General features: G+C 67.1%; 55 protein-coding genes and 1 tRNA gene (2 of these 56 cut by a window edge). 19 read left to right on the top strand and 37 right to left on the bottom strand.

The genetic code is table 11. From position 1 onward, the window contains the following. The 4 genes from NM961_RS10670 to NM961_RS10655 form a co-directional block, all read left to right on the top strand. On the top strand, positions 1-115 hold the end of the coding sequence (locus tag NM961_RS10670; RefSeq protein ID WP_439334205.1) for a cytochrome c1. Its footprint begins 638 nt before the window's first position; only the last 115 of its 753 coding nucleotides appear in the window; its start codon lies off the left edge, out of view; it ends in the stop codon at positions 113-115. Between the two features lie 131 nt (positions 116-246). After that, complete coding sequence (locus tag NM961_RS10665; protein ID WP_255914248.1) at positions 247-870, top strand: glutathione S-transferase N-terminal domain-containing protein; 624 nt, start codon at positions 247-249, stop codon at positions 868-870. A 22-nt stretch (positions 871-892) separates the two neighbouring features. After that, positions 893-1,291: a ClpXP protease specificity-enhancing factor gene (locus NM961_RS10660; protein ID WP_255914398.1), complete on the top strand. Its 399-nt coding sequence runs from the start codon at positions 893-895 to the stop codon at positions 1,289-1,291. Positions 1,292-1,448: 157 nt separating this feature from the next. Beyond that, a complete protein-coding gene (locus NM961_RS10655) occupies positions 1,449-1,925 on the top strand; it encodes a hypothetical protein (RefSeq protein ID WP_255914247.1) in 477 nt (158 codons plus the stop codon). A gap of 5 nt (positions 1,926-1,930) precedes the next feature. Here the strand turns inward: NM961_RS10655 and NM961_RS10650 are convergent, their stop codons facing one another. Beyond that, complete coding sequence (locus NM961_RS10650; RefSeq protein WP_255914246.1) at positions 1,931-2,287, bottom strand: DUF3301 domain-containing protein; 357 nt, start codon at positions 2,285-2,287, stop codon at positions 1,931-1,933. 315 nt (positions 2,288-2,602) lie between these two features. Here NM961_RS10650 and NM961_RS24150 point away from each other — a divergent pair, with 315 nt between their 5' ends. Further along, the gene (locus NM961_RS24150) at positions 2,603-5,185 is read left to right on the top strand and encodes a bifunctional serine/threonine-protein kinase/formylglycine-generating enzyme family protein (RefSeq protein WP_255914245.1); all 2,583 of its coding nucleotides are present in this window, start codon (positions 2,603-2,605) and stop codon (positions 5,183-5,185) included. A 427-nt stretch (positions 5,186-5,612) separates the two neighbouring features. Further along, on the top strand, positions 5,613-6,410 hold the full coding sequence (locus tag NM961_RS10640; RefSeq protein ID WP_255914244.1) for an FHA domain-containing protein: 798 nt from the start codon (positions 5,613-5,615) through the stop codon (positions 6,408-6,410). 95 nt (positions 6,411-6,505) lie between these two features. On the opposite strand, the gene nadC is transcribed toward NM961_RS10640, so the two are convergent. The 3 genes from nadC to NM961_RS10625 form a co-directional block, all read right to left on the bottom strand. Continuing rightward, positions 6,506-7,360, bottom strand: a complete 855-nt coding sequence (gene nadC, locus NM961_RS10635) for a carboxylating nicotinate-nucleotide diphosphorylase (protein WP_255914243.1) — start codon at positions 7,358-7,360, stop codon at positions 6,506-6,508. A 16-nt stretch (positions 7,361-7,376) separates the two neighbouring features. After that, on the bottom strand, positions 7,377-9,695 hold the full coding sequence (locus tag NM961_RS10630) for a DUF1631 domain-containing protein (RefSeq protein ID WP_255914242.1): 2,319 nt from the start codon (positions 9,693-9,695) through the stop codon (positions 7,377-7,379). 95 nt (positions 9,696-9,790) lie between these two features. Further along, complete coding sequence (locus tag NM961_RS10625; RefSeq protein WP_255914240.1) at positions 9,791-10,057, bottom strand: Trm112 family protein; 267 nt, start codon at positions 10,055-10,057, stop codon at positions 9,791-9,793. A 63-nt stretch (positions 10,058-10,120) separates the two neighbouring features. Here NM961_RS10625 and purE point away from each other — a divergent pair, with 63 nt between their 5' ends. Both purE and NM961_RS10615 read left to right on the top strand, forming a co-directional pair. Then, positions 10,121-10,624, top strand: coding sequence for a 5-(carboxyamino)imidazole ribonucleotide mutase (purE, locus tag NM961_RS10620; RefSeq protein ID WP_255914397.1), 504 nt, complete (start codon positions 10,121-10,123; stop codon positions 10,622-10,624). Next, positions 10,621-11,748: a 5-(carboxyamino)imidazole ribonucleotide synthase gene (locus NM961_RS10615; protein WP_255914238.1), complete on the top strand. Its 1,128-nt coding sequence runs from the start codon at positions 10,621-10,623 to the stop codon at positions 11,746-11,748. Before purE ends, NM961_RS10615 begins: the two co-directional genes overlap by 4 nt. 248 nt (positions 11,749-11,996) lie before the next feature. On the opposite strand, the gene NM961_RS10610 is transcribed toward NM961_RS10615, so the two are convergent. Continuing rightward, on the bottom strand, positions 11,997-12,893 hold the full coding sequence (locus tag NM961_RS10610) for a LysR family transcriptional regulator (protein ID WP_255914236.1): 897 nt from the start codon (positions 12,891-12,893) through the stop codon (positions 11,997-11,999). 132 nt (positions 12,894-13,025) lie between these two features. On the opposite strand from NM961_RS10610, the gene NM961_RS10605 reads away from it, so the two are divergent. Beyond that, complete coding sequence (locus NM961_RS10605; RefSeq protein WP_255914234.1) at positions 13,026-13,994, top strand: NAD-dependent epimerase/dehydratase family protein; 969 nt, start codon at positions 13,026-13,028, stop codon at positions 13,992-13,994. Positions 13,995-14,107: 113 nt separating this feature from the next. Here the strand turns inward: NM961_RS10605 and sodB are convergent, their stop codons facing one another. Then, positions 14,108-14,686, bottom strand: a complete 579-nt coding sequence (gene sodB, locus NM961_RS10600; protein ID WP_255914233.1) for a superoxide dismutase [Fe] — start codon at positions 14,684-14,686, stop codon at positions 14,108-14,110. Between the two features lie 179 nt (positions 14,687-14,865). Here sodB and grxD point away from each other — a divergent pair, with 179 nt between their 5' ends. The 5 genes from grxD to NM961_RS10575 all read left to right on the top strand — a co-directional run bounded on the left by grxD (position 14,866) and on the right by NM961_RS10575 (position 21,928). Continuing rightward, complete coding sequence (gene grxD, locus NM961_RS10595) at positions 14,866-15,183, top strand: Grx4 family monothiol glutaredoxin (protein ID WP_255914232.1); 318 nt, start codon at positions 14,866-14,868, stop codon at positions 15,181-15,183. Further along, a complete protein-coding gene (locus NM961_RS10590) occupies positions 15,183-15,941 on the top strand; it encodes an SDR family NAD(P)-dependent oxidoreductase (RefSeq protein WP_255914231.1) in 759 nt (252 codons plus the stop codon). Before grxD ends, NM961_RS10590 begins: the two co-directional genes overlap by 1 nt. A 137-nt stretch (positions 15,942-16,078) precedes the next feature. Next, a complete protein-coding gene (locus NM961_RS10585; protein ID WP_255914230.1) occupies positions 16,079-16,690 on the top strand; it encodes a YhgN family NAAT transporter in 612 nt (203 codons plus the stop codon). A gap of 89 nt (positions 16,691-16,779) precedes the next feature. After that, positions 16,780-18,519 (top strand): bifunctional ornithine lipid synthase OlsF, encoded by a 1,740-nt coding sequence (gene olsF / locus NM961_RS10580; protein ID WP_255914228.1) that lies wholly within the window; start codon positions 16,780-16,782, stop codon positions 18,517-18,519. Between the two features lie 208 nt (positions 18,520-18,727). Then, positions 18,728-21,928, top strand: a complete 3,201-nt coding sequence (locus NM961_RS10575; protein WP_255914227.1) for a TonB-dependent receptor — start codon at positions 18,728-18,730, stop codon at positions 21,926-21,928. A gap of 67 nt (positions 21,929-21,995) precedes the next feature. On the opposite strand, the gene NM961_RS10570 is transcribed toward NM961_RS10575, so the two are convergent. Next, positions 21,996-22,508, bottom strand: coding sequence for a hypothetical protein (locus tag NM961_RS10570; protein WP_255914225.1), 513 nt, complete (start codon positions 22,506-22,508; stop codon positions 21,996-21,998). 370 nt (positions 22,509-22,878) lie between these two features. On the opposite strand from NM961_RS10570, the gene ppnN reads away from it, so the two are divergent. Both ppnN and NM961_RS10560 read left to right on the top strand, forming a co-directional pair. After that, a complete protein-coding gene (gene ppnN / locus NM961_RS10565) occupies positions 22,879-24,276 on the top strand; it encodes a nucleotide 5'-monophosphate nucleosidase PpnN (RefSeq protein ID WP_255914223.1) in 1,398 nt (465 codons plus the stop codon). Positions 24,277-24,358: 82 nt separating this feature from the next. Continuing rightward, positions 24,359-24,434, top strand: a tRNA-Asn gene (locus tag NM961_RS10560). A gap of 126 nt (positions 24,435-24,560) precedes the next feature. On the opposite strand, the gene NM961_RS10555 is transcribed toward NM961_RS10560, so the two are convergent. Together NM961_RS10555 and NM961_RS10550 are read right to left on the bottom strand one after the other, a co-directional pair. Continuing rightward, the gene (locus tag NM961_RS10555) at positions 24,561-24,719 is read right to left on the bottom strand and encodes a hypothetical protein (RefSeq protein ID WP_255914222.1); all 159 of its coding nucleotides are present in this window, start codon (positions 24,717-24,719) and stop codon (positions 24,561-24,563) included. A gap of 73 nt (positions 24,720-24,792) precedes the next feature. After that, the gene (locus NM961_RS10550) at positions 24,793-25,464 is read right to left on the bottom strand and encodes an SOS response-associated peptidase family protein (RefSeq protein ID WP_255914221.1); all 672 of its coding nucleotides are present in this window, start codon (positions 25,462-25,464) and stop codon (positions 24,793-24,795) included. Positions 25,465-25,570: 106 nt separating this feature from the next. Here NM961_RS10550 and NM961_RS10545 point away from each other — a divergent pair, with 106 nt between their 5' ends. Both NM961_RS10545 and NM961_RS10540 read left to right on the top strand, forming a co-directional pair. Continuing rightward, the gene (locus NM961_RS10545; protein ID WP_255914220.1) at positions 25,571-26,509 is read left to right on the top strand and encodes an SOS response-associated peptidase family protein; all 939 of its coding nucleotides are present in this window, start codon (positions 25,571-25,573) and stop codon (positions 26,507-26,509) included. Beyond that, entirely contained in the window at positions 26,506-26,850 is a 345-nt protein-coding gene (locus NM961_RS10540) for a hypothetical protein (protein WP_255914219.1), read from the top strand. Before NM961_RS10545 ends, NM961_RS10540 begins: the two co-directional genes overlap by 4 nt. Before the next feature lie 8 nt (positions 26,851-26,858). Here the strand turns inward: NM961_RS10540 and NM961_RS10535 are convergent, their stop codons facing one another. The 22 genes from NM961_RS10535 to NM961_RS10430 all read right to left on the bottom strand — a co-directional run bounded on the left by NM961_RS10535 (position 26,859) and on the right by NM961_RS10430 (position 50,293). After that, positions 26,859-27,098: a hypothetical protein gene (locus tag NM961_RS10535; protein WP_255914217.1), complete on the bottom strand. Its 240-nt coding sequence runs from the start codon at positions 27,096-27,098 to the stop codon at positions 26,859-26,861. Next, positions 27,088-28,899 (bottom strand): hypothetical protein, encoded by a 1,812-nt coding sequence (locus tag NM961_RS10530; RefSeq protein ID WP_255914216.1) that lies wholly within the window; start codon positions 28,897-28,899, stop codon positions 27,088-27,090. Before NM961_RS10530 ends, NM961_RS10535 begins: the two co-directional genes overlap by 11 nt. Positions 28,900-28,912: 13 nt before the next feature. Further along, on the bottom strand, positions 28,913-29,464 hold the full coding sequence (locus NM961_RS10525) for a hypothetical protein (RefSeq protein ID WP_255914214.1): 552 nt from the start codon (positions 29,462-29,464) through the stop codon (positions 28,913-28,915). 3 nt (positions 29,465-29,467) lie between these two features. Beyond that, complete coding sequence (locus tag NM961_RS10520; RefSeq protein ID WP_255914213.1) at positions 29,468-30,493, bottom strand: hypothetical protein; 1,026 nt, start codon at positions 30,491-30,493, stop codon at positions 29,468-29,470. Beyond that, positions 30,493-34,059: a hypothetical protein gene (locus NM961_RS10515; RefSeq protein ID WP_255914211.1), complete on the bottom strand. Its 3,567-nt coding sequence runs from the start codon at positions 34,057-34,059 to the stop codon at positions 30,493-30,495. The genes NM961_RS10520 and NM961_RS10515 overlap by 1 nt, the downstream gene beginning before the upstream one ends. 3 nt (positions 34,060-34,062) lie before the next feature. After that, a complete protein-coding gene (locus NM961_RS10510; RefSeq protein WP_255914210.1) occupies positions 34,063-34,473 on the bottom strand; it encodes a hypothetical protein in 411 nt (136 codons plus the stop codon). A 3-nt stretch (positions 34,474-34,476) separates the two neighbouring features. Continuing rightward, complete coding sequence (locus tag NM961_RS10505; RefSeq protein ID WP_255914209.1) at positions 34,477-37,977, bottom strand: tape measure protein; 3,501 nt, start codon at positions 37,975-37,977, stop codon at positions 34,477-34,479. Between the two features lie 3 nt (positions 37,978-37,980). After that, positions 37,981-38,547, bottom strand: coding sequence for a hypothetical protein (locus NM961_RS10500; protein WP_255914207.1), 567 nt, complete (start codon positions 38,545-38,547; stop codon positions 37,981-37,983). A 77-nt stretch (positions 38,548-38,624) separates the two neighbouring features. Continuing rightward, a complete protein-coding gene (locus tag NM961_RS10495) occupies positions 38,625-39,065 on the bottom strand; it encodes an outer membrane protein assembly factor BamD (protein WP_255914206.1) in 441 nt (146 codons plus the stop codon). Positions 39,066-39,142: 77 nt separating this feature from the next. Beyond that, a complete protein-coding gene (locus NM961_RS10490; RefSeq protein WP_255914205.1) occupies positions 39,143-39,946 on the bottom strand; it encodes a phage tail tube protein in 804 nt (267 codons plus the stop codon). A gap of 9 nt (positions 39,947-39,955) precedes the next feature. Next, positions 39,956-40,435, bottom strand: a complete 480-nt coding sequence (locus NM961_RS10485) for a hypothetical protein (RefSeq protein ID WP_255914204.1) — start codon at positions 40,433-40,435, stop codon at positions 39,956-39,958. Beyond that, the gene (locus tag NM961_RS10480; RefSeq protein WP_255914203.1) at positions 40,428-40,754 is read right to left on the bottom strand and encodes a hypothetical protein; all 327 of its coding nucleotides are present in this window, start codon (positions 40,752-40,754) and stop codon (positions 40,428-40,430) included. The genes NM961_RS10485 and NM961_RS10480 overlap by 8 nt, the downstream gene beginning before the upstream one ends. 46 nt (positions 40,755-40,800) lie before the next feature. Beyond that, positions 40,801-41,187, bottom strand: coding sequence for a DUF2190 family protein (locus NM961_RS10475; RefSeq protein WP_255914201.1), 387 nt, complete (start codon positions 41,185-41,187; stop codon positions 40,801-40,803). A 75-nt stretch (positions 41,188-41,262) separates the two neighbouring features. After that, a complete protein-coding gene (locus NM961_RS10470) occupies positions 41,263-43,206 on the bottom strand; it encodes a prohead protease/major capsid protein fusion protein (protein WP_255914200.1) in 1,944 nt (647 codons plus the stop codon). A gap of 11 nt (positions 43,207-43,217) precedes the next feature. Beyond that, positions 43,218-44,702, bottom strand: coding sequence for a phage portal protein (locus NM961_RS10465; protein ID WP_255914199.1), 1,485 nt, complete (start codon positions 44,700-44,702; stop codon positions 43,218-43,220). After that, positions 44,699-44,908 carry a phage head-tail joining protein gene (locus NM961_RS10460; RefSeq protein ID WP_255914198.1) on the bottom strand — a complete coding sequence of 70 codons (210 nt, stop codon included), beginning with the start codon at positions 44,906-44,908 and terminating at the stop codon, positions 44,699-44,701. The genes NM961_RS10465 and NM961_RS10460 overlap by 4 nt, the downstream gene beginning before the upstream one ends. Then, positions 44,905-46,977, bottom strand: a complete 2,073-nt coding sequence (locus NM961_RS10455; protein WP_255914197.1) for a terminase gpA endonuclease subunit — start codon at positions 46,975-46,977, stop codon at positions 44,905-44,907. Before NM961_RS10455 ends, NM961_RS10460 begins: the two co-directional genes overlap by 4 nt. Before the next feature lie 22 nt (positions 46,978-46,999). Next, the gene (locus NM961_RS10450) at positions 47,000-47,518 is read right to left on the bottom strand and encodes a DUF1441 family protein (RefSeq protein WP_255914196.1); all 519 of its coding nucleotides are present in this window, start codon (positions 47,516-47,518) and stop codon (positions 47,000-47,002) included. A 207-nt stretch (positions 47,519-47,725) separates the two neighbouring features. Continuing rightward, positions 47,726-48,415, bottom strand: a complete 690-nt coding sequence (locus NM961_RS10445; RefSeq protein WP_255914195.1) for a hypothetical protein — start codon at positions 48,413-48,415, stop codon at positions 47,726-47,728. A gap of 2 nt (positions 48,416-48,417) precedes the next feature. Then, a complete protein-coding gene (locus NM961_RS10440) occupies positions 48,418-48,699 on the bottom strand; it encodes a phage holin family protein (protein ID WP_255914194.1) in 282 nt (93 codons plus the stop codon). Positions 48,700-48,748: 49 nt separating this feature from the next. Further along, a complete protein-coding gene (locus NM961_RS10435; protein WP_255914193.1) occupies positions 48,749-49,348 on the bottom strand; it encodes a glycoside hydrolase family 19 protein in 600 nt (199 codons plus the stop codon). Positions 49,349-49,435: 87 nt separating this feature from the next. After that, a complete protein-coding gene (locus NM961_RS10430; RefSeq protein WP_255914192.1) occupies positions 49,436-50,293 on the bottom strand; it encodes a Gp49 family protein in 858 nt (285 codons plus the stop codon). Positions 50,294-50,558: 265 nt separating this feature from the next. Between NM961_RS10430 and NM961_RS10425 the strand changes: the two genes are divergently transcribed. Beyond that, entirely contained in the window at positions 50,559-51,362 is an 804-nt protein-coding gene (locus NM961_RS10425) for a TIR domain-containing protein (RefSeq protein WP_255914191.1), read from the top strand. Between the two features lies 1 nt (position 51,363). Here the strand turns inward: NM961_RS10425 and NM961_RS10420 are convergent, their stop codons facing one another. The 6 genes from NM961_RS10420 to NM961_RS10395 all read right to left on the bottom strand — a co-directional run. Further along, positions 51,364-51,783 (bottom strand): hypothetical protein, encoded by a 420-nt coding sequence (locus NM961_RS10420; RefSeq protein ID WP_255914190.1) that lies wholly within the window; start codon positions 51,781-51,783, stop codon positions 51,364-51,366. Then, a complete protein-coding gene (locus tag NM961_RS10415; protein WP_255914189.1) occupies positions 51,780-52,070 on the bottom strand; it encodes a hypothetical protein in 291 nt (96 codons plus the stop codon). The genes NM961_RS10420 and NM961_RS10415 overlap by 4 nt, the downstream gene beginning before the upstream one ends. After that, positions 52,070-52,438, bottom strand: coding sequence for a hypothetical protein (locus NM961_RS10410; protein ID WP_255914188.1), 369 nt, complete (start codon positions 52,436-52,438; stop codon positions 52,070-52,072). The genes NM961_RS10415 and NM961_RS10410 overlap by 1 nt, the downstream gene beginning before the upstream one ends. Next, entirely contained in the window at positions 52,435-52,575 is a 141-nt protein-coding gene (locus NM961_RS10405; RefSeq protein ID WP_255914187.1) for a hypothetical protein, read from the bottom strand. The genes NM961_RS10410 and NM961_RS10405 overlap by 4 nt, the downstream gene beginning before the upstream one ends. A gap of 2 nt (positions 52,576-52,577) precedes the next feature. Further along, the gene (locus NM961_RS10400) at positions 52,578-53,945 is read right to left on the bottom strand and encodes an ATP-dependent DNA helicase (RefSeq protein ID WP_255914186.1); all 1,368 of its coding nucleotides are present in this window, start codon (positions 53,943-53,945) and stop codon (positions 52,578-52,580) included. Positions 53,946-54,205: 260 nt separating this feature from the next. Beyond that, positions 54,206-56,350, bottom strand: the 3' portion of a protein-coding gene (locus tag NM961_RS10395) for a bifunctional DNA primase/polymerase (protein ID WP_255914184.1). It continues 114 nt past the right edge of the window; the window shows 2,145 of its 2,259 coding nt (coding positions 115-2,259); its start codon lies off the right edge, out of view; the stop codon is at positions 54,206-54,208.

The raw sequence follows: 56,350 nt of genomic DNA, 5'->3' as shown, positions 1-56,350 counted from the left end.
CGAGCCCGCCGCGCTGCAGCGCACCAAGCTCGGCGCCTGGGTGGTGCTGTACCTGGCCTTCTTCACCTTCCTGGCCTGGCTGCTCAAGAAGGAATACTGGAAGGACGTGCACTGAATGCCGGGCGGCGGCGGGCCTGCAGGCTCCGCCGCCCGCTCCCCGGGCGGCTAGGCGAACGTCTGGTCGCGTAGTAGATTCGGCGCAGGCGGACGCGGGGAGCGTCCGCCGCACCGTGTCAGGGGAGAGGCATGGCCTTGAGCACCCGTTCGCGCACGATTCTGACGCTGTATTCCGCCCGCGATTGCGTCCACTGCCATCGCGTCCGCCTGATCCTGGCGGCCAAGGGCGTGAGCTACGAGCTGATCCTGGTCGACCCGGCGCGGCCGCCGGAAGACCTGATCGACCTCAACCCCACCCACAGCCTGCCGACCCTGGTCGATCGCGACCTGGTGCTGTACGAGACCACGGTGGTGGCGGAATACCTGGACGAGCGCTATCCCCATCCACCGCTGATGCCCATAGATCCCCTGTCGCGCGCGCGACTGCGCCTGGCCATAGTGCGCATGGAGCGCGACTGGCTGCCGCTGGTGGAGCAGTGCGCCGGCAGCGGCAAGAATTCCGAGGCCGCGCGCAAGCGCCTGCGCGACGCCCTGCTGAGCGCGCTGCCCCTGTTCAAGGCAGCGAAGTTCTTTCTGAATCCCGAGCTGAGCCTGGCAGACTGTGCCCTGGTGCCGCTGATCTGGCGCCTGCCCAGTCTGGGCGTGAGCCTGCCGCGGGAGGCGCACGCGATCACCGACTACGGCGAACGCATCTTCCGCAATCCGGGCTTTACCCGCAGCCTGACTTCCGACGAGAAACTGTTGCGTGACTGACAAAGAAGCCGGTGCCGCCGGCATGACCTCCAAGCGCCCCTATCTGGTGCGCGCCATCCACGAATGGATCAGCGACAACGGCCTGACGCCGTACCTGCTGGTCGATGCGGCGTGGCCGGGCGTGCTGGTGCCGCCGCAGGCGGCCAAGGACGGCCGTGTCGTGCTCAACATCGCCATGCGCGCGGTGGCCGGGCTGGAGCTGGGCAAGGACTGGATCCATTTCAACGCCCGCTTCGGCGGCGTCAGCCAGCGCGTCGAAGTGCCGCTGGGTGCGGTGCTGGCGATCTACGCCCAGGAAAACGGCCAGGGCATGATGTTCCCGGCCGACGACGCACCGCCGGCTCCGCCGGCACCGCCCGGCGGCGGCAGCGATGCGGAGACGCCGGCGCGCAAGGGGGGGCATTTGCGGGTCATCAAGTGAGTTTGAGGCTGGTCTGGCTGCTGGGTTGCCCTCCTTGCCACCCGCGGCCGAGCCGGCTGTCGAGAATATTCCGACCAGCCGCCTGGTCGCTTTCGTCGGCCGCCTGGAAAGTATTGCCGAGGACAAGACCGCCCCCTGTGCCGGCGATTCCTCCTGCGTGATGATGGACGCGGTCTACGACGCCAGCTACACCGTGCTGGTCCCGTTGCAGGGGCGCATCGAGCAGGAGGCGATCCGTTTCCGGATTTTCGATCACTCCGGTTTTCCGAGGTTCGCGCAGCATCGTCACGCGCTGCTGTTCGTCCTCATGACGGACAAGGCGGCTGTGCTGGTCAAATACCAGGGATTTGAAATGCAGCCGCTGGCCCAGGGCGGCTGGGGCAGCTGCGGAAATCCCGACGGCCGTGCCGCGCTGGAACCACAGCCGCTCCAGTTTGCGCCGGATGTGTATTTCGGCTCGGTTTCCGGCCTTGCTGATGCTGCTGTAGCCGAGGAATTCGAGCCTGAGTATTTCGACATCCGCGACCGACGGGCCTACTGCCGCAAAGGTGTCACGGCGCAGGCTTTGGCCGAGGCGCTGTATCCCAGGCTGCTGCAGGCGTTGCGCGCGACGCAGGTCGACGGCGCGGAATGAGCGTTTCAGTGCAGGCGTGAAACCGGCGGCACGGCTACCGGCGGCACCACGCCGGCCAGGGCCGGATCGTCGGCGCGCAGCGGCAGGCTGAAGTTCTCCAGCCGGCCGCCTTCGAAATACAGGCTGCCGCGGTGGCGGTCCGCGCCGTTGGTGCTGACTTCAAAACTGTACTGGCGCCGCAGCGCCAGGCCGCCGCCGCGCTTGCGCACCAGGGCCAGGCGGCGCAGGCCGACGGATTGATCCAGCAACTGCACGCCGGCGCGGGCACAGAGCTGGCGGCTGGCGCGCACGGCGAGGTCCCGGGCGCGCAGGGAGTATTGCCAGAACAGGGCGCAGGCACTGACGACGATGAACAGCAGCATGGATTCGATCATCGCCGCAGTGTGGTGACGCCGCGGCGGAAACTCAACCGCCGGCCGCGGCGGTGGAATCCGATTCCCGGGGTTCGCCGCGCACTGCGGCCAGGTCCGGCGGCGAGTTGCGCGGCGGATGGCGCGCCTCCGGTGCGTGCCGCATCGAAACGCGCCGCGCGGTTCAGCTTCGGCCGCGCCGCCTGCGCTGCGGCGGACGCGAACCGCTGCGCACCAATGATGCGGCACCGTCGACGCACAAGCCCCGTCACTGTCCTTACAATGTCGCTCCGGCGCTGTCGGCAAGTACAGGGGAGTGCGTAGGCCGTGATCGAAATACCGGGTTACCAGATCAAGCGCGAGATCGGCCAGGGTGGCATGGCCAGCGTGCATCTCGCGGTGCAGACTTCGCTGGAGCGCCAGGTTGCGCTCAAGGTGATGTCGCCGGCGCTGGCCGCGGACCCGACCTTCACCCGCCGCTTCCTGCAGGAGGCGCGCACCCTCGCTTCGCTGGCCCATGCCAACATCGTGCAGGTGTTCGATGTCGGCGTGACGCCGAGCCAGCTGCATTACTTCTCCATGCAGTACCTGCCCGGCGGCGATTTCGTCGCGCGCGCCCAGCGCGGCCTGGACGAAGCCGAACTCAAGCGTGTACTCATCGGCGTGTCGCGCGCCCTGGCCTATGCGCACGAGCGCGGCTACGTGCACCGCGACGTGGCGCCGGGCAACATCCTGTTCGATTCGGCCGACAACCCGGTGCTGACCGATTTCGGCATCGCCCTGGCTGCCAGCCAGTCCACCCGCATCACCAGCACGGGCTTCTCGGTCGGCACCAGCCACTACATGAGCCCGGAACAGGCGCGCGGCGGCGACGTCGATGCGCGTTCGGACTTGTACAGCCTGGGCGTGCTGGCCTGGTATGGCCTTACCGGCAAGCCGCCCTACGACGGCGCCGACGGCTTCGCCGTGGCCTATGCGCATGTGTTTGAAGCCATCCCGCGGCTGCCGCCGGAGCAGGCGCACTGGCAGGAGCTGATCGACCGCTGCCTGGCCAAGGATCCCAAGGACCGCTACCACGACGCCAACGCGGTGCTGGCGGCGGTCGAGGCCGTGCCCGTGGCCGCCGCGCGCGGCCGCAACGGCGAGGCCGCAGCACCGGCCGAGGCCGTGCCCACGGTCGCGCTGAGCCGGCCGGAAACCCCCAAGCCCGCCGCCAAGGCCGCCGCGGCCAAGCCGGCCGCGAAGGCGCCCTCGCCGATACGTCCGATCCCGGCCAAGCCGGCCACGCCCAAGCCCGGTGCGGAAGCCGCCGCGGCGCGGCGCGGCGGCCTGCTGTGGCTGGGCGTGGCCGCTGTCGTACTGGCCCTGGCCGGTGCGGGCGGCTATTTCTGGCTGTCCGGCAAGGATGCGCCGGCGACGGCGGAAGCGCCGCCGGCCGGTACGGCGGTAGCCAGTACGCCGGCCAGTACTGCGCCGGCGAACCCGCCGGCTGCTGCGCCGGCACCGCCGCCCGCGACAGCCGAATCCGCTCCGGCGCCGACGGAGCCGTCCGCTGCCGTGGCCGCTGCACCGTCCGAAGCACCGGCCAGTACGCCGGCCGACCCGCTGGCGCCGCCCGTGGCGGATCCGGCGGCCGCGCCGCCGGCCGATCCCCTGGCCCTGACCGCCGGCACCGAGCCCGCGGCCGGCGAATCCGGCACGGAGGCAGTGCCCGTGGCCAGCGGCCCCACGCCGCTGCTGATGGACGACGGCACGCCGGGCAACCTGGCCGATGTGCCGACGGTGGAAGACCCGGTCGCGAAGCTGGTGCGCCTGGCCAAGGCCGACCTGGCCGCGCAGCGCTACACCACGCCGCCGAACGCCAACGCGCTGGACCGTTTCCGCCTGGCCCTGCGCATAGACGCCAAAGACAAGGGCGCCAAGCAGGGCATCAGCGATACCGCGCGCGCCTACTACAACCTGGGCAACAAGGCCCAGGCCAGCGGCGACCTGGCCACGATGCGCACCCAGTTCGACAAGGCGCTGGAAATCGCCGCGCTGATCCCGGAAGCCAAGCCGGTGGCCGACGAGGTCGCCAAGCGCCGCAGCGTGCTGGCCGGTCCGCTGCTGGAGGAAGCGCGCCGCGCCGCCGCCGACTGGGACAAGGCCGCCGCCAAGACCGCCTACGACAAGGCGCTGGCGCTGGATCCGAACAATGCCGCAGCCCAGGAAGGCCTGCGCAAGCTGCCCTCGATAGGCGCGCCCGGCTTCGTATTCCGCGACCGCATGGGCGAGGCCCAGGGCCCGGAAATGGTCGTGCTGCCCGGCGGGCGCATCGCCGTGGGCCGCTTCGAGGTCACCCGCGGCGAATTCGCGCGCTACTGGAGCAACGGCGGTTCCGGCGCGGCCAAGGAAGTGTCCTGCCGCGACCGCGAATCGGTGTTCCGCAGCTCCAAGAAGCGCGGCTGGCAGAACCCGGACATCAGCCAGGACGACTCGCACCCGGTGGTCTGCGTCAGCTTCGACCAGGCCAGCGGCTACGTGCGCTGGCTGTCGCAGCGCAGCGGCAAGACCTATCGCCTGATGAGCTCGGCCGAATTCGACAGCCTGGTGCGCGAAGCCCGCGGCAATGCCTGCACCGCCGCGAACCTGGCCGACGCCCAGTTCAACAAGGCTTTCGACACCCGCTCCGGCGCCAGCTGCGACGACGGCTTCGCCGGCAGCGCGCCGGTGGGGCGCTACGGCGCCACCGCCAGCGGCGTGTTCGATATCGACGGCAATGTGCGCGAATGGGTGTCGGAACGCCGTGCCCGCGGCCGCAGCTGGCTGTCGCCGCCGGACAAGGAGCAGCCCGGCGCCAGCGAGAGCGTAGGCGCCGACGTGGCGCTGAACAGCCTGGGTTTCCGCGTGGTGCGCGAACTGGGGCAGTAAGCCGAGCCGAAGAAGCCGGCGTGGCGGATTTCCGCTGCGCCCGCTGCCGGGCTAGCGATTTCCGCGTTGGCGCTGGCCGCTCGCGGCAGGCAAGCGCCGGCGCGGCCGGGTTTGCCATGCGCGGCGGCCGCGCTGCACACCGTCCGCCTGAGCCTGGCTGTCCGCTGCAGCGCCAAGGCTTGCGCCCGGTACTAGGGCCGCAGTTCCGCGCGACAGCCTTGCCGATCCTTGAACGCCGCCACGTTTGCCCTGAGCCGGCGCCGGCTGCGGTTGCGAGTGACTTGCTTCGGACCTGTGTTCGCTCTGTCTAGCCTGGTCCGTTTGCAGCTTCGCTTGCGCGCTGCAATACGCGCCGCCTAAGCTGTCGGCGATAGCGCGTCCCGGGACGGGGACGGGTACTGGACACACGATCAAGGGGCTGGATCGAATGAAGCTTATTTTTCCGAACGGTGAGCACGAACCGGTAAACCTCGGCGAGGGCATCACTGCGATAGGCACGGCGGCCGATTGCCCCATCGTCCTGGCTGCGCCCGGCATTGCAATGCGTCATGCCGAGATCCATCTGCGCAACGGACAGGCCCTGGTGCGCGTGCCGGATCCGCGCAATACGGTGGTGCTGAACGGCCGCCAGGTCACCTCCGACACGGCGCTCAAGCCCGGCGACCTGCTGTTGTTCGCCAAGATCGGCTGCCAGGTCATGGCCGCGCAGGAAAAGCCCGCTCCCGCCCAGCCGGCGCGCCCGGCCTCGGCCAGCGACGACAACGACGGCCGCACCCGCATCCGCCAGGCCCTGCCCAAGTTCATGCTGCGCGGCGTCTCGGGCTCGACCTTCGGCAAGACCTACGCCCTGGTCGGCACCATGACCATAGGCCGCCAGCAGGATTGCGACATCGCCCTGCCCGGCGACGAGATCTCCCGCCACCACGCCCGCGTGCAGGTGCTGCCCGACGGGGTGATGGTCGAGGACATGGGCTCGGCCAACGGCACCTTCATCAACGACAAGCGCGTGCACAGCGGCGTGCTCAAGCCCGGCGAGGAGCTGCGCTTGGACACGGTGCGCTTCCTGCTGATGTCGCCCGGCATGGAAACCGCCAAGCCTAACCCGCAGCCCGCGGCCGCGGCCGCGCCGGCCAAGTCCGGTCCCGGCGCCGGCGTGTGGATAGCGATTGGCGTGATCGTGCTGGTGGCGGCCGTGGCCGGCGCCAAATTCGCCGGGCTGTTCTGAGGCCGGGGCCGTTGCCCGGGATCGGGAATTCGCAAGTTCGCAGGTTCGGCACTCGGTTGCGGAATCCGCTTTTGCCAATCCCCGGTCCCCGATCCCTAATCCCGGCTTTCCAGCGCCACGCGCATGGAAAGATCCACCGCGCGCACATGCTTGGTCAATGCGCCGACCGAGATGAAATCCACGCCGGTCGCGGCGATGGCGGCGAGGCGGGGCAGGCTGACGCCGCCGGAGACTTCGATCTGGGCGCGGCCGGCGACTTCGGCCACGGCACGGCCTAGATCGGCGTCGGAGAATTCGTCCAGCATCACCCGGTCCACGCCGGCGGCCAGGGCCTGGTGCAGTTCCTCGAAATTCTCCACTTCCACTTCGAGCAGCAGTTCGGGATGACTGGCGCGCGCCGCGGCCACCGCGGCGGCGAGCGAGCCGGCGGCGGCGATGTGGTTTTCCTTGATCAGGATGGCGTCGAACAGGCCGATGCGGTGATTGCTGCCGCCGCCGCAGCGCACGGCGTATTTCTGCGCCAGGCGCAGGCCGGGAATGGTCTTGCGCGTGTCCAGGATACGCGTGCGCGTGCCGGCCACGGCGGCCGCATGGGCCGCGGTGACGGTGGCGGTGGCCGACAGGGTCTGCACGAAGTTCAGCGCGCAGCGCTCAGCCGAAACCAGGGCGCGCGCATTGCCGCGCAGTTCGACGAAACGCTGGTTGGGATGCACCGGATCGCCGTCGGTGGCGAACCAGGTGATCCGCACCTGCGGGTCCAGCTCGCGGAAACAGGCCTCGAACCAGGCCTGGCCGCAGAGCACGGCGGCTTCGCGCGTGATCACGTAGGCCGAGGCCTGGGCCTGGGGCGGCAGCAGTTCGGCAGTGGCGTCGCCGCTGCCCAGGTCTTCGGCCAGGGCGCGGCGCACGTCGGCCAGGATCAGCGCCGCGGACGGCGGATCGAATCGCATGGAAACCTTTCCTCGTTCAGCCGGCGCTGGCCGCCGGCGCGGCGGGCGCCACTGCCTTGGCCGCGTGCGTGGTCTTGAGCCGCTCGACGATCGCATCCAGCGCGCGGTCGAACAGCGGCACTTCCTCCAGCACGGTGACGCGGTTCTCGGCCAGGTCGCTGGCCAGCTGGGCCAGGGTACGGTCGGCCACCTTCAGGCCCTTGCGGTTCACGAACAGGTATTTGGAACTGATCGGGCTGATCCAGGACAGCTTGGCGCGCTCCTTGGCGCCGTGCTCGTCCAGGAACTCGATCCAGGTGCCGACCTTGAGTTCACGCACCGCGGTGATCCAACGTTCGTCCAGGGCCTCGGCCGGGGCGGGCGCGGGTTCTTCCTCGGCGATCGCGCTCATCACGCTCTCGCCGGCTTCCTGCGAGGCGGGCGGCAGCGGATCGGTCAGTTCCAGCGTCGGCGCCTCGGTCACCGCGGTCGGCGCGGCCGGCTGCAGCAGGGCCTGGTACAGCGTGTTCAGCTGCTGCATCAGGCGGCGCACATCGGTCTCGTCGAAGGCGACGGTGGCCAGGCCGTGGCGCAGGGTCTTTTCCAGCTGCGGCAGCACCGCGGTCAGGCGTTCGCGCTCGGCGGCGTTCTGCTTGGGCTGCACGCTCCAGATCAGCTCGTCGGCAAAGCGCAGCGCATGGCGCCATTCGTCCGAAGCGTCGCCCTGGCGCAGCAGCACCAGCACCAGATAATTCGCCCAGGGCCGCGACAGCAGGTTGCGGATCATGTCCGGCATGGGCCGGTTCTCGATCCGCAGCATGATCTCGCGCGCGGCGGTGCGGCGCGCATCGAGCAGCTTCTCGCGGCCGCGGGTAGCTTCGCTGGCGCGCTGTTCGGCCAGTTCGGCACGGCGCTTGTTGGTTTCGGCGAAGGTTTCGAAATCCACGCGCAGGCGGTCGAAGATGCCCAGGTCGTCCTCGAAATCCTTGAGCAGGGATTCGACGATCTCCTTCACCTTGTCGTACAGGCGGCGGTCGCGGTCGGATTCCTCCGACCAGCCCACGCAGGCCTGGGCCAGGCTGTCCAGCAGCACGCGCGCGGGATGGGTGCGGCGCGCGAACAGGTGCTTGTCGAGCAGGGCGACCTTGAGGAAGGGAATCTGCAGGCGGCCGAGCATGGCCTGCATCTGCGCCGGCAGGTTGCGGTCCTGCAGGATGTATTCGAACAGCATGCCGACGAGGTCGATGGTGTCCTCGTCGGCGCCGGAGACATTGGCGCCGTTCTCGCCGCGCAGCTTGCCGGCCTGGCCCAGCAGTTCTTCCTTCACGCGCAGGGCGACCTGGGCGGATTCCGCCGCGCTCTGCGCGCTCAGCGACTGGTTCTGCAGTATGGACAGGGCCGACAGCAGTTCCGTCGGGTTCAGCGGTACCACGTTGGGGTTGTACGTCGCCGGCACATAGCCGGCGGCGTCGCCTTCGCCGCTGCGACGGGTCGACAGCAGGGCGCGCAGCGAGTTGTACAAATTGGCTTGCAGCTCCGCCGCGGCGGCGTCCACCGGCAGGTAGCCGGCGGCGGTCTCGGTCTGCTCCAGGCCGGGGATGGCCGGTGCCTCGCCCGGGCGGGGCGGCGGCGGCGCCGGGCTGCCGGGGCGCCGCGCCACGGAGGCGCGCATCTGCGGCAGTACGCCGGCATGGACCAGCAGCGCGTTGAGTTCGTCGTAGAACTGGTCCAGGCCGCCCATGACGTAGCGGTCGAACAGCTTGTAGATGATCAGGCGCACCGGCAGCGCGACTTCCAGCTCGCCGCCGGCGATGCGGAAGGCCTGGCCTACGGCTGCGGGGCCCACCGGGCTGTTGGTGTCCTCGACGCGCTGGTTGCTGATATGCGACAGGCGCTGGTTGATCGCGAACAGCGCGCGCTGCAGGCGGTTCTCGGTCTTGGCGACCATGCTGGCCACGGCCAGGGATTCTTCCAGCTCGGTTTCCTCCACCAGCGACAGGGACAGCTCGCCGCTGGCGTTCTCCGGCTTGGCCACGATGCCGCGGCCGGCGGCGAAATCGACGAACTGGCGCGCCAGCTGTTCCTGGAAGCGCGCCTCGATCTGCTGGCGCTTCTTGCGCACTTCGCGCATGCCGTCGAAATACTGTGCCTGCACCGCGTTGTTGTCGGCCTTGCTGGCCAGGTCGAACAGCGCGTCGTCGGCGTTTTCGAACAAGGTGGTGGCCAGTGCGGTCAGGCGCTTGAGCGCGTGCACGCGCACCTGGGCCAGCGCCTCGGCCGGTTTCTCGCCCAGGCTGGCGGCGGTGCTGCGCTGGTTCAGGTCAACCACTTTGGGATTGTTGTCGTTGGCGCTCATGGTCCGCATGGATGGGTCGTCTCGGCGGTACGGCGTATACGCCTCAGCATTGAAAACCTGTCGCGCTGCGAACGTGACGGGTTTCGCATTTTTGCTCAGGCCGGAAAGCCTGCCAGCTGGGTCGTGCCAATGGCTTCGTCGGCGAGCATCACCGGGATGTCGTCCTCGATCCGGTAGATCACCTTGCCGTCCGCAGTCAGCAGACCCGCAGCAAGCGGCGTGCCTACCGCGGCGCCGGCCACGGTCAGTACCGACCCCTGGCGTATCGAAGCGTTCAATGCCTCCAGCTGGTTGCGGCTGAGCAGGCTCACCGGAGCCTTGCTGACCGGGCAGCAGAGGATGTCCAACAGGCGCTTGTCCATGGCGCGCGTCCCTAGAGGATTTGCCTCTACAATACCGTTTTTGACCAGGGCCGACCAATGAGCATGGCGAGCGGCAGCGAGCCTCTGATAGGCGTGGTGATGGGATCGCGCTCCGATTGGGAAACGATGCAGCACGCCGCCGACACGCTGACCCGGCTGGGCGTGCCGCACGAAGTGCAGGTGGTCTCCGCCCACCGCACGCCGGACCTGCTGTTCCAGTATGCCGAAACCGCCGCCGCGCGCGGCCTGCGCGCGATCATCGCCGGCGCCGGCGGCGCCGCCCACCTGCCGGGCATGCTCGCGGCCAAGACCAGCGTTCCCGTGCTCGGCGTGCCGGTGCAGTCGCACGCGCTCAACGGCATGGACTCCCTGCTTTCCATCGTGCAGATGCCGGCCGGCATTCCCGTGGCGACGTTCGCCATAGGCCGCGCCGGCGCCGTCAACACGGCCCTGTTCGCTGCCGCCCTGCTGCAGGCCACGCACCCCGAAATCGGCCGCGCCCTGACCGAATTCCGCAGCAGCCAGACCGAGACCGTGCTCGCCAACCCGGACCCGCGCCAGCCATGACTACCGTAGGCATCCTGGGCGGCGGCCAGCTCGCCCGCATGCTGGCCCTGGCCGGCGCGCCGCTGGGCGTGCGTTTCCTCGTCGTCGACAGCCTGGCCGATGCCTGCGCCAGCCAGGTGGCGCCGCTGCTGCAGGCGGACTGGCGCGATTTCGACGCGCTGGAACGCTTCGCCGGCCGCATCGACGTGGCCACCTTTGATTTCGAGAATGTGCCGGCCGAGACCGCCCAATGGCTGACCGAGCACACCGCCGTCTATCCCAATCCGCGCGCGCTGGCCGTGTCGCAGGACCGCCTGGCCGAGAAAACCCTGTTCCGCGAGATCGGCCTGGGCACGCCGGCCTTCGCCGCCGTCGACAGCCGCGAGGATCTGGCGCGGGCGCTGGAAACCATCGGCTTTCCGGCCGTGCTCAAGACCCGCCGCCTGGGTTATGACGGCAAGGGCCAGTTCCGCCTGCGCTCGGCCGGCGATATCGACGCCGCCTGGGCCGCGCTGGGGCCGGCGCCGCTGATCCTGGAAGCCTTCGTGCCGTTCGAGCGCGAGCTGTCGGTGATCGCGGTGCGTTCGCGCGAGGGCGAGTTCCGCGCCTATCCGCTGACCCAGAACTGGCATGCGGACGGCATTCTCTCCATGAGCCTGGCGCCTGCGCCGGATTCGGCCGCGCTGGCCGACGAAGCCTATGCCCTGGCCCGGCGCATCGCCGAGAAGCTCGATTACGTCGGCACCTTCGCGCTGGAACTGTTCGTGCACCAGGGCCGCCTGCTCGGCAACGAGATGGCGCCGCGGGTGCACAACTCCGGCCACTGGACCATCGAAGGCGCGCCCTGCAGCCAGTTCGAGAATCATGTGCGCGCCGTGCTCGGCCTGCCGCTGGGCGACACCACGGCGCTGGGCGTGAACGTGATGTTCAACTGGATAGGCGAGCTGCCCGAATCCGCGCCGGTGCTGGCCGAGCCGCGCGCGCACTGGCATGACTACGGCAAGGCCCCGCGCGCCGGGCGCAAGGTCGGCCATGCGACGCTGTGCGCCTTCACCGCCGAGGAAATGCGCGACCGGCTGGCCCGGGTCGCCTGGGCGCTGGGGCGCGAGGATCAGGCGGCTCCGGTACTGCGCGCCCTGGGCTAGCGCCAGCGCCGGACTGAAGCAGGGCGTTTCCGCGCAGCGGGTGTGCGCATGGGCGCGGCGCAGGCGAGAAACGGTTTCTGCGGCCGACGGCACCGCGATCCGCCGCGGGCGGCTTTCCGCGCCGTAGCCCGCGGCTTCCGTCCTGTCGCGCATCGCCGCGATGCCCGCTGGCTCGAATCCCCGTCGCGCAGCCGCGATCTGTTCGCGATTGCCGGCTTGCGCTGCCGCTGCTGCGCGGCGGGAACACGCTAGCGGCCCTCGATATACGCCGCCAACCCTTCCGCCAGCGCAGCAAATGTTGCCGCACAACGGGCGCTGCCGCGCAGGTCTTCGTGCATGGCGATCCAGGTATCGAGATTCAGCGCGAACTGCTGCGGCAGCACGCGCACCAGGCGCCGGTCCCGGGCCGCCAGCCGCACCTGGCAGAAGCCGATGCCGTAGCCGGCGCGGATCGCCGCCAGTTGGGCCAGGTCGCTGTCGGCGCGGAACGCCAGATCGGCACGGGCGAAGGCTTGGTATTCCTGCTGCACGCGGCGGATGAAGGCGTTTTCTCGGTCGAAGCCGATCAGGGTGTGTTGCGCCAGCTCCTGCAGCGACGCGGGCGTGCCATGGTGGGCGAGATACTGCTCGTGCGCATGCAGGCCCAGTTCCACGCCGCCGACGCGGCGGGCCATCAGTGCGTCCTGTGCCGGCCGGAACATGCGTACGGCGATGTCGGCTTCGCGGTGCAGCAGATCGTCGGCCCGGTTGGACAGCATCAGTTCCAGGCTCAGTCCGGGATGCTGCGCGCGCAGTGCAGCCAGTATCGGCGGCAGCACTTCGACACCGATCACCTCGCTGGCCGTGACCCGCACAACGCCGCGTACGCCGGCGGCCTGGCCGCTGGCGGCGCGGCGCAGGGCGGCGGCGGTAGCGGCCAGGCCGGCCGCGTAGGGACGCAGTTCCTGCGCCGCGTCAGTGGCGGCGAAGCCGTCGTAGGAGCGGGTGAACAGCTTCAGGCCCAGCGCGGTTTCCAGGCTGTCGATATGGCGGCCTATGGTCGGCTGGGTCAGCCCCAGCGCGCGGGCCGCGGCCGACAGCGACCCCGTTTCCAGTACCTGCAGGAAGCTGCGGTACCACTCCCAGTTCGGTTCGATTTCGGCCATGGGTATTCGGATTCTTATAGCGGCTAAGCGATTCTAGACAATTTTCTTTCGCCGCCGGCCCCGACACACTGCAGTCACCGGCGGCCGCCGATTCCCGAATCGCTTTACCGCATATCAACCCGGAGTACCGCCATGTCCAAGATCGCTCTGTTCGGCGCCGCCGGCGCCATAGGCCAAAGCATTGCCGCCGCCCTCGGCGCCCAGGGCCGTGCCTACCGCGTCGTCGGCCGCAACCAGGATTCCCTGCGCAAGGCCTTCGGCCGCGATCCGCTTGCCGAAATCGTCGGCTGGGATCCGGATTCGCCGGAATCGGTGATCGCTGCCGCCCGCGGCGTCGACACCCTGGTCTACATGGTCGGCGTGAACTACTGGCAGTTCGAGCTGCATCCGCAGCTGATGCGCAAGACTTTGGAAGGCGCCATCGCCGCGGGCGTAACGCGCATCGTGCTGATCGGCACCGTCTACCCCTACGGCCGCGCCCGCGGCAATCCGGTACGCGAAGACCATCCGCGCGAGCCGCATACCTTCAAGGGCCGTATGCGCAAGGAACAGGAAGACCTGCTGCTGCAGGCCCATGCCGCCGGCCGCATCCAGGCAACGGTGCTGCGCCTGCCGGATTTCTACGGCCCCGGCGTGGAAGCCAGCCTGCTGCACCGCGCCGCTGTGGCGGCGGTCAACGGCGGCGCGGCCGATCTGATCGGGCCCCTGGACCGCCCGCATGAATTCGTGTTCGTGCCGGATGTGGGGCCCGTGGTCGCGCGGCTGGCCGGAACGCCGGCGGCGTTCGGCCGGATCTGGCATCTGGCCGGGGCCGGCGTCACCACGCAGGAGGCGCTGGTCGCGGAAATGGAACGCCAGAGCGGCCGTCCGCTCCGGCGGCGCGTCGCCGGCAAGACCCTGTTGCGCCTGCTCGGCCTGTTCAAGCCTTTCCTGCGCGAATTCGTCGAAATGCACTACCTGCTGACCGATCCGCTGATCCTGGACGACTCGGCCCTGCAGGCGCTGATCGGCCCCATCCGCAAGACGCCATACGCGGAAGGCGTGCGGCAGATGCTGGCGGCGGTGCCCGGGCGGGTCGGCCGGGTGCCGGTCCTGGCCTGAGCATGTGCCGAAGCGCACTGGGCGAATCGACGCCGCCGGCCGTGTTCTGCTGATCCGCCGCGCAACAAAAAAGCCGCCCGAGGGCGGCTTTTTTGTTGCGCGGCTTGGCCGGCTCAGGCCATCTGCGATTCGACGAAATCCCAGTTGACCAGGTTCCAGAACGCCTCGACGTACTTGGCGCGGGCGTTGCGGTAGTCGATGTAGTAGGCGTGCTCCCACACGTCGCAGGTGAGCAGGGCCTTGTCCGAGCCGGTCAGCGGCGTGGCGGCGTTGGAGGTGCTGACCAGGGCGACGCTGCCGTCGGCGCGCTGCACCAGCCAGGCCCAACCCGAACCGAAGGTGGTCAGCGCAGTATTGGTGAACTGCTCCTTGAACGCGGCAAAGGAACCGAACGCGGCGTTGATCGCCTCGGCCAGCTTGCCGCCGGGTTCGCCGCCGCCGGCGGGCTTGAGGCAGTTCCAGTAGAAAGTGTGGTTCCAGACCTGCGCGGCGTTGTTGAACATGCCGCCGCTGGACTTCCTGATGATCTCTTCCAGCGACAGGTTCTCGAACTCCGTGCCCTTGATCTGGTTGTTCAGATTGGTCACGTAGGTCTGGTGATGCTTGCCGTAGTGGAAGTCGATGGTCTCGGCCGAGATATGCGGCGCCAGCGCGTCGCGGGCATAGGGCAGGGGGGGCAGTTCAATCGCCATGAGGCTGTTCCTTGCGGGTGGGCTGGGGATCCGGATTATAGGTAGCTCCGTGGCGGCTGTGCGAAATGGTTTCAAGCCCAATGGCATAAGCCGCGGCCCGGCGGGCGCGGCACTGCCGGGGATGCGCTGATACAATCGGCGGTCTCGCGCATCGCGCCAGCCGTGTTCCAGGTGTTTCCGTGGACGTACTCGAACGCATCAAGACCCTTGTCGAAGGCAGCCCCATCGTGTTGTTCATGAAGGGCACGCCGCAGTTTCCCATGTGCGGGTTCTCCAGCCGCACGGCCCAGGCGCTGAAGACCGTCAATGCCGAGTACACCTCGGTCAACGTGCTGGAAGACCCGGAGATCCGCGCCAATCTGCCGCGCTATTCCAACTGGCCGACCTTCCCGCAGCTGTTCATCAACGGCGAGCTGATCGGCGGCTGCGACATCACCCTGGAGCTGTACGAATCCGGCGAACTTGAGCGCATCGTGCGCGAGACGCGGAAATCCTGATGGCGACCCTGCCGCCGGACTGGACGCCGGCTCCCGCCGCGCTCAAGGGCCGTACCGTTCTGATCACCGGCGCCACCGGCGGACTGGGCCGGGCCAGCGCCCTGGCCTGTGCCGAGGCCGGCGCGACGGTGATCCTGCTCGGCCGCAAGGTGTCGGCGCTGGAGAAGCTGTACGACGAGATCGAGGCCCTGGGCGGGCCGGCGCCGGCGATCTATCCGCTCAATCTCGAAGGCGCCACGCCGGCCGACTATGAGGAACTGGCTGCCACGGTCGAGCGCGAATTCGGCGGCCTGGACGGCCTGGTTCACGCTGCCGCCCATTTCGCCGGGCTGCAGCCGCTGCGCGAGTTCAAGCCCGAGGAATGGATGCGCGTGCTGCAGGTCAACCTCAACGGCCCCTTCCTGCTGACCCAGGCCCTGTTGCCGCTGCTGCAGCAGTCGGCCGATGCCAGTGTCGTATTCGTGCAGGACGATCCGGCGCGCGGCTCAAAATCGTTCTGGGGCGCCTATGGCGTGGCCAAGGCGGCGCTGGGCGCGCTGGCCGGAATACTGCACGACGAGACCGACAGTTCCAGCGTACGCATAACCACCCTGCTGCCGCCGCCGATGCGCACGGCCTTGCGCCGCATGGCCTACTTCGGCGAGAACACGCTGGAGCGGCCGGAGCCGGCCGAGTTCGCCGCGGCGATGGTTTATCTGCTGGGCGCCGAGGGCGCGGCAGCCCGCGGTCAAGTGCTGGACCTGCGCACGACACATTGATGCGGAACGGAAGCGGTGCAACGCGGCGCCGGCAGCGGCCGGTGTGGTTTCCAGACAAGATACCGGTTTGACGGTGTCACGGGAGAAGGCCGAAGCGGCAGGCGCCGGCCGGTCATCAGGTCGAAAGGGGAGTCGCGATGGACAGCCAGATGAGCACGGTGTCGGCCGGCATCCTGCTTTTCCTGATCATGGATCCGCTGGGCAACATCCCGGTGTTCCTCAGCCTGCTCAAGGGCGTGGCGCCGGAGCGCCGCCGCCGCGTGCTGCTGCGGGAGCTGCTGATCGCCCTGGTAGTGCTGTTCGCCTTCCTGCTCGGCGGCCAGTACATACTCAAGCTGCTGCAGCTCAAGCAGGAGTCGGTCAGCATCGCCGGCGGCATCATCCTGTTCCTGATCGGCGTGAAGATGGTGTTCCCGCCCAAGGAAGGCGGCATCTTCGGCGATACCAACGGCGGCGAGCCCTTCATCGTACCCATGGCCATTCCCGGCGTGGCCGGACCCTCGGCCATGGCTGCCCTGCTGCTGCTGACCAACACCCAGCCCGGCAAGCTGCCGCAGTGGGCGCTGGCCCTGTTCGCGGCCTGGTTCGCCACCGCGGTGATCCTGTGGTCGTCCACTTACCTCTACCGCCTGCTCGGCGAAAGTGTGCTGACCGCGCTGGAGCGGCTGATGGGCATGCTCCTGATTGCCCTGTCGGTGCAGATGCTGCTCGACGGCATCGGCAAATACCTGCGCGCGGTGCCCGCCTGAACCTTCGGTCGCGGGTCGAATAGAGGCTCGATTCAAACGCCTGTAACATCGCCCCCGGAGCATTGCCCGGTCCGTAGGGGAGAAGCGTCGTGATCAGCGTCGAACGCAGCCTGTATGCGAAATTTCCCTGGCTGGCCCAGGGGGCTGCGCGCCATCTGTCCAAGCCCATGGTCGGGTTGCTGCGCAAGGTCGTGTGCGAGAGCGAGATCAACGCCACGCTCGCCGCGCTGGAAGGCTATACCGGCTTCGAGTTCATCGAGCACGCGCTGGAGCGCTTCGACCTCAGCCACAGCGTGGCCAATACCGACCGCGAGAACATCCCGGTGGACGGTCCGGTGGTGATCGTGGCCAACCATCCGCTGGGCGCGCTGGACGCACTCAGCCTGCTGCAGCTGATCGGCAGCGTGCGCCGCGACGTGCGCATCCTGGCCAACGATGTGCTGATGCACCTCAAGCCGCTGCGTTCCCTGCTGCTGCCGGTGAACGTGTTCGGCGGCGACGAGACCGCACCCGGCGGCATGCGCGAGGCCTATCGCGCACTGGAAGAAGGGCAGGCCCTGATCGTATTCCCCTCCGGCGAAGTCTCGCGCATGCGCCCCAACGGCGTGCGCGACGGGCGCTGGTCGCCGGGCTTCCTGCGCCTGGCGCGCAAGACCCAGGCGCCGGTGCTGCCGGTGCATATCGCCGCGCACAATTCGCCGCTGTTCTACGGCGTGTCCATGCTGGCCAAGCCGCTGGCCGCGCTGCTGCTGGCGCGCGAGATGTTTGGCGCCAAGCACATGCGCATAGGCTTCACCATAGGCCAGATGATTCCGCCACAGGCGCTGGAACGCGAAGGCGCCACCCTGCTGCAGCTGGCCAAGGCCATGCGCCGGCATGTCTATCAGCTGGCCTCGCGCCGGCCCAATGTCTTCACCACTTCAACCGCGATCGCCCATCCCGAACCGCCGCAGGCGGTGCGCAAGGCGCTCAAGGAACGCGCCGAGGTGCTGGGCGCGACCACCGACGGCAAGCGCATCCTGCTGCTGGATGCGCGCCCGGACTGCCCGGTGATGCGCGAGATCGGCCGCCTGCGCGAGCTGGCCTTCCGCCGCGTCGGCGAAGGCACCGGCAATCGCCGCGACCTGGACCGCTTCGATGCGCACTACCGCCATATCGTGCTGTGGGACGAGGAATCGCTGAGTGTGGTCGGCGCCTATCGTTTGGGCGAAGCCGGCCGCATCCTGCGCGAGCAGGGCATGCAGGGCCTGTACTCGGCCAGCCTGTTCGACTACGCCCCGGCGGCGGCGGAATTCCTGCAGGACGCGGTCGAGCTGGGCCGCAGCTTCATCCAGCCGGCCTACTGGGGCTCGCGCAGCCTGGATTACCTCTGGCAGGGCATAGGCGCTTACCTGCGCAAGCGGCCGGAGGTGCGCTACCTGTTCGGGCCGGTCAGCCTCTCGGCCAGCCTGCCGTTGCCGGTGCGCGAGCTGATCGTGCACACCCACGGGCGCTTCTTCGCCGATCCGGAACAGCTCGCCACGGCGCGCAATCCGTTCCAGATCTCGCCGGCGGTCGCGCGCGAGGCCGACGCTGCGCTGGAAGGCAAGGACGCCAAGGCCGCGCTGTCCCTGCTCAAGCAGCAGCTGGCGGTGTCCGACCAGGCCATTCCCACCCTGTACCGCCAGTACGTGGACCTGTGCGAGCCCGACGGCGTGCGTTTCCTCGCCTTCGGCGTGGACCCGCAGTTCGGCGGCTGCGTCGACGGCCTGATCCGGCTGGACCTGACCCGCCTCAAGCCCGCCAAGCGCGCGCGATACCTCAGCGAATCCACTGCGTCAAGCGAATAAGTCCGTGAGGCTTTGCCAATCTGTCATCTATTGCTGTTAAACTGCCGTTAACGGATTCGCCAGCGCACGGACTCGCCGGGTCGGGATCCTGGGGAAGGTAAGAAAATCCAAGGTTGAGCGGCTGCCGCGCACGACGATGGGACCATCGCCGCGCGGTTTTCGTTTGGCCAATGACTGTAACAATTGCACGCAACCCAAGGGTGAAACGATGAACAAGCGACTCCGTGTCAGAGTCCTCCCGCTGATGCTCGCCTCGCTGCTGGCGTCCTCGCCGAGCTTTGCGCAGAACACGTCGGCGGCGATGTCCGGCCGCATCACCGACTCCGCCGGCAATCCCGTCGCCGGCGCGACTGTCGAAATCGTCCATGTTCCCTCGAATACGACCAAGACGGTCACGACCGACGCCGAAGGCCGGTTCGTGGCGCGCGGCCTGCGCGTCGGCGGTCCCTTCCTGGTCGATGCCGAGAAGAGCGGCCTGGCCAAGGCCGAACGCGGCGACGTGTACCTGAAGCTGGCCGAAGACACGACCGTCGATCTCACCCTGGGTGCCGACACCGCGCAGCTGGAAGCCGTCGAAGTCACCGCCACCGCGCTGTCGACCACCTTCCTGGCCGACAACAAGGGCCTGTCCACCAACGTCACCAACCAGCAGATCCAGGCTTTCCCGTCGATCTCGCGCTCGATCCAGGACTACGTCCGCATCGACCCGCGCATCGTGCAGACCGACAAGGAACGCGGCGAGATCTCCGCCGTCGGCCAGAACTCGCGCTACAACAACATCAAGATCGACGCGGTCTCGACCAACGACGAATACGGCCTGGAATCCACCGGCCTGCCGTCGCAGAGCGGCAGCCAGCCGATCTCGATTGATACGATCGAAGAATTCAACATTTCCACCGCCAACTACGACGTGACCAACTCGCGCGCCGTGGGCGCATCGATCAACGCCGTCACCAAGAGCGGTACCAACGAATTCAAGGGCTCGCTGTACTACACCTACCGCGACCCGGACATGATCGGCGAGAACGAAGCCGGCACCAAGTTCACCGGCTTCGGCAAGCAGACCACCAAGGGCTTCACCCTGGGCGGTCCCATCCTCAAGGACACGCTGTTCTTCTTCCTGAACTACGAAGAATTCGAGCGCACCAAGGTTGCGCCGGACGTCGGCGTGCGCGGTTCGGGCGCCACCAACGAAGCGGGCATCACCCAGGGCCAGATCGACGACATCGTGCGCATCGCGCGCGACAAGTGGGGCTTCAACGCCGGCTCGCTGAATCCCTCGGGCGACCTGAGCGACAAGAAGTATCTGGCCAAGTTCGACTGGAACATCAACGACTATCACCGCGCCAGCTTCCGCTACAACAAGACCGAATCCTCGGTGCCGGTGCTGGAGCGACTGACCGGCGGCCAGGTATCGCTGTCGTCCTGGTGGTATGACAAGCAGTATGACTTCGAGAACTACGCGCTGAACCTGTACAACGACTGGAGCGAGAACTTCTCCTCCGAAGCGTCGGTGTCCTGGAGCAACTACACCAACGAATCGCTGCGCAACTCCAACCTGCCGGCCATCGCGATCGCCGTCGCCGGCCTCGACGGCGCGGCCAACACCACCGTGTTCCTCGGTTCCGAGCGTTCGCGCCAGGCCAACTCGCTGGAAGTCAAGACCGCCAATGCGTTCTGGGCCGGCACCTGGTTTGTCGGCGACAACGAAGTGAAGTTCGGCTTCGACTACAAGAAGAACGACACCTTCAACCTGTTCCTGCAGGACTTCTACGGCAACTACGCTTTCGCCAGCATCGCCGACTTCGAGGCGGGCCGCTATTCGGCGCTGCCGTCCGGCTATACCGGCGGCCTGCTGTCGGGCCAGACCGGCTACCAGCTGAACTATCCGGTCGACGGCGACGCGAAGAATGCTGCCGCCGACTGGGCGCTGGAGCAGTGGGGCTTCTTCGCGCAGAACACCTGGCAGGTCACCAACAACCTGTCCTGGCAGATCGGCCTGCGTCTGGACCGCTTCTCAACCGATGACTTCCCGCTGTACAACGCCCGCGTCGAGCCGACGTTCAACTACCCGAACAACAGCACGGTCAACGGCCTGAAGACCTGGCAGCCGCGCACCAGCTTCAACTACACCTTCGACACCGAGCGCCCGACCCAGCTGCGCGGCGGCATCGGCCTGTTCCAGGGCGGCAACCCGGGCGTGTGGCTGTCCAACTCGTACAGCAACAACGGCCTGCTGTTCTCCACCTACCGCGCCAATACCGGTACGGACTTCTCGCCGGATCCGTTCAACCAGCCGCGTCCGGCCGGTGCGCCGGTGCTGCAGACCATCTCCCTGATCACGCCGAACTTCCACGCCCCGTCGGTCTGGAAGAGTTCGCTGGCGTTCGACCACGAGCTGCCGTGGATGGGCCTGGTCGCGTCGGCCGAATACATCTACCTCGACGTGCGTGACGGCGTGCAGTTCAACCATCTGAACCTGGGACCGTCCACCGGCGTGCTGCCGGACGGTCGTGCCGCGTACTGGAACAACATCAACGCCGGTACCGGTTCGCGTGCACGCAGCAACCGCAGCTTTGCCGACGTGGTGGTGATGCGCAACACCCACCAGGGCAAGGCCAGCAACCTGACCCTGTCGCTGGAGAAGCCGTTCTCCAACAACTGGGCCGGCCGCATCGGCTACTCCTACGGCAATTCGACCGAAACCAACGTCGGCTCGTCCTCGGTCGCCCTGTCGAACTGGAACTCGCTGGCCATCTACAACGCCAACGAAGACGTGGCCGCCACCGCCGCCTCGGAAATCCAGCAGCGCTTCAGCGCCGTGCTGTCCTGGCGCAAGGCGTTCTTCGGCGATTACAACACCATGGTGTCGGCGTTCTACGAAGGCCGCGCCGGCCGTCCGTACAGCTACACCTTCTCCAATGACGCCAACGGCGACGGCAACGCGGGGAACGACCTGTTCTACGTGCCGCTGGATGCCAACGACGTCATCATCGCGGATCCGACCCAGGCGGCGAACTTCTGGAACTACATCCAGAGCAACGAGTTCCTCAACGGCAACCGTGGCAAGGTGGTCAGCCGCAACAGCGCCCGCGGCAAGTGGATCAACCAGATCGACCTGCGTTTCTCGCAGGAAGTGCCGGGTATCTTCAAGGGCAACAAGGGTGAACTCTGGGTCGACATCCTGAACTTCACCAACATGCTCAACAAGAAGTGGGGTCACATCGAGGAAGCGCCGTTCAACTCCAACGGCGGCCAGCGCCTGGGCGTGGCGGAATTCGGCGGCGTGGACGCGGCCACCGGCAAGTACATCTACCGCTACCCGCGCGCGGCGCAGAGCTTCGTCACCAAGGACAACACTGGCGAATCCCGCTGGGCGGTCCAGGTCGGCCTGCGTTATTCGTTCTAAACCGCTTGCTTGTCCCGATTGACGGACGAAAAAAACCCCGGCAGAAATGCCGGGGTTTTTGTTTGGATCAGAGTTGCCAGGGCATGGGTGGGCGACCGCAAGTTTGCATGTATGGTTCTTGCGTGAAGTAATCGTACCCTTGGCTGTGCGCGTAGCCTTCGCTAAGTGTGTTGTCGGAATAGACGACGAAGATCCACTTGCTTCCGTACCAGCCGGCGAAGTTGGAGTCTCCGCTCAGCCAGCCGTGGACGATTTCCCAGTTCGCGTAGTTGTATCGGTCCTGCGACGAAGACCAGCAGGTGGCGTAATAGGGATTGTTGGACGTCTTGGGGACATGAATGTAGGTAATTTCGGGGTCTGGCGGGGTGACGCCGTCCCGAAGATCGGGTACGTTCGGCCATCCGCCGCTGCCACACTGCACATTGTAGGGGTTGATGTTGCAGCTGCATTCCGGAATGCCCGGATACCACTGGCAAAGTTCCGGCAGGCCGCTGGGCTGTGCCCATACGTTGCCGCCAATCGAAAAAGCCGCGATGGCCGCGATGGCTGCGAAGCGCACTGCAATGTTTCGCAATTTCATGCTAGGTCCCTCTGGGTGCGTGTTTCGTCATTGGCCCTTGGTTTGAGGGGGATCGACGCGGTTTGGCTTTTTAAGCCAACGATGCTGTGTCGATTAGCCCCGAGACGAATTGTGATTCCGATGGTGCTCAGAGGCTGAGACTGGCCGGAGCTGGCGGATCGGTAGCGCCAGGTGAGGTTTCGCCTGGCGGCCGGCAACTTGACCTCGGTCCATCCTTCCGGAATGCTAGTGATCCTGCTCTTTGCCTTTGGCGACGCGGGGCACGGCGCCCTGCAAAATCCGATGTCGGTGCTGCAACGGCTGTTGCCGCGCCGGCGTGCGCCACGTCGATCTGCGGGGCATTCCGCAGCATCTCACCCGATGGAATTTCATGAGCCCTGACAGCAAGTCCCCCTCCCGTCCAGCCACCGTCTCCGCACGCATCTCGCCTGCGGCCGGGCTGGATGTGCTCTCGCGCAACGAAGTCACCCGCCTGCGCGACGCTTCCCAGCGCGGCGTGCGCGCGTTGCTGCGCCGCTGCGCGCTGGCGGTGCTGACCCAGGGCGTGGAAACCGACGACGCCCGCGCGCTGCTGGACCGCTATCCGGATTTTGACATCCAGGTGCTGCAGCAGGACCGCGGCATCAAGATCGAGCTGACCCACGCACCGGCCCAGGCTTTCGTCGACGGCCGCATCATCCGTGGCGTCAACGAGCTGCTGTTTGCCGTGGTTCGCGACATTGTATACGTTGCAACGCAGATGGAGGCCGACGGCTTCGACCTGGAAGACTCCGCCGGCATCACCCACGCGGTATTCGAGATCCTGCGCAACGCGCGCGTGCTGCGCCCGCATAACGATCCCAACCTGGTGGTGTGCTGGGGCGGCCATTCGATTCCGCGCAACGAATACGAATACACCAAGCAGGTCGGCTATCAGCTTGGCCTGCGCGGCCTGGACATCGTCACGGGCTGCGGCCCGGGCGCAATGAAGGGCCCGATGAAGGGCGCGATCATCGGCCACGGCAAGCAGCGGCGCAAAAACAACCGCTACATCGGCATCACCGAGCCGGGCATCATCGCCGCTGAGTCGCCGAACCCGTCGGTCAACCACCTCATCATCATGCCGGACATCGAGAAGCGCCTGGAGGCCTTCGTCCGCGTCGGCCACGGCATCATCGTGTTCCCGGGCGGCGTGGGCACGGCGGAGGAAATCCTCTACATGCTCGGCATCCTGCTGCATCCCGACAATGCCGGCATCCCGTTCCCCTTCATCTTCACCGGTCCGCGCGAATCGGCCGCATATTTCGAGCAGATCGACCGTTTTCTGCGCCTGACCCTGGGCGACGAGGTGGCCAAGCGCTACCACATCGTGATCGAGGATCCGGCCGAAGTCGCCAAGCTCATGGTCAAGGGCATAGACAAAGTGCGCGACTACCGCCTCGACACCAAGGATGCGTTCTTCTTCAACTGGGCGCTGCGCATACCGCATGAGCTGCAGGTGCCGTTCAAGCCCACCCACGAGAACATGGCCGGCCTCAAGCTCAACCGCGACCAGCCGACCTACCGCCTCGCTGCCGATCTGCGCCGGGCTTTCTCCGGCATCGTCGCCGGCAACGTCAAGGAAGACGGCATCCGCGCGATCGAACAGTTCGGCCTGTTCGAGATTCACGGCGAGCCGGACATGATGCGCGCCCTGGACGCGCTGCTGCAGAGCTTCGTGGCCCAGCACCGCATGAAGCTGCCCGGCGGCAGCGCCTACAAACCGTGCTACCGCGTGATCGTGGATTGAGCCCGGCATTCCAATCGCGAATAAGCGCGAAAAAGGCTTGACGAGGCCCGGGCGTATCGGCAAAATCCCGCGCCTCAAACATTCCCCGATAGCTCAGTCGGTAGAGCAAGTGACTGTTAATCACTGGGTCGGCGGTTCGAGTCCGTCTCGGGGAGCCATATAAAACAACGGCCTGCAGAAATGCAGGCCGTTGTCTTTTGTCACTATCGCAAGCTGTGGTCACTACCGACCATGGCCGCGTGTCGTGTACTTATTTATTTTTCGCTATTGCAGCCCAGTGCGGCTCAATTCAATCTGGCGCCGGGCTCCGCGCTCTCCAGCCAAGCAAGCAACAATCTGGCTTCGGTATCGCCAGGGTGCCGCGCCAGGTGCTCACGGATGATCTGCGCCAGCTCCGCGCACGTCGCGCCGGCCGGGATAGCGGGAAATTCGATGGCGTCCATGGATGCATGCTATGCCCGGGCGACGGCCGCCGCTCAGAACGCCGCGCTATGTCGGGCGGCCTGCTGGTGCTGGTCAATAGGCATCGTCAGCCAGCGGCGTGCCGAACAGGGCCCGGTCACTTGCTGCGGTGTCAGCCACCCGGCGGGTGTAGACCTTCATCCCTGGGGGGCGCAAAAAGCCTTTGGCCTCGGCTGGCGCGCAGGCGAGCCACCGCAGCCGGTCTTCTGCGCGCACCACGATTGGGATGCTCGAACCGTCGTACGGGCTGTGGCTCACGCTGCAGCAGAACACGCCGAAGGTTGTCACCGGTCCGGCCCGGTCAACATGGACCACGCTATACAGGCCAGCGAACATAAGCGGGCTCGTTTCGGGCTGGCAGACCAGAACGCCGCCGGCGGCGGGGCCGACCCACCCCGAGGCTAAGACCAGGCAGCGCTGCGCCGGCTTCGACGCCGACCACAGATCCCCGGTGATGTTTGATTCCGGCGCAAGCAACGCATCGAGTGTTGCGTGCCGTTTGGCCAGCTGGCGTCGCTCGCCCGATGTCGCCCACTTCGGCACCAGCCCCCAGACCGCTGAGCACAGGTCCACCCCAACGGACGTGGGAATGACGATCCGGGCGCGGCCCAGCGGCTTCACGACACGCTTTACGGGAGGCTGCATGAACGCGCTCACGGCGTCCCAGAGCCGGATCTGTTTGCGGGGATCGGTGGCGACTGGCGGGTCTACCCAGTACGAAATCATGGCGGCGAGTACGTACAAATGTACGGGTCGCGGATCCTACACCCGGTGCCCGGCGCTCGCCAGCGGCGTATGCTGATTGCCACAAAGCTGAACGGATGAGTCCGGCATGTGCTACTCGGCGATGGTGTGGCAGAGCTACACGCGATACGTCTCGGCGTTCGGCGCGGAGCTGTCGATCAAGGACTTCGTCCGCATCTACATGCAGCGGGACTCCGGCCAGAAAATCGCCATCCCCCGCGCGATGGACGAGGCCTTCGCCCGCCCGCGCTCCGCAGAAGAATTCGAGATCTTGAGCTGCATCAATCGGTTTCGCACCCGGGCAGGGGAGGAAGCGGCGGCCGAGCTGGCGGAACAGACCGCGCGCCTGGCTGGCGCCCAGCAGCGACTGGCGCTGAAGGAAACAAAGAAGGACAGGAACGAGATCCGGATCGCCAGCAACAAGATCTCCAAGGCCCGGTTCGACCTGGAAGACCTTGCGCGGAGGGAGTCAATGCCCCGCGACAGCAGGATATTTCCGCAGTACTTCGCCCCCGTTTTGGTCTCCGATGGCGGCCGGCGCATCGTGCGCCCGATGCGCTATCTGCTCCGGCCGGCAGGCTTCCCGGCGTCGTTCGACCGCACAAACAGCGGCTCATTCAACGCGCGGCGTGACAACCTGCAGCGGTTTTGGCGGGGCCAGTTCTCGCACACGCATTGCGTCGTGGCAGCACAGAAATTCTACGAATGGGTCGAGCGCGCCGGCGCCGACGGCAGCATGCGCAAGGTCGAGATCGAGTTCGACCCGGAGGGCCTGGACACGATGTATGCCGCGGGCCTCTGGTCGCGCTGGCACGGGCCAGACGGCGAGATCCTGGACTCTTTCGCGCTCGTGACCGACGAGCCGCCGGCCGAGGTCCTCGCCGCCGGCCACGACCGCTGCATCGTCCCGCTGCGGCTGGAAAACATCGACGCTTGGCTCAACCCGACGCCGGGAGACTATGCGCCGCTGCAGGCTATCCTCGACGATAGGGAGCGCCCCTTTTACGAGCACAGGGAGGCAGCATGATGAACACGTGGCAGACCGAAATCGCGAACGCCGTGCAGCATCTCATCGGCCCGGACAACTGGGAACGCTACAGCGCCCTGGGTTACAGGGGCATGGCTGACGAGCCTGCGCTGGCCGAATGGCGCTCCCAGCTGCTGCAGGTCGGGGAAGACGACGAGATTGAGCGCGAGCCGACGCCGCAGGGCCTGGCCCGCTACCCGGAAACCGGCGGACGCTACCGCGACTACGCATGCACGTGCGCCGATACCTGCGCGAAAGTTTGCAAGGGCGCGTGTGGCTGCGCGGCCTGCAGGGAGGCATGGGTGGAGTGGGATGGTGCTGGCCGGACCGAGTACCCGTAGCCATCCCACTACACGTACTGCGTGATACCAGGCAGATCCGGCGCAGAGTCCACGATGCGGCCCGACTGCACAAACACGCCGGCGGCCGGCGCCCAGGTCTGGCCGGGCAGCGCCCGGGCCAGAATTGTTGCGCCGTCGGCCGTGGCCACGGCATAGCTGCCGTCGCCGTGGGAGATAAGGATGTTGCCCTTGATCAGCAGCGGATCCGGCAGCAGGCCAGCCAGGTTGGTCCAAAGTCTAGTCTTCATCGCTGATGTGCCGCTCCAGTTCCACGGTCTGATAGACGGTCAGCAGCCCGGTTGTGCTGTCGACGGACACGTCGATTGCGCAGGAGACGGCCAAGCCGCGCCAGGCACCGCCCTCCACGAACTCGACCAGGGCCAGCGGTTGCACCAAGCCCGGCTTGTCGGTCTCCGCCGCAGCGAATAGCGGCATGCGGGCGGACACCGAATGCACCACCCCTCGCCCGCCAAGCACGTTTCGGCCGCGCTCACGCGCTACGTCGTGCTGCGTGATCAGCGCATCCACCACCTGCTGCTCGCGGACGTCGCCAGCGCTTCCGGTGCGGATGACCGGATCGCTGACCCCCTGCTGTTTGCCGCTGACCAGGACGTAGTTGTACAGCGGCCGCGAACTGGTGCGCAGACTGTCGCTTACCACTACGTCGGCCGGAATGTATGCGTCCGGCGCGGCTCCAGCCCATTCCCACGGCGACACCGGGTAGCGCGGACGCACGCGCAGCACCAGGTCCCATGGATGGCTCAGCACGATTGCGCCAGCGGCCGCAGCGATCTCGCGCACAGCGCCGAGTGGGGTCTGCGCGTCGTAGCTCCACGTGCCGCCCGGGACCAGCCAGGACAGAATGCCCCAGTCAACGGAAAAGCCCGTCAAGTCTACTTCCTCGTCGGCGAGCTGCTGGGCCAGCCGATCCGCCGCCTGCAGCTTCCCGCGCGCGGGCGCGTACGGCGCATCGAGCAGGCCCGTCCGGCTTCGGCCGCTGACGCTCACGCGCGACGAGTTGAACTGGCGCTGGCGATCAGGTGTATCGACGATGGCGGTCCACACGTACCCGTTTACCGCAATTTCGATTTCGCGCGGGCCATCAGCGCCCGGCACCAGCAGCGACATTTGCGACGGGTCGGCCAGCTGCAGACTGAAGCGCCACACGGGATCCTCTACGCTGCTGCTGATAGATATTCCCGACACGGCAATTGCGGTGCGCTCGGGCAGGCGCACTACTCCCGCGGTATTGATCACGACATAGGTCCTCTGGCGCGGCCATGCGAGCGGGCACGCCGCGCGGCCGATCGGCACCGGCACCGCGTCGCCCGGAAACTCGACGGCGGGGCAGGCGAAATTGATGGCGACGGCGTCGCCGGCCGGCGGCCGGTACGCCCAGGCCGGCGGCTCCTCGGGCGGGACGACGCCAGGGCCGTGCACAACCCAGCGCACGGGCTGCGCATAGCGCCAGGGCAGATCCCAGTAGCGCGTTTTCACCGGGGCCGCGAGCCAGGGAACGACGACAGCCTGCCCCTGGCGCGGCGGCATACCCCAAGGCAGCCCTGCAGCAGCAGCGCCGCGGGGCGGCGTGCGCCACGGCAGCCCAGCGCCCACGCTCAGCGCCGGCGGCAGGGCCCAGGCCGCGCCCATGGCGGCCTGGCGCGTCGGAATCACGCTCCAGGGCAGCGCCAGCGGCGGCGACGGCAAGCGCCCTGCACGGCCCCAGGCTGCGCCGGCAGCGTGCCGGACGGCCGGGACTACCGCCCAGGGCAAGCGGCGGCAGACACAGGCCGCCGGCGCCTCGCTCCAGGTCGCGCACACGGCGCGCGCACGGCGCGGCGCGGCGGCGTTGACCAGGCGCAGGCCCCGGGCGCGCGCGGGCGCTTGGCCCCAGCGCAGTGCGGCCGCGCTGCCGGTGTACCGGACCGGCGCGGGGATCGGCGGCGCGGGGTCGGCGAGTGCCAGCGCGACAATGTCGCCGGGAGGGGCCGCGTAGACACCCTTCAGCTCGATGGCAACGGCGTCGCCGGCAGGGACTACATAGGGCATGGCCGGCAGCTGCTCAGGTGAAAGTGGCGGCGCAGGCAATATCCGCGGCGTGGCCAGTCGCGCCGGTCACGCGCAGGGTCCAGCTGTAGCTGCCCGCTGTCGTGCTGCCCGCGGCAACAAGCGCGCGGCTACTGATCGAGAACGTGATGCCGGGCGGCGCAGCACCGGCGGCGACGGAAACCGCGAGAGGATGCAGTCCTCCGGCCACAGCGATCGAGCCCGCGAGCGTGTTCGTCGGATCGTCTGCAGTCAGCGCGCCAGTCAGCGTGATCGCATACGGGACCGGCGTCACACGCGAAACGATCACGTCATTGTATACATTGCCGTAGTCGCGCCCTATCAAGTCGTACTGCTCGCCGGTGCGCAGTCCGCGGAAAAGATAGGTGCCGTCGCTGGCGGAGCGGGTCGCCGCGACCACGGCGCGCGAATCGCGGTGCCGCAACTCGACCTCGCGCGCAGCCGCTGCGCCGTTGACGGTGACGAGGCCAGGTGGAACGCCAGCGATGTAGCCGGGGCCGCTGAAATTGCCGTGCGCGGCCGCGAATGTCGTGAGTACGCGGGCCATAGTTCACCACGCCAGTGCGGTTTCTACCGCGATAGTGCCAACGTTGCTGTTGTTGCCCGCGCCCGAGCTGCAGGCCTGCAACAGCATCAGCTGCGAGCCGGCCGGCAGGCCAGAGGCCGAGGATTGCAGCGTGCCGCTGGCAACGCTGCGCAGATCGTTCAGGCACGAATACACGCCACGCAACCGGCCGCGGATCATGCCTTCGGCGCAGACCAGCAGCGGCGTGAAATAGCGCTCGCCAGACCCGGGTGACGTCGCAGACGTGCACGGCGCACCAGCACCACCGCTTGCGCCGGAGAGCGGATTCACGGACCCTCGACCGAACACCGGCAGTCCAGCCTGCACCGACCCGGCGGAAACGCCAGCGTGCGCGCGCATGATCGACAGCCCGCGCGACTGCGCCGTCGTCGTCGGCGAGAGCAGTGTTTCAGCGGCGCCGGTTGCAACGCGGGATGCGTTCGATCCGCTCGACCAGACCGAGGCTTGATACAGGACATAGCTTCGATAATTGTCGCCGGGCACTTCGCTGGCGAGATCTCCGAAGCTGTGAAACCCCTGCGAAAACCCGCCGTCCGCACTGACCCAGAGGTGGCAGGAGATCTCATCGGCGATGATGCGCCACGCCCGGGCGGTGCTGGTCGCGGTGTCGGATTTGAGGATCCATCCGCCGCTCGGATACAGCGTCGCATCCGGCATGATGTCGCTGCCAACGCCGGTGTCGACATCGCTCATGCTCACGTAGCCCTTCAGCACCGCTTCGCGCGCACCAGCCGCGGTGCCGCCGGTGTCGTCGATGCGGAAGTAGTGGCCCGTGCCACCAGCGGCAACCGAGTTCCGGAATGCGCGCTTATTCGTCGCGGTGAATGCGAGTGTCCAGCCTGCTGCGGTCTTCGCAGTTCCGCCGCTGCCGTAGGCGACGCCGCCAACGCCGACGAGGCAGGCCTCCAGCAGTGCCGCGAGGGATCCTACTTGCCCGGTGAGTACCGGCGCGCTGGTGTCCGTGCTTTGAAAAACTCGCGTCGTTGTCATCAGTGTGCGTTCCCAAATGCCTGGATCCGGACCGAGTCGGTCAGCTCGGTGATCTCGCCCTGTAGCGTCGTGCGGGCGGCCCAGATCGGTTTTGTTGCGCTGACTGTGTTGAATCGCAGCACATTGCCGGCGGCCCAACCGCCGCCCCAGCCATCCGCGTCGATCGTGAAATACGGCGTGCCAGTGACCGGGTTGACCGGCGCGATGTCGCCCGTGATGCTCACGCCGGACAGGACCTGGCCAGCGGTCTCCCCGATCACGTTGACTGTCGTCGGTGCCGTGAAAACCACAGCCCAACGCTGGTCGATCGCGGCGCGGTTGTTGACGGCAATCGGGTAGACCGCATCGTTGTAGCTAGCCGCCGCGGGTGCGCCGGCGACCACGTCCAGCCACTGGCCGGGCACATAGGTCTGCTGATCGAAAAGACCGGTGTAGCGCGCCTGCATATCGCCGACAGCGATCGCCGACGAAACCATCGTGCCGGCCGGAAAATCGCGCGCGAGCGGCGCCTGCAGGCCAAGCTCGCCGGTGATCTGGACATCGGAGCACTGGACCGCCTGCTCGATGCGGTCGCGAATGATCGCTGGAAGCGTGTACGCGGAAAGGTTGAGCGGGTCCGACCAGGTGAGCGTGCCCGCGGTCAGATCGATGTCGTACCAGGTGTCGACGATGGGCGTTCCGGCGCTGTCGAAAACCTCAATCGTTCCGATCTGCTCGCGGCCCAGGTCTTCAGTTGCGCCCGCGACCGGCGTGGCGACGGAAGTGACTTGCGTGTGATGGATCACCAGCACGCCGCCCGCCTGGTACGCGGGCACGCGGCCATCGAGCGGAAGGCGCACTGGGTCAATGCCGATGATTGCAGGATCTGCGGGGATTGAGCGGTATACAACGGTGCCAATGTAGACACTGCTCGGATCGACCTGGCGCGGTTTCCAGATCTGGCCGCCCACGACATACGCCGCGTCGTACCAGGGCTCGCCTTCGTTGCCGGCCGCGGTGACCAGCCCGCCGAAACTGAGCTGCACGACGCCGGTTTCCCAGTCAACGACGCCCTTCAGCTGCGAGCCGGTGATGATGCCGTTGATGTCGGCGCTGCCAGTCAGTAGTACGCCATCCATTGTCGTCGCGCGGACGGTGAAAGACCCGGCACGCAGCGGCGCGCCAGGCGTGCGAAACATCATGTTCGACACGCCCGATTCGAAATAGCGCGTCAGCAGCGAGCGAATCGAGACGACGTTGCTGGAGCCGGCCCCAATTGCCGTGATCGTCGCGGTGTTGCTGCTGTAGTCGTAACTGCCGCCCACGGTGCCGGCGTTGGTCAGCGGCGAAACGTCGTAGACCAGGCTGCCACCGCGGTCGACATACTCGCGGCCGCGGAAAGTGAATCGCACGCTGCCGGGCACTGCAGGGCCTGCCGCGCCATCGCCGAGGTAGACGCGGATCGCAGGCAGCGAGTGGCCCTCACTGGTGCTGACCACGGCGGTGCCGGCCTCGATGTAGCGCACCACGATCGGCGTTCCGGTCGCGAACTTGCAGCCGACGTCAGCAAGGGTGCTGGTGCGCGCGTAGATGCCGGTACCGCCGGTGGCCGTGTTCTGCGCGCGGCCGAACTGAGGCAGGTACGCAGGCACGTCGGCTTCGACCGTGATCACGCATTCGCCGTCGCCGTAGTCGATGCTGCCCGTCCCCGGCGCAAGCGTGTGTATCCAGCCGCCGACGCCGTCGTCACCGATCGCAACATTGATGGCGCGCCCCAGGCCGACCAGCGTCGGATTCGCTTCGTACGAAACATTCCACTGCGCGCCGACCGTGCCAGGCTGCGGCGGATGCGCGAGCGTGAACGTGACAGCCCCGCCGGAAGGCGACGGCGTGAAGGTCTCGATATGCACGCCGCCGCCGTCGGCGTAGTCGTAGCTGTACGTGATCTGCGCATCCGGAAACGCGGTCAGCGAGAAATCGACGATAGACGTGTTGTGCTCGATGCTTCCGCTGGCGTCACCGCTGATCACGCCCGCGGCATTGGCCGTGGCCGACTTTGCAACGCCGCCTGTGGTCCAGCCCATGATGAGCGTGCCGGGCATGCACCCCTGGTGATCGAGCTGCTGGCGGTACCGCGGCGTGGGGACGGTGATTTCGCCCGAGCTGTTGCGCGCGCGGTTATCGGTGCCCCAGGACACGATCAGCGCAGAATCGACATCCGGAAGCGCGCCCAGCGTTGCAGCGATAGAGCCCGTCGCCGCGTTGTAGGTAGCGCTGCCTTCGCCGGTGCCGCCGGTGAGCAGGCCTGCGCCGTTGTCACTGAGCCGGATCCAGCGCCCCAGGGCGCGATAGTCCCAGTAGATAGTGCCTGGCGCTGGAAAATTCGGCAGCTGCTGGACGTAGGAAATCTGGCGGTTCGCGGCGGTGATCGGCACGGCCAGGCTGAAACCCTGCTCAGCAACCGCGCCGGCAGGCGTCGCCGTGACAGTGGCCGCGCCGCTATAGCCAACATCGCGCGCGACCGAAAACCCACCGCTTTCGTAATCGGCCGTGCCGCTCCAGCCGGTATCCGACGGGTTCACCGCGACGATACCGCCGCTGCCGTCGTCGCGCAGCGCCACCGCGCCGATGGAGATGTTCAGGCTGCGCCGCATGTACGGCGAGCCGAGGTAGCGCACCACTTCGACGCCAGCGGCGCCCGTCATCGTGCCCGCGTAGGTCAGCGAGTCGAGCGCGCCCGAGCGCACCAGGGCCACCGTGGGCATGCCGGCCCGCACGTCCGTCAGCGGCGTTTCCGCCTGGGAGCTGGGCACCAGCGAGATATACGGCGTGGCGATCTGGATAGTCAGATCGCCCTCGTCCGCCGGCGCCGCCAGCGGCATCACCGTGTAGTAGCGCGCGGCGTTCGCGACCTGGGTGCGACGAATGCGCGTGGGCGGCGGATTCACGCCAGTGAGCCGCGCGGGATCTTCCTGGCCGACGAACGCCTGGCCCAGCGGCGTCGTGATCGTGATGAGCAGCACGTCGCGGCGGAACTCGCCCTGCGCATCCTCGAAAGTTACCGTCTGCCGGCTCGCCACTTCCTGCACCCGCACGAACTGCTGCGCCGGCGTGTAGCCGGCCGCCTCTACTGACAGGCACAGCACGTCACCGATGTCCGGCGATGCGATTTCCGACCGGCAATACACCTGGATCGTGGTCTGTCCGGCGAGGTGGAGACCGTAGAGGGTGAACTGCGATTTGGTGCCTTGCGTGCGGTACGCCTCGACATAGCCGCGTGCGGCTGCGCGCTCGTCGTCCGGGTCCGCGGTGTCGAACAGCGAGACATGTACGAGCGGGTCGTCCGGCGGGTCGGTCAGAAAGATGAAGGCGCCGAGATAGGCGTCCGTGTTCGCGGTGTGGACCTGGAAAAAGAACTTCCGCAGCGACACGCGACCCAGGATCGCGTCCAAGTTGCTCCGATCCGGGAATACGTTGTTAATCGCGTTGTCGATGATCTCCACCGACGTGATCCGCCCGCCGCCGTCGGCGAAGTCGGTCATGCGTTCCGCTTGGAAAAACTTCAGGTCCGTTGCAATGATGGCCACGTTTTATACCTGTATGAGGTTGATCGTGCAGAAGTAGTAATCGCCCGGCTCGGCGGGTTCGACGTGTTTCAGCGGCTCGGCGCGCACCGCTGGGTTCTCCCGCCGGAACATCACCGGGAACGTCCTGCCGTCGGCGAGAGTCAGCGTGTAGATCGCGCCAGGCACCGCAGCGAGCACGCGCAGCGCGTCGACCTGGGCGCGCGTGAGAGGGGCAAAACCGATGTCACCTTCGAGGCGGCCTTGCAGCGTGATTAATCGGCCCGACTGCCGCGCGCTGGCTTGGACCACCAGCGCGCCCGTGAGCGTGTAGGTTTCTTCCTGGCCGACCAGGTCGGAACCTGCCGCGTACTCGTCGATCCACTGCAGATCTGGCGGCAGGTCCGTGACCGTGCTGATGGATATGAAGTCAGGCACTGGTCAGCCTCCGTTGCGGCTGCGGCGCAGTTCGTCGACTACGACGCCCGCCATGTACTGGCGCAGGCCTGTAGACTGGAACATCGCCTGGATCTGCTGTTCGGTGAAGTTTCCCGCGCCCTCGAAGCGGTGGACGAACTCGACGCGGGTCACCCCGCCGGCGCCGCCGCTGCTGCTGGCCTGCTGTTCTCGCTGCTTCTGGCGCTGGTCTTCCAGCTCCTGCTGCTTGCGCTGCCGGTTCTGCTCCAGCTGCTGCTGCTCGCGCGCGATCTGCTGCAGCTGCTCGTCGCCCAGGTAGTTGAATTGCTGCCGCAGCGCGGCAACGCGCTGGGCCATTTCGTCGTACTGCAGATTCTGCTGCTGCAGTGATTCCAGCAGCTCCTGGGCCTGGCGCTGCTGCTCGGCGCCCACGGTGAACGTGATGCGGTCCAGGCCCTGCGCGTTGGTCGCCGCATCCGCGAAGGCCTTGGACATGCCCAGCGTGATCTCGGTGGCCTGCGCGCCGGCGCGGGATACCTTGTCCAGCCCTTCCGCAGCGCCGTCCGCGCTGTCTCCGAGCTTGGATGCGCTGCCCGCCGCGTCATCGGCGGCTTGCTCAAGGTCGCTCAGCGCCTCCGCGGCCCGGCCCGCGCCGGCCGCCACGTCCGTTCCTGCCTGCTGGCCTGCCGCTCCGACATCGCCAAGCGCATCGCGCAGGCCCAGGGCCGCGGCCTTCGCCCGCAACTGCGCCTCGACCTGCTGGCGCGCGGCTGCTGTGCTGTTGGCGACCGCAGCGCGCGCTGCCTCCGCGTAGGCCATGAACGCAGCGCGCACGTCTTCCTGGGCGTACTTGCCCTTGCGGGCGCCGTCGACCACGGCCAGGTAGAAGCGCTCCGCGCTATCGCGCGCCAGGGCCAGTTCGGCCTGGGTCTTGATGCCGAATTTCGCGAACTGGTCGGCCAGCGGATCAGCCTGCGCCGCAATCTCGCGCAAGCGCAAGGACAGCGCCGTGGCCGCGTCCTTCGCCTGGTCGATGCCGACCTTGCCCTGCTCACCGGCGGCCTTGATCGCCGCGCCCAGCGCCTCAGCCTCCTGTTTCGTGGTGGCCTTTTCCAGGGCGGCATTGAATGCCGTGGTGATCTGCTGGCTGGATGCCTGCGCATTCTCCGTGACGGCCTGGAACGTCGCGATCATGTCGCGGCCGCTCTCGGTGAACGCAAAGCCCATCTTGCCGGCGTCGACGCCCAGCCTGGCCATGGCCACGGCAAGCGCGCTGTTCATCAGCAGCGCCAGCTCCTTTGCGCCGCCCCCAGCGGCCTGAAAGGCCTTCTCGGCGCGGAGCTGGAACAGGCGCAGCTGCTCGCCGCTCAGCTTCTCCAGCGCCGCGCCCAGCTCGCTCTCCAGCGCCGCCCGGGCGTCCCGCGCACGCGGGCCGACTACCAGCAGGGTATCGACCACGTCTTTCACGCCCTTGGGCGTGCCCAGGTCAACCTGGTCGAAAATGCCCGACAGGGCCGCGGCGGCACTCTTGCCGGTCGCAATGGCCGCTTCGAGGTCGGCGGCTATCTTGCGCGAGAACTCACCAGCGCCGGCAGCGCCGGAGCTGTTCACTGTAGACAGCGCGGCGTTCGCTTCACCTACGGCAACCACCAGCTCACGGAGGCGCGCGGTGAGCTTGGCCGCTCCCTGCGCGTCGCCAAGCTCGTTGGCCCTTACCCGGAGCGCACCGAGTTCACGATACGCATTCTGCAGGCCAACTATGTAGGCCTGGATTTGCGTCTTTGTCATCCGGCCGACCGCTTCCGCGGTCTGGATCTGGATGTCCCCGGCGCCCTTGAACGCGGCTGCAGTAGCGCGCGCCTGGGACTGCAGGGCTTCGCGCTGGGCCTTCAATTCTTCCTGCTGCCGGCGCAGCTTTTCTTGGACGTCGAAGTACTCCTGCGTGACCGATACCAATTTCTCGATCTGCCCCAGGGTGAAGTCGGCAGCGGCAGTGATTGCCGCGAACATCAGCGGCCCTTTCACCAGGCCGCGCAACGAAGCACCGAACTTGCCGGCCGCGCTGGTAGCGCCAGCTGCGCCCGCGGCGGCATCGCCAAAGCCCTTGGTGATACCAGACAGTACGCTGGTCACCACGCTGGCGCCCTTGAACACCAGGTACGCACGCGCCAGCAGCAGGATCTGCTCGCCGTAGTCTTTGACGAAGCCGACCACACCAGCGATGGCCTGGCCAGTTCCGACGATGCCGTCGGAAATCGACTGCGCGAGCCGCGCGAGCTGGCCGGAAGCGGCCATGTCGGCGATGTACTTATTCAGCGCGACCAGCTGCCCTTTGAGGTAATCCAGGGTGCCGCTGTTGGACACCTGGGTGAAAAACTCGCGGATGCGGCCAGTGAGCTGCTGGAACTGCCCGGACAGCGTGCCGGCGTTGCGCGCGGCCGCACCGGTGTTCATCTTGTCGATTTCGGCCAGCAGGCCGGAAATTTCCTTGCGGCCGAGCTTCCCGGCCTCGCTGAGTTTCTGCAGCTCGGCCACACTCTTGCCGGTGGAGCGCACCAGCGCCTCCCACACCGGCACGCCGCGCTCGACCAGCTGCAGGATTTCCTCGCCCTGCAGTTTCTGCTTCGCCCAGGCCTGGCCGACGGCCAGGATCTTTCCGTCCAGATCCTCCATGCTGCCGCCCGCGGCGGCGTTCTGATTGACCAGCGCACGCAGCGACCCGGCGAGCGGGTCCAGGCCGAAATTCTTCAGCTTCGCAGCGGACTTCTGTGTCGCGTCGAGCGCCAGGCCATTGGCGGCCGCGAACTTGTTCAGCTCGGCCAGCGCGGCATTGCCGGCGGCAGCCGAACCGTACATTTGCGTGAATTGGTTGCGGGTGCGCTCGGCCTGGTCGCCGAGCAATGCAATGTCTTTGACGCCTTCGGCCGCCCCGCGCAGTGTGAGCCCGGCGAATACGCCAGCGATGGCGCCGCGCAGGCGCTGGAATATGCCAGTGCTGGCCGCAGCCTTGTCGCTGGTCTTGGACAGCTCAGCGCCGTAGCTGCGCACGGCCGCGACGGACTGCGCCGCAGCTGCGCGCACCGCGCCCTGCGATTGCGCCAGCTTGTCCAGGCTGATGCCGGCGCCGCGGATCACGTTCTCGGCGCGCTTCAGCTCTGCGGTCTGCCGCCCCTGCGCGTCCGTCAGGCGCGCGACTTCGATGCGCGCCTTGGCGAGATCAGTTTGGAGCTTCTTCGTCGGCGAGAGGGTGTTGTTGAATTCTTCCTCCAGCGCGGCGGCGCGGCGCTGCGCGAGAAAGAGCTTGTCCCCGGTCTCCTGCAGCTGCGCCGACAGGCCGGCAAAGCCGCTGACAGCCCTGTCCAGGCGCGTCGCGCGATCCAGCTGATCCATCAGCGCTGCCGCTTTCGGGTCAGCGGCTTCAGCCGCCTTGCCGACGACGTCGAAGGCGTCGCCAGTCGCTTTGACCTTCTCGGTCCCTTCGACTTCAGCAACAAACCGGATGCGTTCGTCGTTCTTGTTTGCCATCGCTCACAACCTCGCGAGCTGTCGGCGGATCTCGCTCGACAGGATCTTTTGTGCAAAATTTCGGAGGCGCTCTTGTCGCGCCGGATTGCGCAGGATTTGCGCCACGCTGGGGCCGTAGATGGACTTGATCGGCTGGCGCCGCTCGCCCTTGTAGTTGCCCTTCTGCATCACGCGCTTCGGGCGGCTCACGTCGCGCTCGAAAACGTGCTTGTTGTCACTCAGGCCCAGGGCAATGAATGCGTGCCGCAAGACGGCCGGGCCGCGGGCATGCGTAACGGTCACGGTCACGCCAGTTGCGCGGCTCGCCTTCGCACTGAACTGCAATAGGCCTGTTCCGCGGTGGTAACCGGTCAGCGTCACGACATTGCCGTCGCGGCGCACGCCCGAGCTTTCGCGAACTCGCGCCGCCTTGATGTTGTGCGTTTCCAGCGCATCCCGGACGAACTCGGGAACGATGCGGCGCGCCAGCGTGGCCGCTGCCAGTTCTTCGGCCTGCGCCAGCTTCTGCGCCGTGGACTTGAAGCGCTTGCCGGCCCGATAGGCGCCGCGTGCGTCTATCTGAAAGGCCATATTTCACCCACAAAAAAACCCCGCCGGAGCGGGGTCTGTCGATTCTCAGTTGTGCGCTCGCTTTGCCGCTGGAGGGCTTACAAGTTTGCGCTCGGCTGATTGTCAGCCGGCCATCGTTCCTTGAACAGGTCGCATCTTGTCGCCGCCGCCCATTGGCCGAACTGCCCGAGCTGCCCAGGCGCGGCGTAAGGTCCGCGCCAACCCTTCACGCCCGGCGGATTTCGATATAGGTCACCGACTTCATTCGGCGGCTCGCCCACATCCAGAGCATATGAGTCGCAGGCATTTCTCGCTGCGACGAATTGCTGCCGCAGTGGGCGAGCCGCGTTCATTGCATCTGTTGCCGCCGTGGTCTGAGGATATTTTTTCCCTATCGCCTCAAAGGCTTCGAGCGCGACGAACATGCGCCCTTCGTTCTGTACAGCCTGCGCAGCGGTGAGCGCTCGCCGTGCGTCTTCTTCCGACTTGTCGCACCCGGCCAGCGCCAGGGCGATACCGAACACAATCAGCAACCGCATACCCACCTCCGCCTGGAAAGGTGGACTACGCTACGCCGACGCGGGCCGGTGTCAACCCGGCCCGCGTCGGCGGCGGCTTAGGCCGAGGCCTTGTACGTGACGAAGACGTACGGCGAGGTGAAGCCCAGCGTGATCTCGCAGGGGCCGGTCAGCGTGCACTGGATCGGGTCACTGGAGAGCCAGTCGATTTCACCGTCCACGGTGAGTTTGGCCTGGGGCACGGTCATTTCGCCGTTCTCGCCGCTCACCCGGTCTTCCATGTCGCCGGTTATGTAGAACTTCTTGGACGGCGTGGCGCCGCCAATGATCGTGGTCGAAACGTGCGCAGCGTAGCTGTAGGTCGCCTTGATCGTGCTGCTGGCGGTGATCAGGCTGCCAGCGGGGATGATCAGCTGGCCGCGGCGGCGGTCGATGACGTAATCGTCGTCGACATCGTAGGTGACGCTGGCGTCCTCGTTGGTGATCGTCACCGCGGCATTGGTCAGCATGCGGTGCGCGAGCTGCACCGGCACGTCCAGGTTTGCCGGCAGCACCACGGAAACCGCGGTGGCGGTGCCGGCGCTCACGATGGCGGTGCTGCTGGAGCCGAACAGCATGCGCGCCAGGATCAGCGGCGGCAGCTCCAACAGGGTCGTGGACAGCGTCGTAGTGCCCGGCTTCGTGTCCGTGTAGAACGGCTGATTGTAGGGCGCGCCGCGGCGCTTGCTCACCAGGCTGACTTCGCCGCCATCCGTGTAGGTGAAGGTGAACGAGTCGGTTTCGACCGGCTGATTGCCGGAGATGTCGGTGGGCTCGGGGATGACGGGGAGGCGGTCGCCGTTGGACTGCACTTCCCAGAAACGGATGTCGCCGGCGAATTGCCGGACTGCAGGCGTGGTCATAGGGTTACCTCAGGGTGTTGCGGGAGGGAGGGTTGCAGTCAGCCCCACCGTGGCGGTGGCTTGGCCGATGACGGAGTTGACGTAGCGCTGGTCGTCGAAAATGAGGCGCTGGGTCTGGTCCACGCTGATGGTGCGGACGCCCGGCAGGCGGTCGCGCAGCGGCGTGCGCAGCGCCCGCACGATGTCATCGCGGCCGCGGCGAGCCAGGTTTGCGGGGCGCCGGTTGGTGCCGCCGCAGGGCACGACGAACTCGATAACGACGGTCATGCTGCTGTTCACCGTGCGCGTGCCTTCGCTGCTCACGGTGACGGCGGTTTCGGTCAGCACCACATAGGCATCGGCCGTGTTGGCCGGTCGCTGGGTGGGCTCGGTCGAAATGTCGCCGGCGCCCAGATCCGTGTAATAGCCGCGGGCCGTGGTGATCTGCTGCAGCATCTCGACGATGAGCTGCAGGGCCTGCTCGCAAAGCGGTTCGGTCGGATCAGCCACGGCGCACCGCCCATGTGCTCAGCGAGCCATCGTTGTTGGTCTCCGAATCGTTGATCCAGGTTTCGCCGTCGAGCACCAGCACGCCGTCAACTGCCGGCACCACGTCGGCGAGGAAGTATTCGATGGTCACGACGTCGACCACCTGCTGCTGGTACTCGCCTACCGTGCTCTGCGAGCGGTTGATGTAGACGCGCGCGTCCGTGCTGGTGTCAGCGCCCGGCGCGGTGTACTGGCCGGTGCCGGCGCCCATGCCGCGGTGGGCAAAGCGCGAATGGTGCCGCTCGTCGAAACGGGCAGCAAAAGCGGTGGATGCGGGCATGGGTTGGCTCCAGGCGGCCGGCGCTGGCCGGCCGCCCGATAGGTGGTTATGCGGTCAGGGTCGCGTTGCCCGGGGTGAGCATCACAGTGCAGGTGGTTTCCGTGTTCGTGCCGGGAAGCACGGCCACTACGGCCCCCAGCAGATCGCCCGTGGCGGGCGTGGCCGCGCTGTCGTCGAAGGCGCCGGCGCCGCTGTTTGCGCTCACGTCCCACAGCAGCTTTTCGCCGGCCACGAACACCGCCGCCGAGACCTTGGGCGCGGTGAATACGCGGCCGGGCGTGCAGTCCACGCTGCCGGTCGCGTTGGTGGCGATGTCGACGAGCGCGACGCCGATGGTGTGCCCGACCTTGATGACTTGGCCCGACACGACGTTCGCGCCGCTGACGTTGGTCCAGGCGATGATGCCGCCGTCCTGTACGAGATTCTTTGCCATTTTCGGTTCTCCAGAAACGACGAGGCCCGCTCAAGGCGGGCCACTCGTCGCATTGCATGGTGGTTTCGGCGCCGGTTACCAGGTCACCTTGTGCGCGCCGCGGAAGCCCACGGCGGCGACGCCGTAGTCGTGGCGGATCTTCCAGGTCACACCGTCCTGTTCGAATCCCTCCTTCATTTCCGAGTACGGCGTCTGCTGGCCATTGAGGAAGCCCACTTCCAGCACGGCACTGATGCGCGGGTCGGCGAACAGGTACCACTGATTGCCAGTCAGGCGCGGCGACTCGACCACCTTCTGCACGAGCCCGCGGCTCTTGTTCGGGTAGTTCTGCTTGTTGCTCTGGTCGATGTCGTACTGCGCCTCGTTGACGACCTTGGCCTGGCCGGCGAGCGACACCGGGCCCAGCCAGATCGCCGGGCTGACGCTGATGTAGTCGGTGCCGCCGACGTTGCGCTGCACCGCCATGGCCTGGCGCGCGGCGTCGAAGCCGGCAACCGTGGGCGCGGCGCCGGAGGCGTTGAGGTTCGCGTGGCCGCCGGGCGTGGTGTTCGCGGTCGCGTTGAACAGCGCGCCACCATCGCCGGTGTTGGGGTTGCTCAGCAGCAGCGAGAAAACATCGTCCTCGACGGTTCGGCCCGCGCCCTGGCCCATTTCGCGGGTCAGGCCGATGAAGGCGCCCAGGTCATCGTTGATGATCATCTGGCGGCTGATGCTCAGCAGCTTTCCCTTCGTCTTCGCGACGATGCTTTCGCGCTCGGCATCCGAGAGCGTGCCGTAGGTGAACAGACCGTTTTCTTTTACTTCGGCGAGGTTGCCGAAGCTGCCCATCCGGTAACGATAGTGGGGGCGGAAGTCGCTGAGGCTGCCGATGGCGCAGAACTCACGCCAGACGAACGGAATGGACAGGTAGGCAGCGTCCATCGTCTTGTGCATCACGTTCTGCATGACGATCGGGAAATCGCTGGTGCTGTGCGCAACCGCGCGCGCCGCGATCTCGGTGTTTGTCATGCCACGGGGGCTGATGCCGCGCTGCTGCAGGCATTCGCGGGCGACGTCCAGGAGCGACATGCCGCGGTAGTTGTTGCCGTCCAGCTCCTTGACGTCGATGCGCTCGCCGCCGCGGTGCAGCAGCCACGCCGTGGCGGCGGCGCGCTGCTTGTCCTGCTGGTCGACCGGGATACGCATCGACGGCAGGTAGGTCGGCTGGCGCGCGGCCATCGCTTCGAGCGCTTTCGCGCGAATGGCGTCGATGGTGTCGGCGCCGGCCAGGGCTTCGCGCAGGAACTGCTCGCCCAGGTCGTGGCGCGCGACCAGGGCCTGGATCTCGGCGGTGCGCGCACGCTCGGCGGCCACGGCCGCGCGGGCCGCTTCCGCGGCGACGGCAGTCACATCCGGCTGCGGTGCCGGCGGATTCTGCACGGGGTTCGGCATTTTCGTTTCCTCGATGGTGGTCACGATGTAACGACGGTGCGGCGTGGCGTCGTCGGACCGGCCGACTCCTACGCTCTCGTCCGCCGGGAGCGGGACGAATGAAATTTCCAGGGGGCGCCAGCTGGTGACGCGGTATTCGTCGGGCCCGTCCTTGTTCTGCTTGACGAGGGTGCGCTCGGAGATGGTGTAACCGACGCTGACATTGCGGACGATGCCGTCTTCGATATCCGTGAGCAGGCTGTCAGCGTCCTCGCGCTGCGAAATGCGAACGTCGGCGAGGCAGCGCGAGCCCTCGATCCAGGCCTTTTCGACCACGCCCACCATGCTGCTGCGCGACCAGCGATCATGGCCCCACAGCGCCGGCGCATTGCCGCTGTCGATGAACGAGAGGTCAACCTCGTCGTCTTTGTGGCCGAGGCGCTCCAGCCACGCCTCGTCCCACCAGTTGTAGCGCGGCACGAGCGCATCCTCGCTGGAGAACGACAGTCGCACCGTTCGGGTTTCGCGGTTCACCGCCGACGCATCGACCGCGACGGCGCGCGCAAGCGGCGGGCCCTCGACCCGCTGCCGCTGGTTGAGCTGTGGCATTGCTGTTTCTCCTATGCGGCCTTGGCGGCGGCGGCGGGGCGCGACTTCGCGCGCGTGGTGACGCGCCGCTTGCTGCGGGCGCCGGATTTCGAGGCCTTGGCCGTGCCGTTGCGCGGGTCGCTGTCGAGCTTCAGGCCGAGCTTGTCGAGCACGGCGTTCGTCGCGGCGTACTCATCGAGAAGCTCGTCGGCGTCCTCGCCCAGCTCGCGCAGCGCGGCCGGCAGCGTAGTCAATCCCGCACGGATCGCTGCAACGATCGCGGCAATCTCCTTGCCCGGGTCGATCATCTCGCGCCGCGGCATGCCGTGGTCGGCGATGAGGTCGCGCACGGCCATGCCGGTCATTGCCAGGGCTTCGCCGAACCACGCGACGACAGGGTCGAGCAGCTGCGGCGCCAGCGTGAGCCACTGCCACTGCGTGATGTTCCGGCCCATGTCGATATTGCCCATGCGGCCAGAGCTGAAATTGACCCGCGTCAGGTCGCCTGTCAGGGCGGCGTAGGTGATGCCATAGGTCATGGCAATGCGCAGCAGGTAGTGCCGCAGCATCGGGTTGATATCGCTCGCCGGTGGCGGCGTGTTGAACGCGATCTTCTGGCCCGGGCGCAGGTAATCGAAGCGCCCCGGCTGGAAGGCCTCGGACATCGCTGGCTGATTCTGGCCCTGCGGTGCCTGCGGGTTTTCGTCGTAGATGACGCCGACCTGGCAGTTGGCGATCTTCTGGCGGAACAGGAACGCGTCCTCGCAGTCGTCCATGTCGCGGACGGTGACGATATTCGCCGCCCCCCACGGCACGCCGCGCACCTGCTCCGGCCGATCCTGACGGAAGATGTGTAGGATATCGGCCGCGGCGACGAACTCGGACGCCGCCGCGACACCGATCAGGTCGCCCGGATGCTCCGGAAACAGCCAGTAGCCGATACGCTGACCCCAGGCATTGAACTGCACGCCCTGCACGATGCGGCCGCTGTCGAGCAGTTCCGTCTTGCTGTGGTCGAGACGGTCTGGCTCCAGCACCTGCAGCTGCATCGGAATCGCGAAGCCGTCTTCCGGTCGGCGCCAGCGACGTCGAATCAGGCACTCGCCGGCTTCGAACACCGTGCCCCAGATCAGGGCTTGCAGGCCGTACCAGTTGTGGCGGCCGTCGGCGTCGCAGGCGGTGCTGTTTGCCCATGCGTTCCAGCGCTTCTGGGCGGTCTTGTTGGCGCGCAGCTTCGACGTGATGCCATGCCCGATCGTGTGCGCGACCACGGCCTGCTTGGCGCGCAGTACCCAGCCGTTGTTGCGCACCAGGTCGCGGTGTCGGTCGCGCAGTTTCGGCAGGGCCAGCTGCAGCTCGGCGTTGGCGCTGGTGCTGCGCGTGAGCCAGCTGTCGGTGCGGCGGCCATGGGCCGCGCCCTCATAGCGGCGCACCTGGTCGAGCTGGAGGCGATGGCGCGCACGCGCGAGGCCGGCCGCGGGCGACACCCACGAAATAATCTGGTCGAGCAGGTTCATCCCAGGCCCTTGCTGTGCGTCGCGTAGCCCACGGAGCGGCCGTTGTTGGCGCCGACCAGGCCCAGTTCAGCGCGGATGCGATCGCGCAGGCGGATTAGCGCATCCAGGCTCTGGAAGGTTTCCTCGCGGTCGCCGTGGCGCACTTTGAGTGTGCCGCTGGCGATCGCGACTTCCAGTGCTTCGAGCTGGTCGGTGGTAAAGCTCATCGGTGCCCCATCAGATACGGGGCCGGGCGCCGCGCAGGCGGCTCCGGCGGTGGCGGTGGCGGCGCGTCATGCGCTCGCACATCCGGATTTTCATCCCAGGACCTGGCCCACGGCGGCGGGTCGCGCCAGAACTCATCGCGATCGGCGCCGAGGCGAAGAATCGCGATCTCGCACATCACGCCGAGGTCGATTGCCTCGTTGGGCGGCTTGCCTTCCACGCGCTCCCAGCGCCTCGCTGTGCGCGTTTCCGCGGCGAACTCGCGGTAGTAGGAATCCGGCAGCCAGTTCGGGAAGTGGTAGAACCCGGGGCCCGGCGTGCTGCGCAGCACGTCGTTCAGCACGGTGTCTTTCAGCGTGGTCACGTTGACCATCAGCACCGGCACGTCGCCGATTGCGCCGCTGAAGCGGTCGGCGCGATCACTCGCGTCCGGATACCGCTCCTCGATTGTCTTCGCGTTCTCGCGCTCGGCGCCCTTGTAGAGGCGGAAGCGCGTGAACAGGTCGCCGTTGTCCGGGTTGGAGCGCAACCAACGAAAAAATTCGTATGCGCGAGCGGTTACGCCGGCCTTGCCGCCCGAGTCGCAGATCGTGAAGCGCACGGGCATCGTGCGGCCGCTGCCGTCGCCGAGCGGGTATCTCCGCGCCGCGACCTTGTCCTTGATGCGGTGCCAATCCTCGCTGTACAGCGCCGGGTCGATGGGGTGGTACTTCTGCACCCCGTCGACAATCTCCAGCGGTCGCCGCGATGTCTTGATCGGGAAGCGATCGACAATCCAGCGCTCGCGGCCTGGGCCGATACCGACGATCTGCACATCGAACCGCGGCTGTTTACCGGCTTGCACATCGACCTGCGCCAGCAGGAATCGGGCGCCCGGCGGTACCGCGTGTTTTGGCAGCGCCTCCGCGCGCTTTTTCAGCTCGCTGTCTTTCGCGCGCTTGCGCGCCGCGAGGGGCAGATAGACGCGGCCCTGGTCAAGATTCACTGTGGATTTGATGTCCACTTCCGACCCGGTCCTCAGATACGACTGCACTGCGACCGCGTACTTCTCGAGGATGTTGGGCCATGCTGCATAGCAGGCGGCCACGCACGACAGCTGATAGCTGTCGATGTCGGTTTCGATTTCCTCGCCCTGGATCTCGTTGTCCTCGTCCAGGGCGCAGCCGTCCGGCACCCAAACCGACGCTTTGTTGAGCTGCCGCTTCCAGCGCTCCTCAATCGGCACGCCACAGCCGTGGTTGCGGCAGACGACCTTCGAGAACTTCTTCGCCCAGGTGCGCGGCTCGACGCCGGCCAGGTCGTCGGTCAGTTGATCCAGCGGCGGCAGGCAGAACATCACGTGGATGTCCGGATGGAGCTGCAGAGGCCGATGGCATTCCGGGCAGCGCCAGTACAGCCAGTTTCGCGTGCCGCTGTTGTACAGCGCGGTGATGCCTGTTGCCGGCGGTGCCATGTGCGGAAAGCCCGGCGGAGGCTCCCAGCTGGCGTCGCGGTACTCGCGGCGCACAGAGGATTCAACCACCACTTTGCCGGCCGACAGGTACGTCTGTGTGCGCATTGCGGCCAGTTGGTACAACGTGCCTTCGCCGTCAATATCGTCGTCGGCCAAGTCGTATTCGGTGATCGCCACGTACTGAAAATCGCGGGCGGACAGCTGCGCGCCGGACGGCCAGCCGATTGACAGCACATCCCCAGCGCGCCAGATCTTGTCGAAAGTATTGTCGTCCTGCTTGCGCGGCGACAGCCTGCTGCGCAACTCCGGGGAAGCCTGGATGATCCGGTCCAGCCGAATCTTGCTGTAGTAGCGCGCCAGGTCCTGGCTGGCGTGCACCAGCAACTGGTCGCCCGGCGCATAGACGCGGTTGCGCGCGGTCCAGCCGTCGATCAGCGCCGCGGACTTGCTGCAGCGGCCAGGGCCGGCAAAGACCACCGCCTTGCGCCGGCGCGAAGCCAGGGCATCGCACGGCTTGCGCATGTACGGCGACAGCTCGCCGTCGTAACGACCCGAAGCGGTATGCAGCACCTCGCATACTGCGTCGAATACGCTGATATCGGCCGGTGGCGCATACATGGGGGCTGTCTCGACCCGAAGGTCACGAGCGGATGCGTACATCGTCGTCCTCGCCCGCCTCAAAGTCGCCGATGGCAGCCGCCAGATCTTCGCCAAGGCGACGCACCAAGCGCTCCAGCGCCTCGGTGTACTCCGGTGGGCACCGCGTATCGCGCTCGAAGGTGTCCGCCAGCGTCCGGTGAAATCGCGATACGGTCTTGGCCACGAATGCCAACTCGTCCTTGGCCTGGGGCGCCAGCACAAGCTGTCCACACTCGGCCAAGAACCTCAGCCGCTCGTTCTCGGCTTGGTAATGCGCCTTCCGATCCGTCGGCGTCATCTTCAATGGGTCGAGGTGGCCGTCCTCCCCCGAATCATCCGGCCGCGCGTACAGGGCCGGGATTACGTCCCGCAGCCGATACACCGGGTGGCCGGCCCGCCGTGCCGCCGGCTTCACACCGTAGGCCGCGATGCGCTTTCGCAGGGCATCCCGGTCCATTCCCAGCTCGTCGGCCAGGCGGCGGAGAGAGAACGACATCACGCCGTCGGCCAGATGCGTCACTTCACCCATAAATCCGCCAGTCCCGCCAGTATCTAGCCCTTGTCCCGCTTAGATTTCAGCCTTGTGGTGGTGGCGGCCTAGAAATCCGAAAAAACTGTCGAAACCCGCGAGTCGTTGCCCCCGTGGTTGGGGGGCGCCTGGGGAGGACCCGCGCCCCCCTGGTGTTGCTGCGACGCAACATGGCAGATTGCCTGGTCGGTGGAGCGGTCAGGGCGCGTCGGGCGTGTGCAGATCGGCGAGACCGGACTTGTCAGCGTTGCAGCTGTGTAGCGCCGGCGCCCAGCCCACGCCTATCCATCCTGCGAGGTCTCGATACGTCGTACCGGCCGAGGAGGAATCGGGGTCGGTGCCGTCAGCGCTGACGGTGCGGGCGCGTACTGCAGCACCGGCACCAGCACGGACTGGGTTGGCGTCGGCGCCAGCCTGGCCAAAGGCCGCGACATCGAGCACCCGGATAACAGCAGCAGGGACAGGCTGATCAGCACACCGGTCAGCAGAGAGTTCATACGCATGGGCCAGCTCCTGCTGGGTGGATGTAAGGGCGCGCTCGGCCTGGGCCCGGGCGCGTTCGCGCTCGCCCAGGATGGCCTGGGTCAGCGTGTCCATGGCCGTGCGCGTGCCGATGCAGCGATTCAGCCCCTGCTCGAATGCCTGAGCCCTGCCCTCTGCATCAGCGGCCTGGGTGTAGCGCACAGCAGCGGCGGCGTGCGCCTGCATCAGCGACACAGACAGCGCCTGGCGCGCGCTGATGTCGCCGGCGGCGCGGGCATCGGCAACAGCGCCCGCGTGCCAGTGCCAGGCCCACAGCGCCACAGCCGCAGCCAGGTAGACAGGCAGGGGCACAGCACGCAGCAAGCGCCAGGTGCCACCGAGCAGCGAACCGAGCATGGCGCCCATGGTCAGCTGTCCTTCTTGCGGTTGAGGTAGTTGCCGGCATAGGCCATCAGCCCCTCGGCGCCCACATGCGCGCATAAGCTGGCCAGGCCATAGATCGCCGGCGGCGGCAGGTCCGTCCACAGTGCCAGGGCAACGCCGGAGATCAGGGCTGTGGTGCCGCCCACCAGGGAGCGCCCGACGAGCGCGCGCCAGGTAATGGGCTCTGCCGTGACCAACAACTTGCTCAACGCAACAGCGACGCCGACGGCGATCATGCCGAGCAGGGTCTGATCGTGCTGGCTCATGGCGTGGTGGTTTCCGTGTTTCATGCCGACACCCTCGTCAGCCAATGGGTCAGTTAGCCAGTGCGCGCTCTGCGCGCTCCCAGCGCGCAATGCGATCGTCCAGGCCGTTGTTCCCGCCGTTGATCCGGCGGACGATGCCGGCGAAGTCGCCGGCGTCAGCGAGTGCGGCCATGCCGTGGATGCGCCAGAACCAGCCCGCACTGCGTGCTGCAGGGGCTTCCAGCTCCAGCAATTCCGGTTGCGCTGCAAGGTCGAGTCCGAGCGCGCTGCCGCAGCGCATGTGGTTCGTGCGGCCCGTGACCTGGATCAGGCCGTGGCCTGCAAAGCGGCGGCCGTCGCCGGGCTCGGTATTGCCCAGCAGCCACGCGAGGCGATTACGCGCAAAGGCCTTTTCGCGGGCTTGCTCCGCCGTCGCCGGCCATGGCTGTTCGAAGTCGCGCTCGTAGCGCAGCTGTTGCGGCGTTGGTCCCCACAGCTCGCGCGTGTGGCGGAAGCCGCCGGACTCGTGCCCGATGTTGGCCAGCCACATAGTGAAATGCCGCGGATTCAGGATGCCGAATTCGACCGCGGCCAGCGACACCGGGCCGACCCAGCGCAACGCAGTCGCGTTCGAGCACCCCGTGGCACGGGCGAAGGTTGCGACGTCCATATCAGCGGCCAGTGCGCCAGTACAGAACGCTGGCAGTTGCGGCGGCGAGCAAGGCGCCGGCCATCCACAGCTGCCAGTCGGCGATGCTCACGCGCCACGGCTCCGGGCCCTCAGCTCGGCGCCGACGCGACGGCAGTAGGCGTCGAAATCGGGCCACGACTGCGCGCGAACGGACAGCACCGTCACTCCGCCGCCGATGACATCGGCCAGGCGCTGGCGGCCGAGGATGTAGCCGCCGAAGGGGCGGCCTTCGACCGGTCCCTGTTCGACTTCGAACGCGCGCGGTGAGACGTTGCAGCGGTTCAGGAGCTCCGTCTCGGCCACGGTGCCGCCCTGCTGGAACACGAGCGGCGGCGCACTGGTGCCGGCGATCGAGCCGTCGGCGTTGCAGTAGGTGTTGCGGTACACGCGGGCGCGCTGCACGTCGGACAGCTTCTCGGAGAGGGCGCCATTCAGCTGGAGATTGACCAGGAACCAGGTACTGGCCCCGAATGCCTCCACAGACGCCGCGGTCTGCACGACGCCGTCGCGGAACGCGGTGATCGGCGCGGCCCCGGCGGGCGGCCCCGAAACCGCGGTGCCCGTGGGCGCGTCCGCCGCGGCCAGCTGATCGCGCAGGCGGAAGCCCAGCAGCGGCCATATCTTGGTCTCAGCGCTGCGGCGCGCGGCGAGGCGACCGACTTCGGGATCGAAGTTCGCCGGGCTGGCGCATGCGCTCTCGCCGGTGACCGTGAATCCGTTGTCCAGCACCAGTACGCAGAACGTGAGGCGGTTCAGCGACTCGGCGCGGCCAGCGGGGCGCGTGCCAAGTTCCGAGGCACCCATGACGCCGTCGGCGGCGGTGAAATAGAACTCGCTCTTGATGGAGGCCTGCACGTCGGCCGGCGTGACGCGCGGCGCAGACAGGCCCTTGGCCGCGATGGCGGCCTGAATCGGATCGTTCATGACTTCCTCGTGCGACAAAAGACACGGCTGTGCGGCGGCGCTTGCGCCCGCGGCTCCGAGATGGGAGGCCGGCGCCTGTCGGCGCAGTCAAAGCTGAAGGTGGTCCGACGGCCGGCCAGAAACGAAAAAACCCGGCCGGGGCCGGGTTTCAGTGACAGCTATCGAGCGTGATGGATCTTACACAGTTTCTGTGCGCACACAAGGAGCATTGCGGCGTGCGGCGGCGCCCGGCCATGGGTAGGATGCTCACAACAAAGGGGGTGTTATGAAAGTGTTTATTTCGTGGTCGGGGGCGCGGAGCAAGGCAGTCGCTGAGCTGCTGTCCGATTGGATCAGCTGTGTGCTTCAGAACTGCAGGCCATGGATATCAACACGCGACATTGATCGCGGCTCGCTGTGGTTCAGCGAAATTCACGATCAGTTGAAGGACACATCTATCGGTGTGGTGGTGTTGACGATGGAAAACCGTGAGCGGCCGTGGATTCTCTTCGAGGCCGGTGCGCTCGCGAAAGGTCTATCAACATCTCGCGTTTGCACGCTGCTGGTTGACCTGGAGGCCAAGGACATCCAAGACCCACTTGCGCAGTTCAATCATACGGTGCCGAACCGCGAAGGCATGAAAAATCTGGTGTTCACGCTCAATGCGGCGCTTGGAGAGAACAGGCTTCGTGACCGCACAGTCACGGATGTGTTTGACACCTATTGGCCGCAATTCGAACACAGCTTTGCGGAGGCCCTTAAGGAAAACAAGCCAGGAAAAGCGCCCCCTTTGCGCCAGCAAGGTGATGTGTTGAACGAGATTCTCGAGGTGACGCGCGCGCTAAGTAACCGCATGCGCGAGCTTGAGTTGCAAACAATGCCGGGTATTGGTGAGATCGGCCCAAATCTCAAACTGCATAGTAAAAGACTGGACCGATGGGCCAAGTCGCCTGCGGGTTCGAACGCTGACGGACAAAAGCTCTTTTTTGACGCAAATGGCAGGAAGTATTACATCCAGCACGGGTTATGGCGCGACGTTAGTTCTGAAGGTGAAGATGGTAAGCCAGAGGGCGGGATAGAACAGCTCTGAGTCACGCGGCTCTTGATATCTGCGCCAGCGACCCCGCCACCCGCTGAAAACCTAGGTCGTGGTAGGCGTAGTACTGCCGCGGCCCCATCTCCAGGCCCGTGAGCAAGCGCGCCGTCTCCAGGCGCTCGACGCGCTGCCGGCCGGTACCGCAGTAGAAGGCCCTGAGCACGGAAGCGAGCAGGGGCGCGTCCAGGGCTATGCCGTGGACAATGTCCTCGATCTGCATTTCCGTCGGCGGAATCAACAGCGGCCGCCAGCCGGTCGGCCTCGGCGGCATCTCGCCCTTGTGCTCGATCAGGACCTGCAGCATGTCCTTCGACTTGTGGCCCAGGATTTCGGCGTCGCGGTGCAGGGCAAATTCCCGGCCCCAGGCATCCAGGCGCCGGCGGACGTAGGCGTCGAATAGGCTGACCTGGGTCATGCCGCCACCGCGAGTTCGTTGAAGGCGATGCCGACGTCTTCGCGCAGCTGCTCCAGCGCGACGACCTTGGTGTAAGCGCCGACCAGGACCGCGGCCGTGACGCATTCGCGGGGCTTGCCCAGCTTCAGCTGCAGGCCATGCGAGGTATCGAGCAGGTAGATCTCGCGCGGCTGCCTGGGGTCGCGCTGCAGGCGCTGCCAGGCGTCGTCGATCATGTCCTGGTCCAGGCGACGCCGGCCGGTCCCGGCCATCGGGGTTTTCACACGACGATGGAATGCTTGCCCCATTACGCGGCCTCCTCAGACTGCTCGATCTCGATGGTGATGCGCACCGCCAGGGGGCGGCCGCGGGCTTGTTCGTAGCGCCAGTGGTAGCGGCTGTCGCGGTCGTCGATACCGACGGCGTCGGCGATGCCGTCGCGGACGTGTTTCAGCGCGCCCTGCAGGTTGTCGCTGTCGAGCGCGCGCGGGCCGACCCGCACCAGCGTCACCTGTAGCGGCATCTCCAGCGGCTGACCGCCCCGGGCCGTGATCGCGCGCTCCAGCGCCCGGGCAGCCTCCTGCCGCTGTTTCTTGGCCCGGCGCTGGCGCTCCCGCCAATGGGTGTGGGTGTTGGCTTCGCTCACGGTTTCGATGGGGAGCTCGAGCTCGATCACGCCCGCGCCTCCCGCCAGGCCCTGCGCGCGGCCTGGACCAGGTCGTGGGCCAGTGCCGCGGCTTCGCCGGCGGCCGTGCGCACGGCTTCGTAGACGAGGACGAATTCGCGCGCCAGCTGCTGGATGAGCTCGCGCATGTTCAGACCACCAGCGCCAGGTGGTCGCTGGCCCGGGTCACGGCGACATAAAGGGCCCGGTTGTAGCTGAAGTCGTCCTGGATGCGGTGGATGTCGCTGAGGTCGATCAGCGCCGTATGCAGGGTGCTGCCCTGGCTCTTGTGAACGGTCATGGCGTAGATGTGGCGCAGCGGCGCGAATGCGTTCTTGAGCGCCCACGCCTGCTTGATGAGATCGCGCCGGCGCTCGTCCTTCGCGGCATCGCGTTGCAGCGCCAGTTCGCCTTTCAGTTGGGCGGCTTCGCTGAACAGCTGCGAGATCTGGCGCTGCAGCTGGTCCTGGCTGTCGGCGTACCAGCACACGACCTTCGCCCCGGTTTCGCGTTCGAGGATGAGCGCCCAAGCCTGGATTTGCGGGTAGTACGGGTGGTTGGCGCGCTCGATCGACAGCACCGTGCATTCTTCGCTGTTGAACAGGGTTTGGCGCGGCGCCCGTGCAGGATCGGCGCCGACGCCGTGCATGCGCGCGTCGTGGCTCTCCTGCAGCATCACGATCTCGCCGGCGGCGAAGGGCGTGGCCGTGCCATGCAGGGCGGCATGGATTTCGTGGTTGTAGTCGACCACGGCCTGGTTGCGGAACGCGAGGATACGGGTGTCGTGGCCGTCGCGGATGTCGTACAGCGCCCACGACAGCAGCGTATCCCGGCCACCGCCGACATAGCAGGCGTTCGACGGCGCCGGCGGGCAGCCCTCGGCCAGCTCCATGTGCGGCATACGCTGCCCGCGCTCGATCGCGCGCCGGATCGACAGCGACAGCCCGATGATGGGGTTGTCACGGGCTTGGCGGACGACGTCCGTGAGCACGGCCTTGTGCTGGACGCGGGTGAATGTCGGCGAGCTGTCGGCGTTGGCGCGGCGGCCATCCACCGGCGGCAGCTGCGCGGGATCGCCAACGAACAGGATCCGTGTCCCCGACGCCGCCGCGCTCTGCATGAGCCGGTTGAAGAGTTCGTCGCCGAGCATGCTGCATTCGTCGACCACGATCAGGGAGAAGTCGCGGACCCGGTTCTCGCCCTCGGGGCGGCATTCGTGGGTGCCGTCGTCGCGCTCTTTCATGCGCAGGCCCATGAAGCTGTGGATGCTGCCGAAGTCAACGCCGACGATTTCGCCGGCGGCCTCGATCTTTTCCCGGAGCACGGCCACGGCCTTGTTGGTCGGCGCCGCCACGCCAATGGCCTGGCGCGCGGCGAGCTCGCGCACGATGGCGGCGACGAGGAAGGTCTTGCCGGTGCCGGCGTACCCCTCGAGCGTCATCACCAGCGCGTCGTGGGCGCCGTTGGCGAAGCCGGTGATGGCGGTGTACGCGGCCTGTTGTTGGGCTGTCAGCTGCATTTTCGTGGTCTCTGAAATGGTAGAGAAATTCCTCTACTGTCTCTCTCTACCGCTTTTGTGACGTAAGCTTTTGACGGCGTTGAAAAACAGGGAAACGGTAGAGTGGTAGACCTATAGGGGTTTTTTCATCTTTTCCCTATAGGAGGTCTCTACCTCTACCGTAGTGGGTGAAAAACGAAAAAATTCAGTGCGTTGCGCGGTAGAGAAAGTGGTAGAGAGCGCCTCTACCGTCTCTACCATTTGCGGGTGTGCGCAGGCGCTCATGCCGTCACCACCAGTGTTTTCTTCACGAACTTCGCCGCGACCAGCGTTTTCTTGCGCTCGCCTTCCTTCGTGATCTCGACGAGGTCGCCGTCGTCGAGCAGGCCATCTATGAGCTTGGCCCGCTTCTCGTTGTCGCGGATGGCGCGGTACGCCCAGCAGAAGTTGGGTAGCTTCGCGCGGGGGATGCCTTCACCGCGGCGCGCGGCAATAGCCGCAATTACCTTCTGCGCGACGTCGATCTTTCCGTCCTCGTTGCCGAGGGTGTCGTAGCGTTCGAGCCAGGCCCTGAGTGCGGCGACGGTGTAGCTGCAGGCCCAGGCCAGGATCTCGCGCGACGCCAGTGGGCTTGCGGGATCGGCCCAGGCGCCCAGGGCGGTAGCGATGCGCTTGGCCTGGGCTTGCGCGGCCAGGACCAGGGGCGCGTGCGCAGGGGTGTCGCTGACGCCGGCGATCGCCGCCGCATACTCGTCGAAGGCGGTGGCGAACCGGACCCGGATCAGGTTGGGCCGACTGCAGGGCTGCTGGCCGTAGATCTCGGCCTGGCTGTAGCTGCCGGGCCGATGCTCGAGGCGGCGCACGCGGCGGAAGGCATCGACCAGTGCCGCGGGCGCGCCTTCGTTGGTCGGTGTCCCCGACAGCCGCTCCTGCGTCTCGGCGACGATCGGGAGCTGGTACTGCAGTAGGCCCCGGCACAGCTCCCCGCGCTGCAGCAGCGCCCCCATCTGCTCGAAGGTGCTGATCAGCACCGTCGTCAGCGCCGGCGAGTGAATGACCAGCTGCTCGTCGGTGGACTGGGGGCGCAGGCCGGCTTCGGCGGCGCTGTCGAGGTAGATGTTGCTGCCGACGTAGGCGTCGGCCATCACGGCGAAGGTCTGGTCCAGCACGCCCGAGGGCTGCCGCTTCGCGAACTGCGCGAGGTGGCCGAAATCGTTCACGACGTGGATGCACGCCGGCGCCTTGAACAGGGCGCTGTAGATGTTGCTGGGCGCGTTGGCGCGGGTGCCGCGCTGCATGCGCTGGCAGCCGCAGTCCTCGAGCAAGCGCGCGATGGCGTCGCGGACGTAGTTGCTCAGGATCGCGGATTCTGTGACGACGCCCAGGCAGAGATGGGCGGGGCTGCCGTCGTCGCCGACATAGACCCGGCTCGCGGCCAGGCCGGTGACGGCGAGCACGGTCTGCCGCGTCACATCCGGATGCGTGAGCCCGTACCGGCGCCGGATCCAGGCCGCGGCCTCCTCAAGGATGGGAACCGGGAAGGGATCGCGCTGGGCCTGGCCCTGCGCGGGTTCGACGATCTCGATGCGTGGCGTGGCGTTGCAGTAGGCGATCGCGGCTTCCGCGCGCTCGTCAAATTGCTGCGCCTTCGCCGATGCGGGGTTGACCCAGCCCGCGGCCTGCGCCAGCGCGAAGATGGTCTGCAGCTGCACGCCGTTGGCTTTGTTGCTGAAGCTGTTCCAGACCCTGCGCTGGTCGGCGGCATTGAACTTTTCCGACAGCTGCGACCACTCCGTCCAGATCGCGAATGCGTTTTGGGCGCCGGTGCTGTGCAAGGCCATGCCCACCGTCAACCAGGTGTCGCGGCTGTCGCCGTCGACGAAGGCGAGGGCGCTGCGCAGCTCCAGGTGCTGCTGGGGCGGGATGAGGCCGACGGCGACCACGGGTGCGGCCTGGGCCAGGCCCTGGGCTGAAACCATCCACGCCGGCGCCGGCGCGCAGGCTGCGCCATCCAGGGGGCTGCTGCTCGCTTCCCAGGCGTAGTGGTTGCCGCTGATGTGCCGCGACGGCTCGACGACGATGTAGGCGCCGTCGCCGCGCTTGAGGTCAACGCCTTTCCCCAGCTTGCCCGGGTAGTGGGCGCCGGCCGCGGCGGCGTAGACGTGGTGGGTGCCACCGCCGCCAGTGATCGCGAGCCAGGTGTCGGGTAGGCGGCCATGCTGCGCCTCCAGCATCTCCAGCGCTATGTCGCCGCCGTTTCGCGGGTCGGTGTCGACGACGACGAAACCGCCGAGGGCGAGGCCGATGTTGGCCTGCGGCCACGCCTCCCACCAGGCAGCGACCGCGGCGGCGTCGGTGCTGGCGTCTTTGACGCCGTTGACCGTGAGCGGGTGCTTGGCCGGGCTACGGCAGTCGCTGTCGGCGCA

The organism is Tahibacter harae (assembly GCF_024437735.1).
In the GTDB taxonomy this organism is placed as follows: Bacteria; Pseudomonadota; Gammaproteobacteria; order Xanthomonadales; family Rhodanobacteraceae; genus Tahibacter; species Tahibacter harae.
This window is presented reverse-complemented; position numbering and strand designations above follow the sequence as displayed.

Bases quoted from the DNA above. Each gene is read 5' to 3' on its own strand.
- NM961_RS10665 (WP_255914248.1), top strand. From the start codon at position 247: ATGGCCTTGAGCACCCGTTCGCGCACGATTCTGACGCTGTATTCCGCC.
- NM961_RS10660 (WP_255914398.1), top strand. From the start codon at position 893: ATGACCTCCAAGCGCCCCTATCTGGTGCGCGCCATCCACGAATGGATC.
- NM961_RS10650 (WP_255914246.1), bottom strand. From the start codon at position 2,287: ATGCTGCTGTTCATCGTCGTCAGTGCCTGCGCCCTGTTCTGGCAATAC.
- NM961_RS10640 (WP_255914244.1), top strand. From the start codon at position 5,613: ATGAAGCTTATTTTTCCGAACGGTGAGCACGAACCGGTAAACCTCGGC.
- nadC (WP_255914243.1), bottom strand. From the start codon at position 7,360: ATGCGATTCGATCCGCCGTCCGCGGCGCTGATCCTGGCCGACGTGCGC.
- NM961_RS10630 (WP_255914242.1), bottom strand. From the start codon at position 9,695: ATGAGCGCCAACGACAACAATCCCAAAGTGGTTGACCTGAACCAGCGC.
- NM961_RS10625 (WP_255914240.1), bottom strand. From the start codon at position 10,057: ATGGACAAGCGCCTGTTGGACATCCTCTGCTGCCCGGTCAGCAAGGCT.
- purE (WP_255914397.1), top strand. From the start codon at position 10,121: ATGGCGAGCGGCAGCGAGCCTCTGATAGGCGTGGTGATGGGATCGCGC.
- NM961_RS10615 (WP_255914238.1), top strand. From the start codon at position 10,621: ATGACTACCGTAGGCATCCTGGGCGGCGGCCAGCTCGCCCGCATGCTG.
- NM961_RS10610 (WP_255914236.1), bottom strand. From the start codon at position 12,893: ATGGCCGAAATCGAACCGAACTGGGAGTGGTACCGCAGCTTCCTGCAG.
- NM961_RS10605 (WP_255914234.1), top strand. From the start codon at position 13,026: ATGTCCAAGATCGCTCTGTTCGGCGCCGCCGGCGCCATAGGCCAAAGC.
- sodB (WP_255914233.1), bottom strand. From the start codon at position 14,686: ATGGCGATTGAACTGCCCCCCCTGCCCTATGCCCGCGACGCGCTGGCG.
- NM961_RS10590 (WP_255914231.1), top strand. From the start codon at position 15,183: ATGGCGACCCTGCCGCCGGACTGGACGCCGGCTCCCGCCGCGCTCAAG.
- NM961_RS10585 (WP_255914230.1), top strand. From the start codon at position 16,079: ATGGACAGCCAGATGAGCACGGTGTCGGCCGGCATCCTGCTTTTCCTG.
- NM961_RS10575 (WP_255914227.1), top strand. From the start codon at position 18,728: ATGAACAAGCGACTCCGTGTCAGAGTCCTCCCGCTGATGCTCGCCTCG.
- NM961_RS10570 (WP_255914225.1), bottom strand. From the start codon at position 22,508: ATGAAATTGCGAAACATTGCAGTGCGCTTCGCAGCCATCGCGGCCATC.
- ppnN (WP_255914223.1), top strand. From the start codon at position 22,879: ATGAGCCCTGACAGCAAGTCCCCCTCCCGTCCAGCCACCGTCTCCGCA.
- NM961_RS10555 (WP_255914222.1), bottom strand. From the start codon at position 24,719: ATGGACGCCATCGAATTTCCCGCTATCCCGGCCGGCGCGACGTGCGCG.
- NM961_RS10550 (WP_255914221.1), bottom strand. From the start codon at position 25,464: ATGATTTCGTACTGGGTAGACCCGCCAGTCGCCACCGATCCCCGCAAA.
- NM961_RS10545 (WP_255914220.1), top strand. From the start codon at position 25,571: ATGTGCTACTCGGCGATGGTGTGGCAGAGCTACACGCGATACGTCTCG.
- NM961_RS10540 (WP_255914219.1), top strand. From the start codon at position 26,506: ATGATGAACACGTGGCAGACCGAAATCGCGAACGCCGTGCAGCATCTC.
- NM961_RS10535 (WP_255914217.1), bottom strand. From the start codon at position 27,098: ATGAAGACTAGACTTTGGACCAACCTGGCTGGCCTGCTGCCGGATCCG.
- NM961_RS10530 (WP_255914216.1), bottom strand. From the start codon at position 28,899: ATGCCCTATGTAGTCCCTGCCGGCGACGCCGTTGCCATCGAGCTGAAG.
- NM961_RS10525 (WP_255914214.1), bottom strand. From the start codon at position 29,464: ATGGCCCGCGTACTCACGACATTCGCGGCCGCGCACGGCAATTTCAGC.
- NM961_RS10520 (WP_255914213.1), bottom strand. From the start codon at position 30,493: ATGACAACGACGCGAGTTTTTCAAAGCACGGACACCAGCGCGCCGGTA.
- NM961_RS10505 (WP_255914209.1), bottom strand. From the start codon at position 37,977: ATGGCAAACAAGAACGACGAACGCATCCGGTTTGTTGCTGAAGTCGAA.
- NM961_RS10500 (WP_255914207.1), bottom strand. From the start codon at position 38,547: ATGGCCTTTCAGATAGACGCACGCGGCGCCTATCGGGCCGGCAAGCGC.
- NM961_RS10495 (WP_255914206.1), bottom strand. From the start codon at position 39,065: ATGCGGTTGCTGATTGTGTTCGGTATCGCCCTGGCGCTGGCCGGGTGC.
- NM961_RS10490 (WP_255914205.1), bottom strand. From the start codon at position 39,946: ATGACCACGCCTGCAGTCCGGCAATTCGCCGGCGACATCCGTTTCTGG.
- NM961_RS10480 (WP_255914203.1), bottom strand. From the start codon at position 40,754: ATGCCCGCATCCACCGCTTTTGCTGCCCGTTTCGACGAGCGGCACCAT.
- NM961_RS10475 (WP_255914201.1), bottom strand. From the start codon at position 41,187: ATGGCAAAGAATCTCGTACAGGACGGCGGCATCATCGCCTGGACCAAC.
- NM961_RS10470 (WP_255914200.1), bottom strand. From the start codon at position 43,206: ATGCCACAGCTCAACCAGCGGCAGCGGGTCGAGGGCCCGCCGCTTGCG.
- NM961_RS10465 (WP_255914199.1), bottom strand. From the start codon at position 44,702: ATGAACCTGCTCGACCAGATTATTTCGTGGGTGTCGCCCGCGGCCGGC.
- NM961_RS10460 (WP_255914198.1), bottom strand. From the start codon at position 44,908: ATGAGCTTTACCACCGACCAGCTCGAAGCACTGGAAGTCGCGATCGCC.
- NM961_RS10455 (WP_255914197.1), bottom strand. From the start codon at position 46,977: ATGTATGCGCCACCGGCCGATATCAGCGTATTCGACGCAGTATGCGAG.
- NM961_RS10445 (WP_255914195.1), bottom strand. From the start codon at position 48,415: ATGGGCGCCATGCTCGGTTCGCTGCTCGGTGGCACCTGGCGCTTGCTG.
- NM961_RS10440 (WP_255914194.1), bottom strand. From the start codon at position 48,699: ATGAGCCAGCACGATCAGACCCTGCTCGGCATGATCGCCGTCGGCGTC.
- NM961_RS10435 (WP_255914193.1), bottom strand. From the start codon at position 49,348: ATGGACGTCGCAACCTTCGCCCGTGCCACGGGGTGCTCGAACGCGACT.
- NM961_RS10430 (WP_255914192.1), bottom strand. From the start codon at position 50,293: ATGAACGATCCGATTCAGGCCGCCATCGCGGCCAAGGGCCTGTCTGCG.
- NM961_RS10425 (WP_255914191.1), top strand. From the start codon at position 50,559: ATGAAAGTGTTTATTTCGTGGTCGGGGGCGCGGAGCAAGGCAGTCGCT.
- NM961_RS10420 (WP_255914190.1), bottom strand. From the start codon at position 51,783: ATGACCCAGGTCAGCCTATTCGACGCCTACGTCCGCCGGCGCCTGGAT.
- NM961_RS10415 (WP_255914189.1), bottom strand. From the start codon at position 52,070: ATGGGGCAAGCATTCCATCGTCGTGTGAAAACCCCGATGGCCGGGACC.
- NM961_RS10405 (WP_255914187.1), bottom strand. From the start codon at position 52,575: ATGCGCGAGCTCATCCAGCAGCTGGCGCGCGAATTCGTCCTCGTCTAC.
- NM961_RS10400 (WP_255914186.1), bottom strand. From the start codon at position 53,945: ATGCAGCTGACAGCCCAACAACAGGCCGCGTACACCGCCATCACCGGC.